The 55,042-nt window shown below is 63.4% G+C and carries 54 protein-coding genes and 2 pseudogenes (2 of these 56 cut by a window edge); 20 read left to right on the top strand and 36 right to left on the bottom strand.

Going from position 1 to position 55,042, the window contains the following annotated elements; translation table 11 throughout:
• A protein-coding gene (locus ACX12D_RS20795; RefSeq protein ID WP_459375413.1) for a LysR family transcriptional regulator crosses the window boundary here: on the bottom strand, positions 1-415 show its 5' portion. 560 nt of this gene lie to the left of the window's left edge; only the first 415 of its 975 coding nucleotides appear in the window; it begins with the start codon at positions 413-415; its stop codon lies off the left edge, out of view.
• Positions 416-625: 210 nt separating this feature from the next.
• Between ACX12D_RS20795 and ACX12D_RS20790 the strand changes: the two genes are divergently transcribed.
• Both ACX12D_RS20790 and ACX12D_RS20785 read left to right on the top strand, forming a co-directional pair.
• Positions 626-1,441, top strand: a complete 816-nt coding sequence (locus tag ACX12D_RS20790; RefSeq protein ID WP_459375412.1) for a (R)-mandelonitrile lyase — start codon at positions 626-628, stop codon at positions 1,439-1,441.
• Positions 1,442-1,498: 57 nt separating this feature from the next.
• The gene (locus ACX12D_RS20785; protein ID WP_459375411.1) at positions 1,499-2,350 is read left to right on the top strand and encodes an aldo/keto reductase; all 852 of its coding nucleotides are present in this window, start codon (positions 1,499-1,501) and stop codon (positions 2,348-2,350) included.
• A gap of 108 nt (positions 2,351-2,458) precedes the next feature.
• Here the strand turns inward: ACX12D_RS20785 and ACX12D_RS20780 are convergent, their stop codons facing one another.
• Positions 2,459-2,782 carry a hypothetical protein gene (locus ACX12D_RS20780; RefSeq protein ID WP_459375410.1) on the bottom strand — a complete coding sequence of 108 codons (324 nt, stop codon included), beginning with the start codon at positions 2,780-2,782 and terminating at the stop codon, positions 2,459-2,461.
• A 151-nt stretch (positions 2,783-2,933) separates the two neighbouring features.
• The gene (locus tag ACX12D_RS20775) at positions 2,934-3,806 is read right to left on the bottom strand and encodes a LysR family transcriptional regulator (protein ID WP_459375409.1); all 873 of its coding nucleotides are present in this window, start codon (positions 3,804-3,806) and stop codon (positions 2,934-2,936) included.
• 148 nt (positions 3,807-3,954) lie between these two features.
• On the opposite strand from ACX12D_RS20775, the gene ACX12D_RS20770 reads away from it, so the two are divergent.
• Positions 3,955-5,028 carry an alkene reductase gene (locus ACX12D_RS20770; RefSeq protein ID WP_459375408.1) on the top strand — a complete coding sequence of 358 codons (1,074 nt, stop codon included), beginning with the start codon at positions 3,955-3,957 and terminating at the stop codon, positions 5,026-5,028.
• 209 nt (positions 5,029-5,237) lie between these two features.
• Here ACX12D_RS20770 and ACX12D_RS20765 read toward each other — a convergent pair whose 3' ends face one another.
• Complete coding sequence (locus tag ACX12D_RS20765) at positions 5,238-5,756, bottom strand: GNAT family N-acetyltransferase (RefSeq protein ID WP_459375407.1); 519 nt, start codon at positions 5,754-5,756, stop codon at positions 5,238-5,240.
• Positions 5,757-6,428: 672 nt separating this feature from the next.
• Here ACX12D_RS20765 and ACX12D_RS20760 point away from each other — a divergent pair.
• Positions 6,429-7,148: a tetratricopeptide repeat protein gene (locus tag ACX12D_RS20760; RefSeq protein ID WP_459375406.1), complete on the top strand. Its 720-nt coding sequence runs from the start codon at positions 6,429-6,431 to the stop codon at positions 7,146-7,148.
• Positions 7,149-7,323: 175 nt separating this feature from the next.
• Here ACX12D_RS20760 and ACX12D_RS20755 read toward each other — a convergent pair whose 3' ends face one another.
• The 3 genes from ACX12D_RS20755 to ACX12D_RS20745 all read right to left on the bottom strand — a co-directional run bounded on the left by ACX12D_RS20755 (position 7,324) and on the right by ACX12D_RS20745 (position 10,199).
• Positions 7,324-8,184 carry a class I SAM-dependent methyltransferase gene (locus ACX12D_RS20755; RefSeq protein WP_459375405.1) on the bottom strand — a complete coding sequence of 287 codons (861 nt, stop codon included), beginning with the start codon at positions 8,182-8,184 and terminating at the stop codon, positions 7,324-7,326.
• 272 nt (positions 8,185-8,456) lie between these two features.
• Positions 8,457-9,014, bottom strand: a complete 558-nt coding sequence (locus tag ACX12D_RS20750; RefSeq protein WP_459375404.1) for a sugar O-acetyltransferase — start codon at positions 9,012-9,014, stop codon at positions 8,457-8,459.
• A gap of 210 nt (positions 9,015-9,224) precedes the next feature.
• Positions 9,225-10,199 carry an alpha/beta fold hydrolase gene (locus tag ACX12D_RS20745; protein WP_459375403.1) on the bottom strand — a complete coding sequence of 325 codons (975 nt, stop codon included), beginning with the start codon at positions 10,197-10,199 and terminating at the stop codon, positions 9,225-9,227.
• Between the two features lie 82 nt (positions 10,200-10,281).
• On the opposite strand from ACX12D_RS20745, the gene ACX12D_RS20740 reads away from it, so the two are divergent.
• Entirely contained in the window at positions 10,282-10,707 is a 426-nt protein-coding gene (locus ACX12D_RS20740) for an Rrf2 family transcriptional regulator (RefSeq protein WP_459375402.1), read from the top strand.
• Positions 10,708-10,817: 110 nt separating this feature from the next.
• On the opposite strand, the gene ACX12D_RS20735 is transcribed toward ACX12D_RS20740, so the two are convergent.
• On the bottom strand, positions 10,818-11,228 hold the full coding sequence (locus tag ACX12D_RS20735; RefSeq protein WP_459375401.1) for a DUF2834 domain-containing protein: 411 nt from the start codon (positions 11,226-11,228) through the stop codon (positions 10,818-10,820).
• Between the two features lie 601 nt (positions 11,229-11,829).
• On the opposite strand from ACX12D_RS20735, the gene ACX12D_RS20730 reads away from it, so the two are divergent.
• Together ACX12D_RS20730 and ACX12D_RS20725 are read left to right on the top strand one after the other, a co-directional pair.
• Complete coding sequence (locus ACX12D_RS20730; protein ID WP_459375400.1) at positions 11,830-12,474, top strand: pyridoxamine 5'-phosphate oxidase family protein; 645 nt, start codon at positions 11,830-11,832, stop codon at positions 12,472-12,474.
• 139 nt (positions 12,475-12,613) lie between these two features.
• Positions 12,614-13,180 carry an antibiotic biosynthesis monooxygenase gene (locus ACX12D_RS20725; RefSeq protein WP_459375399.1) on the top strand — a complete coding sequence of 189 codons (567 nt, stop codon included), beginning with the start codon at positions 12,614-12,616 and terminating at the stop codon, positions 13,178-13,180.
• Between the two features lie 190 nt (positions 13,181-13,370).
• Here the strand turns inward: ACX12D_RS20725 and ACX12D_RS20720 are convergent, their stop codons facing one another.
• Positions 13,371-14,246 (bottom strand): LysR family transcriptional regulator, encoded by an 876-nt coding sequence (locus tag ACX12D_RS20720; protein WP_459375398.1) that lies wholly within the window; start codon positions 14,244-14,246, stop codon positions 13,371-13,373.
• A 97-nt stretch (positions 14,247-14,343) separates the two neighbouring features.
• On the opposite strand from ACX12D_RS20720, the gene ACX12D_RS20715 reads away from it, so the two are divergent.
• Positions 14,344-15,792, top strand: coding sequence for an MFS transporter (locus ACX12D_RS20715; RefSeq protein ID WP_459375397.1), 1,449 nt, complete (start codon positions 14,344-14,346; stop codon positions 15,790-15,792).
• Between the two features lie 34 nt (positions 15,793-15,826).
• On the opposite strand, the gene ACX12D_RS20710 is transcribed toward ACX12D_RS20715, so the two are convergent.
• The 3 genes from ACX12D_RS20710 to ACX12D_RS20700 form a co-directional block, all read right to left on the bottom strand.
• Entirely contained in the window at positions 15,827-17,233 is a 1,407-nt protein-coding gene (locus ACX12D_RS20710) for a cation:dicarboxylate symporter family transporter (RefSeq protein ID WP_459375396.1), read from the bottom strand.
• A gap of 23 nt (positions 17,234-17,256) precedes the next feature.
• The gene (locus ACX12D_RS20705) at positions 17,257-18,627 is read right to left on the bottom strand and encodes a class-II fumarase/aspartase family protein (RefSeq protein WP_459375395.1); all 1,371 of its coding nucleotides are present in this window, start codon (positions 18,625-18,627) and stop codon (positions 17,257-17,259) included.
• A gap of 241 nt (positions 18,628-18,868) precedes the next feature.
• Entirely contained in the window at positions 18,869-19,753 is an 885-nt protein-coding gene (locus ACX12D_RS20700) for a LysR family transcriptional regulator (protein ID WP_459375394.1), read from the bottom strand.
• A gap of 158 nt (positions 19,754-19,911) precedes the next feature.
• Between ACX12D_RS20700 and ACX12D_RS20695 the strand changes: the two genes are divergently transcribed.
• A complete protein-coding gene (locus ACX12D_RS20695) occupies positions 19,912-20,943 on the top strand; it encodes an NAD(P)H-quinone oxidoreductase (RefSeq protein ID WP_459375393.1) in 1,032 nt (343 codons plus the stop codon).
• 261 nt (positions 20,944-21,204) lie between these two features.
• Positions 21,205-21,981, top strand: coding sequence for an enoyl-CoA hydratase (locus tag ACX12D_RS20690; protein WP_459375392.1), 777 nt, complete (start codon positions 21,205-21,207; stop codon positions 21,979-21,981).
• Positions 21,982-22,014: 33 nt separating this feature from the next.
• Here ACX12D_RS20690 and ACX12D_RS20685 read toward each other — a convergent pair whose 3' ends face one another.
• From ACX12D_RS20685 to ACX12D_RS20655, 7 genes are all read right to left on the bottom strand, one after another.
• Positions 22,015-22,449, bottom strand: coding sequence for a MarR family winged helix-turn-helix transcriptional regulator (locus ACX12D_RS20685; protein WP_459375391.1), 435 nt, complete (start codon positions 22,447-22,449; stop codon positions 22,015-22,017).
• A gap of 448 nt (positions 22,450-22,897) precedes the next feature.
• Complete coding sequence (locus ACX12D_RS20680) at positions 22,898-23,674, bottom strand: enoyl-CoA hydratase/isomerase family protein (RefSeq protein ID WP_459375390.1); 777 nt, start codon at positions 23,672-23,674, stop codon at positions 22,898-22,900.
• A gap of 1 nt (position 23,675) precedes the next feature.
• Positions 23,676-24,857: a CaiB/BaiF CoA transferase family protein gene (locus ACX12D_RS20675; protein WP_459375389.1), complete on the bottom strand. Its 1,182-nt coding sequence runs from the start codon at positions 24,855-24,857 to the stop codon at positions 23,676-23,678.
• A 16-nt stretch (positions 24,858-24,873) separates the two neighbouring features.
• The gene (locus ACX12D_RS20670) at positions 24,874-25,848 is read right to left on the bottom strand and encodes a Bug family tripartite tricarboxylate transporter substrate binding protein (RefSeq protein ID WP_459375388.1); all 975 of its coding nucleotides are present in this window, start codon (positions 25,846-25,848) and stop codon (positions 24,874-24,876) included.
• Between the two features lie 25 nt (positions 25,849-25,873).
• Complete coding sequence (locus ACX12D_RS20665) at positions 25,874-26,662, bottom strand: SDR family NAD(P)-dependent oxidoreductase (protein WP_459375387.1); 789 nt, start codon at positions 26,660-26,662, stop codon at positions 25,874-25,876.
• A 10-nt stretch (positions 26,663-26,672) separates the two neighbouring features.
• Entirely contained in the window at positions 26,673-27,812 is a 1,140-nt protein-coding gene (locus ACX12D_RS20660) for a thiolase family protein (protein ID WP_459375386.1), read from the bottom strand.
• Positions 27,809-28,186 carry a Zn-ribbon domain-containing OB-fold protein gene (locus ACX12D_RS20655; RefSeq protein WP_459375385.1) on the bottom strand — a complete coding sequence of 126 codons (378 nt, stop codon included), beginning with the start codon at positions 28,184-28,186 and terminating at the stop codon, positions 27,809-27,811. Before ACX12D_RS20655 ends, ACX12D_RS20660 begins: the two co-directional genes overlap by 4 nt.
• Positions 28,187-28,356: 170 nt before the next feature.
• Between ACX12D_RS20655 and ACX12D_RS20650 the strand changes: the two genes are divergently transcribed.
• Complete coding sequence (locus ACX12D_RS20650; RefSeq protein WP_459375384.1) at positions 28,357-29,193, top strand: LysR substrate-binding domain-containing protein; 837 nt, start codon at positions 28,357-28,359, stop codon at positions 29,191-29,193.
• Between the two features lie 3 nt (positions 29,194-29,196).
• Here the strand turns inward: ACX12D_RS20650 and ACX12D_RS20645 are convergent, their stop codons facing one another.
• From ACX12D_RS20645 to ACX12D_RS20635, 3 genes are all read right to left on the bottom strand, one after another.
• A complete protein-coding gene (locus ACX12D_RS20645) occupies positions 29,197-30,429 on the bottom strand; it encodes an iron-containing alcohol dehydrogenase (RefSeq protein ID WP_459375383.1) in 1,233 nt (410 codons plus the stop codon).
• 431 nt (positions 30,430-30,860) lie between these two features.
• Positions 30,861-31,190: a GlcG/HbpS family heme-binding protein gene (locus tag ACX12D_RS20640; RefSeq protein ID WP_459375382.1), complete on the bottom strand. Its 330-nt coding sequence runs from the start codon at positions 31,188-31,190 to the stop codon at positions 30,861-30,863.
• 64 nt (positions 31,191-31,254) lie between these two features.
• Complete coding sequence (locus ACX12D_RS20635; RefSeq protein ID WP_459375381.1) at positions 31,255-32,031, bottom strand: SDR family oxidoreductase; 777 nt, start codon at positions 32,029-32,031, stop codon at positions 31,255-31,257.
• Positions 32,032-32,278: 247 nt separating this feature from the next.
• Between ACX12D_RS20635 and ACX12D_RS20630 the strand changes: the two genes are divergently transcribed.
• A complete protein-coding gene (locus ACX12D_RS20630; RefSeq protein ID WP_459375380.1) occupies positions 32,279-32,533 on the top strand; it encodes a hypothetical protein in 255 nt (84 codons plus the stop codon).
• Here the strand turns inward: ACX12D_RS20630 and ACX12D_RS20625 are convergent.
• From ACX12D_RS20625 to ACX12D_RS20615, 3 genes and pseudogenes are all read right to left on the bottom strand, one after another.
• Positions 32,506-32,646: an enoyl-CoA hydratase-related protein gene (locus tag ACX12D_RS20625; RefSeq protein WP_459375379.1), complete on the bottom strand. Its 141-nt coding sequence runs from the start codon at positions 32,644-32,646 to the stop codon at positions 32,506-32,508. The genes ACX12D_RS20630 and ACX12D_RS20625 overlap by 28 nt on opposite strands.
• Before the next feature lie 127 nt (positions 32,647-32,773).
• Positions 32,774-33,130 carry a SpoIIAA family protein gene (locus tag ACX12D_RS20620; protein WP_441631068.1) on the bottom strand — a complete coding sequence of 119 codons (357 nt, stop codon included), beginning with the start codon at positions 33,128-33,130 and terminating at the stop codon, positions 32,774-32,776.
• A 257-nt stretch (positions 33,131-33,387) separates the two neighbouring features.
• A pseudogene (locus tag ACX12D_RS20615) lies at positions 33,388-33,474 on the bottom strand (hypothetical protein); the annotation flags it as partial.
• A 273-nt stretch (positions 33,475-33,747) separates the two neighbouring features.
• Between ACX12D_RS20615 and ACX12D_RS20610 the strand changes: the two are divergent.
• The 3 genes from ACX12D_RS20610 to ACX12D_RS20600 all read left to right on the top strand — a co-directional run bounded on the left by ACX12D_RS20610 (position 33,748) and on the right by ACX12D_RS20600 (position 37,468).
• Positions 33,748-34,653 (top strand): LysR substrate-binding domain-containing protein, encoded by a 906-nt coding sequence (locus ACX12D_RS20610; protein ID WP_459375378.1) that lies wholly within the window; start codon positions 33,748-33,750, stop codon positions 34,651-34,653.
• 368 nt (positions 34,654-35,021) lie between these two features.
• Positions 35,022-36,446, top strand: a complete 1,425-nt coding sequence (argH, locus tag ACX12D_RS20605) for an argininosuccinate lyase (RefSeq protein WP_459375377.1) — start codon at positions 35,022-35,024, stop codon at positions 36,444-36,446.
• Between the two features lie 35 nt (positions 36,447-36,481).
• On the top strand, positions 36,482-37,468 hold the full coding sequence (locus ACX12D_RS20600; protein WP_459375376.1) for a Bug family tripartite tricarboxylate transporter substrate binding protein: 987 nt from the start codon (positions 36,482-36,484) through the stop codon (positions 37,466-37,468).
• A gap of 51 nt (positions 37,469-37,519) precedes the next feature.
• Here ACX12D_RS20600 and ACX12D_RS20595 read toward each other — a convergent pair whose 3' ends face one another.
• The 3 genes from ACX12D_RS20595 to ACX12D_RS20585 all read right to left on the bottom strand — a co-directional run bounded on the left by ACX12D_RS20595 (position 37,520) and on the right by ACX12D_RS20585 (position 41,055).
• The gene (locus ACX12D_RS20595; RefSeq protein ID WP_459375375.1) at positions 37,520-38,230 is read right to left on the bottom strand and encodes a TetR/AcrR family transcriptional regulator; all 711 of its coding nucleotides are present in this window, start codon (positions 38,228-38,230) and stop codon (positions 37,520-37,522) included.
• A gap of 145 nt (positions 38,231-38,375) precedes the next feature.
• Positions 38,376-39,695, bottom strand: coding sequence for an MFS transporter (locus tag ACX12D_RS20590; protein ID WP_459375374.1), 1,320 nt, complete (start codon positions 39,693-39,695; stop codon positions 38,376-38,378).
• Between the two features lie 202 nt (positions 39,696-39,897).
• The gene (locus ACX12D_RS20585; protein WP_459375373.1) at positions 39,898-41,055 is read right to left on the bottom strand and encodes a porin; all 1,158 of its coding nucleotides are present in this window, start codon (positions 41,053-41,055) and stop codon (positions 39,898-39,900) included.
• Positions 41,056-41,421: 366 nt separating this feature from the next.
• On the opposite strand from ACX12D_RS20585, the gene ACX12D_RS20580 reads away from it, so the two are divergent.
• The 3 genes from ACX12D_RS20580 to ACX12D_RS20570 are packed head-to-tail and all read left to right on the top strand — an operon-like array spanning position 41,422 to position 46,128.
• The gene (locus ACX12D_RS20580; protein ID WP_459375372.1) at positions 41,422-43,767 is read left to right on the top strand and encodes an arylsulfatase; all 2,346 of its coding nucleotides are present in this window, start codon (positions 41,422-41,424) and stop codon (positions 43,765-43,767) included.
• A gap of 11 nt (positions 43,768-43,778) precedes the next feature.
• Positions 43,779-45,032: an alkyl sulfatase dimerization domain-containing protein gene (locus ACX12D_RS20575; protein WP_459375371.1), complete on the top strand. Its 1,254-nt coding sequence runs from the start codon at positions 43,779-43,781 to the stop codon at positions 45,030-45,032.
• A gap of 40 nt (positions 45,033-45,072) precedes the next feature.
• A complete protein-coding gene (locus ACX12D_RS20570; protein WP_459375370.1) occupies positions 45,073-46,128 on the top strand; it encodes a Bug family tripartite tricarboxylate transporter substrate binding protein in 1,056 nt (351 codons plus the stop codon).
• An 82-nt stretch (positions 46,129-46,210) separates the two neighbouring features.
• Here ACX12D_RS20570 and ACX12D_RS20565 read toward each other — a convergent pair whose 3' ends face one another.
• From ACX12D_RS20565 to ACX12D_RS20540, 6 genes are all read right to left on the bottom strand, one after another.
• Positions 46,211-46,951, bottom strand: coding sequence for an SDR family NAD(P)-dependent oxidoreductase (locus ACX12D_RS20565; RefSeq protein WP_459375369.1), 741 nt, complete (start codon positions 46,949-46,951; stop codon positions 46,211-46,213).
• Between the two features lie 105 nt (positions 46,952-47,056).
• The gene (locus tag ACX12D_RS20560) at positions 47,057-48,013 is read right to left on the bottom strand and encodes a Bug family tripartite tricarboxylate transporter substrate binding protein (protein ID WP_459376616.1); all 957 of its coding nucleotides are present in this window, start codon (positions 48,011-48,013) and stop codon (positions 47,057-47,059) included.
• A gap of 149 nt (positions 48,014-48,162) precedes the next feature.
• The gene (locus ACX12D_RS20555; RefSeq protein WP_459375368.1) at positions 48,163-49,332 is read right to left on the bottom strand and encodes an acyl-CoA dehydrogenase family protein; all 1,170 of its coding nucleotides are present in this window, start codon (positions 49,330-49,332) and stop codon (positions 48,163-48,165) included.
• 24 nt (positions 49,333-49,356) lie between these two features.
• On the bottom strand, positions 49,357-50,595 hold the full coding sequence (locus ACX12D_RS20550; protein WP_459375367.1) for an acyl-CoA dehydrogenase family protein: 1,239 nt from the start codon (positions 50,593-50,595) through the stop codon (positions 49,357-49,359).
• 14 nt (positions 50,596-50,609) lie between these two features.
• Complete coding sequence (locus ACX12D_RS20545) at positions 50,610-51,344, bottom strand: enoyl-CoA hydratase/isomerase family protein (protein WP_459375366.1); 735 nt, start codon at positions 51,342-51,344, stop codon at positions 50,610-50,612.
• Positions 51,341-52,591, bottom strand: coding sequence for a CaiB/BaiF CoA transferase family protein (locus ACX12D_RS20540; protein ID WP_459375365.1), 1,251 nt, complete (start codon positions 52,589-52,591; stop codon positions 51,341-51,343). Before ACX12D_RS20540 ends, ACX12D_RS20545 begins: the two co-directional genes overlap by 4 nt.
• Positions 52,592-52,789: 198 nt before the next feature.
• On the opposite strand from ACX12D_RS20540, the gene ACX12D_RS20535 reads away from it, so the two are divergent.
• On the top strand, positions 52,790-53,740 hold the full coding sequence (locus tag ACX12D_RS20535) for a LysR substrate-binding domain-containing protein (RefSeq protein ID WP_459375364.1): 951 nt from the start codon (positions 52,790-52,792) through the stop codon (positions 53,738-53,740).
• Here the strand turns inward: ACX12D_RS20535 and ACX12D_RS20530 are convergent.
• Positions 53,737-53,897 (bottom strand): annotated as a pseudogene (locus ACX12D_RS20530) (SphA family protein); the annotation flags it as partial. The gene ACX12D_RS20535 and the pseudogene ACX12D_RS20530 overlap by 4 nt on opposite strands.
• Positions 53,898-53,972: 75 nt before the next feature.
• Here ACX12D_RS20530 and ACX12D_RS20525 point away from each other — a divergent pair.
• Entirely contained in the window at positions 53,973-54,338 is a 366-nt protein-coding gene (locus tag ACX12D_RS20525) for an ArsR/SmtB family transcription factor (RefSeq protein WP_459376615.1), read from the top strand.
• Positions 54,339-54,407: 69 nt separating this feature from the next.
• Here ACX12D_RS20525 and ACX12D_RS20520 read toward each other — a convergent pair whose 3' ends face one another.
• On the bottom strand, positions 54,408-55,042 hold the 3' portion of the coding sequence (locus tag ACX12D_RS20520) for an MIP/aquaporin family protein (RefSeq protein ID WP_459375363.1). It continues 91 nt past the right edge of the window; the window shows 635 of its 726 coding nt (coding positions 92-726); its start codon lies off the right edge, out of view; it ends in the stop codon at positions 54,408-54,410.

Here is a 55,042-nt window from a genome sequence, read left to right as displayed (position 1 = left end):
CCAGCACCCAGTTGCCAATGCCATCGTCAAGCTGGACGTCGGGCTGAATGCCGGGGTAAGTCCGGCAGAACGCATCGAGCAGCGGCATGAGAACTGGCGCGAATGATGACTTCGGGCCCACGATGCGCAGCGGTCCGGCGATGTCATCCTTGGCTTCGCGGGCCATGGCGAGTGCCCTGTCCAGCGCCGCGATTGCCGGCTGGGTGTTTTCGAGCAAGCGCTGCCCTTCTTCGGTGAGCGCCAGGTTGCGTGTCGTGCGGTGCAGGAGCCGAACGCCAAGGTGCTGCTCCAACTGTGCGATTGCCTGGCTGGCCGCCTGCGGCGTGACCCCCTGTGCTTGCGCCGCCCGCCGGATGCTTCCCAATTCGATCGCCTTGGCGAACATGGAGATGGCTCTGAATTCATTGATCGGCATGATGATCCCCCGGGAAATCGCCCTCCATTATCAAGTTTTCCTTGTCACTGATGCAAGCCGGAACGGCCTAGCGGCTTGAGACAGCACGCTTTAAAGTTGCCGACATCGGCCTTATCGGCGGGAGAACACCATGAACAAGGGCCATGGCAATCGCTATCTCGCAGCGTTGCAAGCACGCGCAGGACGACCAGCGCAGGAGGTCACGAGAACATGATGAAGTCCATGGTCATTGCCACCCTCGCGCTGTCGATGCTGCATGCCGCCAATGCGGCAGAACCGGATCTGCAGATTTCACGCGCGGGTTCGCGCCAGGCCCAGACAGTGCAGACGCAGAACTTCACGGGTCAGGTCCAGGTCGAGATGTTGTTCGCGCCCATCGGGCCGGGCCGCACATCGGCAGGCGCGGTGACCTTCTCTCCCGGCGCCCGCACCGCATGGCACACGCATCCGCTTGGCCAGACGCTCATCGTCACCTCCGGCGTTGGCCGCGTCCAGCGCTGGGGTGGGCCAGTCGAAGAGATACGGTCCGGCGACGTCGTGCGCATCCCGCCCAACACGAAACACTGGCACGGCGCGGCGCCGAACAGCGCGCTGACGCACATCGCGATCCAGGAAGCCCAGGACGGGAAGACCGTGAACTGGCTGGAACAGGTCAGCGACGAGCAATATGGCGCGGCCGCCGCCAAGCCGGCGGCACAAGATGCTTCGCAGCCCTCGGTAGCGCAGCGGCGCTTCGGCGACGTGGCGCCCAAGCTGGCGCAACTGACTGACGATGTGCTGTTTGGAGACGTCTGGGCTCGGCCCGGCCTGTCGCCACGCGACCGCAGCCTGGTCACCGTGAGTGCGCTGATCGCGATGAACCGCCCGGACCAGCTGCGCTCGCATATGGCGCTGGCCCGGCGGAACGGCGTCACCGAGGCCGAACTTGTCGAGACGCTGACCCACCTGGCCTTCTATGCCGGCTGGCCCAGCGCCGTGACGGCAGCCGGTATCGCGCGGGAAGTCTTCAACACGAAGCCGCAGTGAAGGGCCATTTGCAGGTGTCCTGCCATACCTGCCCCATTCCCCAGGAAGGAGCCAACCATGCAAGAAGTCACCCTGAACAACGGCATCAAGATGCCGATCCTCGGCTACGGCGTTTTCCAGATCGCCGATGCGGCCGAATGCGAACGCTGTGTCGTCGATGCCGTGCAAGCCGGCTATCGCCTGATCGACACCGCAGCGTCCTATCGCAACGAAGAAGCAGTCGGTCGCGGGCTGAAGCGCTGCGGGGTGCCGCGTGACCAACTATTTGTGACCAGCAAGCTGTGGGTCGAGGATGCGGGCTACCTGCACACGCGCGCCGCCATCGACAAGTCGCTGGCCCGGCTAGGTTTGGATTATCTGGACCTGTACCTGATCCACCAGCCGTACTCGGACGTGCACGGCTCGTGGCGGGCGATGGAAGAGGCGTATCGAGCCGGCAAGCTGCGTGCGATCGGGCTGAGCAACTTCCAGCCGGACCGGCTGATGGACATCCAGGCATTCAATGAGGTAGCGCCCGCTGTCAACCAGATCGAAGTCAATCCCTTCCACCAGCAAACGGAAAGTGTGGATTTCATGCGCGGGCTTGGCGTGCGGCCAGAGGCCTGGGCGCCGTTCGCCGAAGGCCGAAACAATCTCTTCCAGAACGACCATCTGCTTACCGTCGCGGCGCGCCACGGCAAGACCGTGGGGCAGGTGGTGCTGCGCTGGCTGGTCCAGCGGGACATCGTGGCCCTGGCGAAGTCTGTGCGCAGGGAGCGCATGGTGGAAAATCTCGCCGTTTTTGATTTCGCGTTGTCGGAAGACGACATGCAGGCCATCTCACAGCTCGAAACCGGCACGAGCAGCTTCTTCTCGCATCGCGATCCGGCGATCGTCAAGTGGATGAGCGAGCGCCGGCTCGGCCTCTGAGCGCGCTGGCATGCTTCGAAGCGCTGCGCGCGACGGACGAAACCGCATATCCTGGGTTGGGCACCGTCCCTCGGCGCCAAGGCAGTGAATACGGATCAACCAGCAACGCTATGGCACGGCGTGAAACCGCTTCCACGCCTCCGCCTCAAGCTCGCCACAGGACGAGACAGCGATTCCCCGCTCATCCAGAATCTGGAAGACTTGCTGATCGCGCCCTATGCTAGACGCGCCATCGAGTCCAAGAAGCAGGCTGTACATGGCATCTCGCAAAACGCCATCGAGCACGTTACGAAGCTGCTCGGTCTGGTCCGCCGTCAGCGCCATATTCCGAATCTGCGTAGCGATGACGCTCTCGCCTTGTTCGCCCATAAAAACGGAAAGGAGATCGCTTTTGAGGTCTACCCAATTTCCCACGAATGTAGCTGCATCCATTTTCTTTGCTCGTTTGCAGTAGCCGGGACACAGTGCGCGGCAGTTTAGTTCGGCGCAAGCTCAATTCGGCAATGGCCGGGCCGGCGCGTCACGATTGTAGCCTCCCTTGAACGGCCTGATTTGGTTGTGGCCGTCCGATCCAGCGGCCGAGCTACTGCCCTAAACGCTCCCGAAGGAACTCGATGAAGCGCTGCGTTTTAGCCGGCAACAGACGGGTTTCGGTCATGGCATAAACGGGCATCGGCGTGCCGTGCCATTCCGGCATGATGCGACGCAGCTTTCCGCTGGCCAGTTCATCAGCGACGACTTCCTCCGGCATCAGCACGATGCCCATATCGAGCGTTGCCAGGCGGCGGCTCATGCCAACGCTGTTGAGCATGAACCGCCCGCCCACCGACACCGTGACGCTTCGCCTCCCGTCGCGCAACGTCCACGAACCCGCCTTCAGGATGCTCAAGCACTCGTGCCGATCCAGGTCAGCGGGCTTGTTTGGCTCGCCCGACCGCTCAAGGTAGCCAGGCGAGGCGTAGAGGCAAGGCGTAAGCGAGGCCAACGCCCGTGCGATCAGTTGCGAGTTTTCGGACTCCCCCATGCGGATAGCCACATCGAAAGGCTCGCTGACCAGATCGACCCGTCGCGGAGTCAGGTCGAAATCGAAAGTGATGCCGGGATAGAGGCCGGCAAACTCGGCGATCAAAGGCGCCAGGTAGGTGACTGCGAAATCCACCGGCAACGATGCCCGCAGCACACCGCTGGGCTGGGCAAGCATGTCGCCGAGCTGCTCATGTGCCAGCCGGGCTTCATCGACGATGCGCTTGCATCGCTCGAAGTAAATCTGGCCGGCTTCGGTCAATTCGATCTTGCGTGTCGTGCGATGCAGCAGGCGCAGCCCGATCGCTTTCTCCAATGCGCCGATTCGCCGCGACAGTGTCGAGTTCGGCACGCCCATCACCTCCGCGGCACTACGGAATCCCTTGGCTTTGACGACCTCCACGAACAAGGCCATGTCGTTCAACAGCTCCATGCTCGTTGCTCCATCAATGGATCAATGTTCTCCAAATTACCATATTTATCCCGCGCGAGAAGCAGGCGATGATGCCTCCATCCGAAGCGCGGCTTCGCCGGAAGCGAGCCAGCCCTTCCCTTCATCACCACTTTCCGAGGATTCCATCATGAGCAAACTGTTCGCCCCCGTCCGCGTCGGCCGCCACATCCTGCAAAACCGCCTGGTCATGGCACCGATGACCCGCAGCCGTGCCCAATTCGACGGCACGCCGGGAGAGCTGGCTGCCGAGTATTACGCCCAGCGCGCCAGCGCCGGCCTGATCGTCGCCGAAGGCACCCAACCCTCGGACGATGGACAGGGCTACCTGACCACACCGGGCATCTACACCGATGCGCACGTCGCCGGGTGGAAGAAGACCACTGACGCCGTGCATGCCAAGGGTGGCCACCTCTTCATCCAGCTCATGCACGCCGGGCGCATGTCGCACCCGGACAACACGCCGCATCATCGCCAGGGCGTCGCACCGTCGGCCATTGCCCCAGGCACGCAGATGTTCACGGCCAAGGGCATGCAGGACATTCCCGTGCCGCGTGCGCTGACCACCCAGGAAGTGCACCAGACCGTTCAGGATTTCCGCCATGCGGCGCGCCGGGCTATCGAGGCGGGCGCCGACGGCGTCGAGATCCACGCTGCAAACGCCTACCTGATCCAGCAGTTCCTCGCACCGAGCGCGAACACACGCACCGACGAGTACGGCGGTTCGATCAAGAACCGCGCCCGCTTCGCCCTCGAAGTCGCCGCCGCGATTGCCGAGGAAATCGGTGCGGACAGGACCGCGATTCGCCTGTCGCCCGGCACGACGCTGTGGGGTATCGACGAAGGCGCCGAAGGGCCGGATCTGTACCGCTACCTGGTCGCCGAACTCGACAAGCTGGGCCTGGCCTACGTGCACATCCTGCACCAGGGCAACGAGCCGCTGCTGGCCGACATCCGCAAGCTCTGGAAGGGCACGCTGATCCTGAACCGGCCGAGCCGCCCGCGTGACCAGATCGGGGCCGACGTGGCATCGGGGCTGGCCGACCTGGAAGCCTACGGCCAGATGGTTCTTGCGAACCCGGATTTCGTCGCCCGGCTGAAGACCAATGCGCCGATGAACGAAGCTCGGCACAGTGCCTTCTTCGGCGGCACGGCGCAGGGCTACACCGATTACCCGACCTTGAGCGAAGCCCAAGGAGCCTGAGGCCACCACAACGCGTGCCGGCCGACACCGGCCGCCCGCCGACCCGCCTGGGCGCGTATGCCGCCCTCGGCGTCATCCTTCGCCGGCCCAGCCGCGCATTGAATGCCGGCTAACTGATCAGGCCTGCGATGGCAATGGCGATGGCATTCCAACGTCCCGATGAATGGGCTTAGCCGAAGACGGGAATATCGAAGGCCGCTTCGTTGCGATCATCGAAGCTTCAGAACCATGTGCTGTTCGTCGTAGAACCGCCCATCCACCTTCATTGCGCGGGGTTCGATGCCGAAAGCTGCGAATCCCAATGATTCGTACAATTGCTTGGCCGCCGTGTTTTCCGTATTGACGCACAGATTGCACTGCGCGCTATCCCAGTTCTTGGACGCATGGGCCATCGCCGTATTCAACAGATCCCGCGCGACTCCCTTGCCGCGTTGGTTCGGGGCAACAAATACTCCCCAGATGGTCGCCTTGTGGCTCACTTGCGAGAGCGATTCGCGACGTACGCCAGCGATGCCAACCAGGGTGTCACAAGCGAACGCACCAAAAACAGCCTGCGTAGGCGTTGATTGAATTCGCCCTGCGACTTCACTGACAGAGCGCGCCTCTTCCTCGACGCGGGTTGGCCAGATTGCCGTGGGAGCGTTCTCGATAGCGAGTAGACGGATTGCCTTGAAGATTGCTGCGTCAGCGGCGGTAAGTAGTCGGATTTCAACCGAGGAGGTGGTCATAAAGCCTCAGAGATATGCGTTTGCGTCATTTGAATAATGACGCATTTTTAGAATGCCGCGGTTGCCACGCAACGTCTGGCGTCAATCGCTAGCTACGCGTGCGTAGCAATTGAAATCCCTTGGTGTGCCGCGAACCATGCGGTAGGAGCGAGCCATCCCGCATCTTAGCCCGTCGCGCTACCTGTCTGGGGCCTCTGACGCGCAGTACGAACTGGCGTTAGCGCCATCGATCGAGAATTCTGTCGCACGGCATACATGAGCGGCCGCTCATGGCTGCGGGTTCAACCGGTCGATGCAGGATCCTAGCGAAAGCGCTCTAGCGCCTCACTAGCGCGGCCTACAGACACGCATGCTGTGCGTCCGTTGGATCTCCGCAACACACCCCACTTCGGAAGCCCTCCCCCACCGTTCTGGTGATGGTAATTTGCAGTCCGCAGAAGAATGACAACGCGAACTATGATCTGGGAGTGCATCCGTGCGAAACGAGGCTCCAGCGGTCCCGATCTGGCGGTTCGGTCGTTGAAGGTAACGAGGCTATCGAGAAGCGGCTGCGCACCTTCGCAGCCGCCATCGACCGCGACCCAGCGATTCTCTGATTCCGCATGCGATGCGCCGATCAAGGCGCAGATAGTTGATTGAAGGATAGATAGCTCTGGTAAGGGGAGATACTCCATGAAGCTGGTACGGGCACTACTGACGACCGTAGCGCTGCTGCTTTCGATCTCGTGTTTGGCGCAGGAGGCAAGCACTCCTTCGGCGCTCGATGCCGAAGCTGCACGACTGCTACTGGAGGGTTCGCGGCTGACAAAAACGGGCAAGCTAGCAGAAGCGATTGAGGACTTCGACAAGGTAAGCGCCATGTATGAGAGCGCGTTCCGAGGCAGCAAGGCCAGGCTATTTAGCGCTAGATTCCAGCCCGAGGCATTGCTTTACCTCTTGGAAGCAGCCAATGCCAAGACCCCGGCCAGGGTTGTGTCCGGCAATTGGGCCTACGCGTATTACATGAAAGGCTACGTGCTGGTCGAGCTTGGCCGGCTGGCGGACGCCAAGGTTTCGCTGCAACAGGCCATTGATCTAGCCCCGCACAATTCCCAGTTTATTTCGGAACTGGCGGGTGTGTATCAACGAGAAAAGGACTGGTCTCTGGCGATGAAGACCTTCCAAGCTGCCGAAATGCAAGCGCGTGAATTTTCTCCACCGGAGCTAAAAAACGCAGAGCTTTCGCGAGCATGGCGCGGCCAGGGATACGTCTACGTAGAACAGCACCAATTCGATGAGGCTGAGGCCCTGTATCACAAATGCCTCGAATTGGATGCTTCCGATACCAAGGCCGCAAATGAACTCCGTTTCATTCAAGCCCAGCGGGTGAAAAAGGACAACCAAGCTCGGTGAGTGCCGGTGCGGCGCGACGGCGACCACGTTCGCCTTGCGAATGCGATTGGTGACCAGATTCTCAAGCGTCCGCATCAGCCGACGAACCGACAAGTGTCGTCGATGCGCGAATGTCCGTTGTTTAAGTTGAAACGGTCATTTGTGCGGTCAAGTCGCTCGGAAAGTGCGCGGACAGCTAGGTATTGGCTACCAGCAGTTCCTCAGCATTGCTCGGCGGCCGCAGACCATCTGTCCTGCCCATGAAGTAGCGCCCGGCAAGATCGGCCGCCGAGACGTGCCGCGCTTCTTTAAAGCCTGCTTCATGGGCCAACGCCAGGATATCCGGTGGGATGAAGAAGCTGAGGAACGGTGTCCCGCTTGCTCGCGCTCCTTTCTCCGCCATCTCAAGCCCGGGACGTACTTCGGGGTCTGCCAGCTCCAATGGAAGCAGGAACGTCATGGCGAGCGTCGACCCGGGGGCAAGGGCTGCGACGTCGCGCAGCGTGGCTGCGTTCGCATCCCTGGTGAGATACATGCTGACCCCCGTTGAGACCACGATTGCCGGCTTTCTGCCATCGAAGCCGGCTGTCACGAGCCCGTCCCGCCAGGATCCGCCTGCCTCGAAATCGACCGGCACGAAGCGCAGCCAGTCCGGGACACCGAAGCCGAGCTCGATCAGGCGCTGACGCTTCCACGCCTGAGGACCTGGCTGGTCCACCTCGAATACCCTGAGGCGGGACGCGATCTCGGGTCTGCACTGTGCGAAGGTGTCAAGGCCCGCACCGAGGATGACATACTGACTGACCCCGCGGGCGGCCTGCTCCGCGACCAGGTCCTCAATGAAGCGAGCACGAGCCACGATGGAAGCGCGAAAAGGACGCGTGAACTCTGGGTCCATATCCCCGCGGCTGCGCCAGCCCTCGTCCGGGGCCAGCAGCCTAAGGCCGATTTTGTCTTCCAGCACATGTGGCAGGGGGTCGACCTCGACATGCAGTGCGCGCCACAAGGCGACGCGCGCTGCTGTGCTGTCCGCCGCTACATCTTGCTTGTCGTTCATGCCGTTCAATCCTCCTGTTGGCTGGCCTTCGCCTGAAGCTGACCGACCAATACGGTGCCACGTTATGTCAGAAGGCGTAGTTGCTTCGTCCCTTTAATGATTGACTGAGAACGCTCCACACAGCATCCACGCATGGAAATGCTGCGAGCAGCAAGAATATCACCTGCCCGACTCAGCGCCGGAACGCGACCCACAAAGGACAGTCGCCTTTCTCCAGAGCGGACTTTCATAGCCCGGCTTCGGCCAGTAGCCGCTCCCTTACAGCTGTTCCCTTAGTCAGCAATCGAACGAATAACCCTCGCCGGATTTCCACCGACAAGAGTATTCGGGGGGACGTCCTTGGTGACTACCGATCCTGCTGCGACAACCGAGTTCTCGCCTACGGTTACGCCGCCAATAATGGTCGCGCCGGCTGCGATCCAGACGTTTCTCTCAATCACGATGGGCTTTGCGATTACGCCGTTATGCCGCATGGAAGGTTCAATGGGATGACCAGATGTGATGATGCTCACGTTCGGCCCAATCATCACATCATCGGCAATGTCGAGTCCGCCAAGGTCATAGAAAGTGCAATTCTGATTGACGAAGACATTGCGCCCGATACTGATATCAACCCCGCCGGTCGTGTAGAACGGTGGTATCAATAAAAAGCTGTCGTCCACCTTCTTACCGATGAGCTCGCTGAACAAGGCACGGACTGCATCCGCATCGTTGAATGTCAGCCGGTTGAGAGTGGCGGTGATCGCCATCGCTCGTTTGATGTCTGCTGACATGGCAGCTGATTCCGGCGTTCTCCTAGGAATTACTTTGGTGCGGTCATCATTCGCCATTCGTTTATTCCTTCGATAGCCAAGCGGGTCGGTCCGATTGTCAACGATCTAGCCCTCTCTGTCGATTGACCGGACCTGGCCGGCAAGCGCCCTCCGTCGGTCGTCGCGCCTCGGTCGTCTCCTCCCGCCCCTTCTCCGACATACCCTCCTGAGCGCGGAATGTCCGCTAACCCTAACCGTAGTTGAACCGTCAGACCACGCCGGAGTGAATCAAAGCTCGCGAAGAAACTCGACCAATGCGGAGTTAACGAAATCCGGCGCCTCTTGCTGTAGCCAGTGCCCTGCTCGCGGAACCACTCGAGAGGCGCGCAGGTTTGGCACGATCTGGGGCATGGCGCCGATGATTTCGTGCATGCCTGGAATTGCCAGACCCGGGTCTCGCTCGCCAACAAGGTATAGGGCGGGAACCTCGATCAACAGGCCCTCGAAAGCGGCTTGCACTTCCCAGTTGCGGTCTAGGTTGCGATAGTAGTTCAATCCGCCGCGAAAGCCAGAAACGCAGAATGCCTGAACAAATCTGTCCAGGTCGGCGGGGGCGAGCCACGCGGGCAACGCGGACGGATCATTCAGAGAGTCAAGGAGCCCGCCACTCCGTAGCAGAAGTCCAAAAGGATTAGGTGTATTCGCGTCGCGGACACCTACATCGCCCGATGCAGAAAAATAGATCTTGCGCAATGTGGTCGCAACGTCACGTTCAAGTTCTGTTTCGGCCAACCCTGGTTGAGAAAAGTAATGTGTGTAGAACCACGTTTGATCAGTCTGCGGGAAAAGCCGACTCGGCGCCATCGGCGCGCGGCCCATCATTGGCACACCGAGCGCAGCGACCGCGCGGAAGCGGTCTGGCCGAAGCATCGCAGCCTGCCAGGCAATGGTTGCGCCCCAATCATTTCCCACGACGACTGCGTCGCGTTCTCCGAGCACATCAACAAGCGCAACCAGGTCAGCGACAACGTCCAAGGTTGTGTACTGTCCGATCGCCGCTGGACATTCGCTTGATCCGTAGCCACGCAAATCTGGGGCAACTGCGCGGAAGCCGGCGCGCGCAAGTGCCCCCAGTTGGTGCCGCCAGGCATGCGAGGTCTCGGGAAAGCCGTGACAAAGCAACACTAACGGACCATCGCCCTGTTCAGCGACGTGCAGGCGGATGCCGTTGGCTTCAATATAGGTTTGACGGTATGCACTCATGCTTGCTCGAAGAGACAGTTGTACACAAGAATCTCTACATATCGTAACATCTAGAGTTACTCATTTCCACATTTTCAAAGTTATGCAACGTGATACCCGGCTGGCTCGACTTCTGCACGTGCTCATCCACATGCATCTTCGCGGCGGCGCGACCACTTCGGAGACGATCGCGCAGATGCTGCATACGAACCCCGTCGTCGTTCGCCGCACAATGGCTGCGCTACGCGAAGCTGGATATGCAAGGTCTACAGGCGGTCCAGGCGGAGGTTGGGCACTCGCATGTGACCTCAATGCTCTTACGGTGCGAGACGTTTACGTGGCCATCGCGCACACCGCATTGTTCGCGGTCGGCCCGGCTGACGACAATCGCAATTGTCCGGTGGAGGCGGCGGTAAATCGGCTCATCAATGAGGCCTTGTGTTCAGCAGAAAATACGTTGCTTCAACTGTTTGGCGAAAAGCGACTTTCACAGATCGCGCGCGACGTAACCTCGTCAAAGTCGGACTAGATGGCCACCTTGTTCGGAGACCATGGAATGGGTATTAATGGAGGCAAGTCGCGCGGGCTTGCTTGACGATGACTTTTCGGATGAACGGGTGTCAGCTTCCAGCCGTGGATTCAACGGGTCGATGCAACACTAGATGCCGCTTCGGCAGTCGGCTGGGGCGCTGCGGACCTCCGGCTTGCGACATGCCGATGGCGAACGAAGAGGAACAATGGGAGTGCCACCGACACGCCGACGAGCAGCCCCAGCAGGCACAGCGGACCACTTCTGATTGCCAGGCGACGCGACTCTGACAGCGTAAAGACGATTGTGACGATCCCGGATACCAGTACATCCATCGCGAAGAACCTGCCAATGGCATTGGCGAAGAGCTCCCCGAGGAACAGGCGAACATCCAGGCCGTTCTCAAGCAGGAATGGCATCAAGAAATAAAGGGGTAGCACGGCCCCAAGTACGATCAGAATGAGATAGGCAGTTCGTGTTCCCATTTCCCTTTCCTGGCCGGTTTGGAAGGATTTCGGCATGCGGCAACATTCATAGAGACGTGCAAATTCAGGCCTCCACGGAATCGTGAGGCTCGATTCTAGCTAGTACAATCGCTGTTGAAACCTGCCAATATTTGGAGTTTTCGATGCAAGGCCACCGCACGATGAAACGCGGGCTATGCCGACCCGAGGATAGGCATTCCAGCCTTCGCCACAGAGGGTGCTTTGATGAGCAGATAGCATCTCAAGCTTCTTTCGCTCTCGGCGTGATCGCTTGAACTCCGGTGTCACCGCGAGCTTCCGTGCTACCTCACGCGCGTTCTCGTGGACGCTGCGTGCGATCTTACGGAATGGCATGTTCTGACAGAGTCCTCTCTTGGGAACGTGCCGCCAACGCGATGGGTACAACAGAATCTGCCAAAAAGGGACCTTCAGTTTTGTCCATAACGGCCATTCGCTAGCCCTAGCCCTCTAAATTCGTCCAATCATGGCGATTTGCGCGGACCGTTCTACGACAGAAATGGTCGAACTGGCACGCCTTTGCTGGCTCTAAATAATGGGGGGCGCCTGGATCTAGACAGCGGGACGACGCAAACCTACACTGCGGCACCATTTATACACGAAGAATGACTGTTAAAAAATGCCGTCTCCTACGTCCCGCACCCGCATACGCCGGCTCCCGGAGCTTGCGCTCTACGAAAAGGCGGCGCTGTATTCGATAATCGATGCAGCTTATGTCTGCCATATTTCTTTTTACGATGGCGAATCCAGTCATGTCATTCCCACAGCGTGCTGGCGCGATGGCGATCGGCTATACGTCCATGGTTCCAATGGCGGCCGGCTTATTCGCCAATTAACCAGTGGCAAAGAGGCAGCGGTGGCCATTACCCACTTGGACGGACTCGTGCTGGCAAAGTCTGCATTTAATCACGCCATGAATTATCGTTCCGCGATTATTTATGGCTGCTTTAGCGCTGTAAATGATGAGGTGGAAAAGTGCCGACTGATGGATGTTTTCATGAGACTGATTGCGCCAGGCCGCGAGGGGGATGCCCGGCCGGGGAGCGCGAAGGAGTTTGCCGCGACGACAATTCTAGGCATCGCGCTCGATGAAGCCGCCGCGAAAATTCGAACGGGCGGGCCGATTGATGATGAATCAGACCTGGATTTGCCGATCTGGGCCGGTGTCCTGCCGATGGTGACGCTGCCACAAACACCGATTGCTGCATCGACCAGCATCGGAGCAGATCCAGTCTACGTGAGGCAATGGACGAAATCTGAATGACCGGAAAAGGTGACGTTCTACGCCGTACATCCGCATTCCGCGTAAGATATAGAGGTCCATCCACAGTGCCATCGCCAAGCATGTCAAAGCGAATCGCATACGCATTGCTCGGCGGTCACCGCCATCCACCGGGAGCGCGATGAACCCGACCACCGCCAATCCGCAGGAAATCGTGACGAGCATCATTGTTCACGAAGTCGAGCCCGACGCCGCCGCGCAGTACGAAACGTGGCTCGCGGATATCCGAGCCGCGTGCTCCAAGTTTTCCGGCTACCTGAGCACCGATGTGGTCCGTCCGGTCGGCATGAGCCGCGAGTATGCGACCATCGTCCGCTTCGCCGACTTCAGAAGCCTCAACGCCTGGATGGAATCCGATGTGCGCCGCCAACATATCGAGAGAATGCGGCCATCGCTGCGGCAAGGCGACCGATACGAAATCAGGACTGGCCTCGATTTCTGGTTCACGCCGAAGAACGCACCGGTCAAGATCCCAACCGCGTGGAAGCAGTGGCTCATCACTTGGAGCGCCATCCTGCCGCTCAGTATCGTCGTGCCATGGGGTGTCGTGCCGGTGCTCACGCGCCTCGGCTTCGCCCATGACTCGCTCATCGACAAGGCAGCCGTGGCGGCGGCGATCGTGTTCCTGATGGTTTACGTGGTGATGCCGCGCTATACACGGCTCGTTGCACACTGGCTGTTCAAATGACCAGTGCGTACTTGGTGCGCTGCAGCGGCGCTCAGGCCGCTCATCGTGTGTTTGCGCGTGTCGTCATGCGTGCGCCGAGCATGGTACCGAATTGCATCCTCATCGCCGGCTAGTCGCTCCTGCGCGAAGATCGGCGGGAATGCGCCATCCGGTCGAAACGGGTATGCATCGTGGGTAGCCGGCGCAGGGCCTATTCCGGAGCGGATCCAAATGCGCCGTGCCCGGCCACTACCTCGCCAAGAAAGTCCATCACCGCGCGCACAGGGGCCGAGCGCCGCAAGTCACTGTGCACCACCAGCCAGATGTCGCGCGAGAATCCAGCGCCCTCGTTCTCCAGCCGTACCAGGCCTGCGTCGGCATCCCCCAGGAAACAAGGCAGACCTGCCACGCCCGCCCCTGCGCGGGCTGCGACGAGATGGCTGCTGATGTCGCTGAGTTCGCAGCCCACGGGCCGCGGACCCGCCAGTTCCAGCAACCAGCGCTGCTGCGGCATGTCGGCGAACTGCGCATCGTAGGCAATAAAGGTCCAGTCGCGAGGATTGCGCAATGCCGGATAGTCGAGGCTTGCGTACAGGGCGAATGGCATGTGGCCCAGCTTGCGCACCACACTGCTCGACTCGCTGGGCCGAACCAGGCGTAGCGCTACGTCCGCCTCACGGCGCGTCAGCGACACCGCGCGGGCCTGCGCCGACACGGAGAGCTGGATCCCCGGATAAGCCGCGCGGAAATCCGCCAGCCGGCCGGCCAGCAGATGTGTGGCCAGCACCGGTGGCGCGCTGAGCGACACCTTGCCGCTCACGGGCTCATGGCTGGCACGCGTCTGCCGCTCGATAGCGAATGCGGCGGCTTCCATCGTCTTGGCTTGCTCGAAGACCGATACCCCAAGCGGCGTCAGGCGGCACGAGCGCGGCAAGCGTTCTACCAGAAGCGCTTGCAGCCCGGCTTCCAGCGCGGCCAGCCGGCGGCTTACCGTAGCGTGATCCACCTGCAAATCGCGCGCTGCGCCGGACAACGTGCCGGTGCGGGCGACGGCCAGGAAGTGGCGAAGATTTTCCCAATCGAGCATCTGTGCGTTTTCTCCAGGTTCGGTGGAGATTTTATGGAATTTACGCAGATATGTCTGCAGCCTAGCATCCGGAGATCCTATCGTTGGAATCCATGCCATGCCTACCGCCCCTACCACATCGACAACCCCTGCCACCCCTGCCACCACCAATGCGCAACGGGCCACCCTGCTGGCTGCTGCGCTCGGCTTCGTCGTCGTCCTGCTGGACGTCAGCGTCGTCAACGTCGCCCTGGATACCTTGCGGCAAGGATTCGCCACCGATGTGGCCGGGCTGCAATGGGTGATCAACGCCTACACGCTGGTCTTCGCGGCGTTGCTACTGACCAGCGGAGCGATCGGAGATCGCCTGGGCGCCAGGCGGGTGTTCCTGATGGGGCTCGCGCTGTTCACGCTGACGTCGGTGGCGTGCGGCGCGGCGGGCAGCCTGGCGATGCTGGTGGTAGCCCGGCTGGGCCAGGGCATTGGTGCGGCGCTGCTGGTGCCGAACTCCCTGTCGATGCTCCAGAGGGCGTTTCCCGAGCGCGAACAACGCAGCCGCGCAGTCGGCTGGTGGGGTGCGATCGGCGGCATCTCGCTGGCGGCCGGGCCGGTGCTGGGCGGCCTGCTGGTGACCCACTTCGGCTGGCGCAGCATCTTCCTGATCAACCTGCCGCTGGGCCTGATTGGCCTGTATCTGACGTTGCGCCATGTTGCCGTCGATGGCGGCGGACATCACCGCGGCCTGGATTGGCCCGGGCAAGGCGCAGCCATACTGGCACTGGCCGCACTCGCTGCATCGGTCACCGAAGCCGGCCGTCTCGGCTGGGGACACGCCTGGGTGCAGGCGGGGCTGTGGCTGGCCTTGGCGTCGGCGGCCGCTTTCATCCGCATCGAATCACGCAGTGCTGCGCCGATGCTGCCGCTGGCGCTATTGCGCATCCCGGCGTTCAGGGTGGCGTCGCTCGCCGGTGTGATCGTGAATTTTGCCTACTATGGCCAGATCTTTGTGTTCAGCCTGTTCTTCCAGCTTCAGCAGGGACTATCGCCACAGCAGACCGGGCTGGCGTTCCTCCCGATGACGGTGGTGCTGATGGCAGTCAACGTGCTCGCCGGCCGCCTGATCACGCGGATGGGCGCGCGGTACTTGATGGTGCTGGGATTGGTCCTGGCCGCCGTGGGCTACCTGATGCTGTTGCCGGTGCGCATCGACGGCCCCTACTGGCTGCTCGCCCCGCCGATGCTGCTGGCCGCCAGCGGCATCGCGCTGATGGTGCCGACCATGACCAATGTCACGCTGTCGGCCGTGGATGGCTCCCGCGCGGGCATCGCCTCCGGCGTCCTCAACTCGGCGCGGCAGGTAGGCGGCATGCTCGGCGTGGCAGGGTTCGGTTATCTGGTGCACGACACGGCCCCGCAAGCCTTCATGCACGGCATGCATCTATCGCTAGGCCTCGCGGCCGCATTGCTGCTGGTGGGAGCCGTGATGTGCTGGTTTGGCATGCGTGCGGAACGTCCCGCCGCTGGCAAGGACGGGCAGCAAGGCGCCACTAGAACCAATGCTCTTTGATTGACTCCTTCGCCGCCAAGGCGGGATGGTCCGATTACACTCCGGATTTCGAGAACGGGATACCGGCGGTGTGTGGATTGCCCTCCTTGGAGTCCTCGGGCAAAAGGTTGCCATCGTCGAGCGCAGCATCGGCGTTAGCCGTTTCAGGAAAGCGCTCGGGATACAGATGCCGCTGCGCGGCCTCGCGGTCAAAGGTGCCGGACCACTTGGCAATGACCACGGTTGCGACGCTGTTGCCGATCGTATTGCAGGTGGCGATCGCCATCGACAGGAAGCGGTAGACGCCGAAGATAACGGCCAGTCCTTCGACCGGCAGCATCCCGGTCGAAGTCACCGTTGCGGCGAAGACCACGAAGGAACCGCCGGAGACGGTCGCCGCGCCCTTGGAAGTCAGGAGCATCAGCAACAGGATGCCAATCTGCTGATCCAGCGACAGCGGCACGCCGTAGGCATGCGCGATAAACATCACGCCCATGGCCATGAAGAGCGAAGTGCCATCCAGGTTGAATGCGTAGCCGGTTGGCAGCACCAGGCCCACGGTCTGCTTCGCGCAACCCAACCGCTCCAGCTTGATCAGCAGGCGAGGCAGCGCACTCTCCGACGAGGCGGTGCCGAGCACGATCAGGATCTCGTCTTTGATGTAGCGCAGGAAACGCCAGAGACTGAAGCCTGCCAGCCGTGCCACCAGCCCCAGCACCACCACGATAAACACTGCCACCACCGCGTAGAAGCTGAACACCAGTTGGGCCAGCGCGATCAGCACCGCGGTGCCGTTGCTGCCTACCGAGTAGGCGACTGCGCCGAACGTGCCGATCGGCGCCAGTTTCATCACCAGGTTGATGAAGGAGAACAGTACCTCGGAGATCTGGCCGAGCCCCTCGTTGATCTTCTCGCGCCGGCCTTCCGGAATGGCGAGGATGCCGATGCCGACCATCACCGCAAGCACCACCACCTGCAGCAGTTCGCCCTTGGCAAACGCCCCGACAAAGTTGTCTGGCACGATGTGGGCCATGAAATCCAGGAAGCCGTGCGGCCCGGCCTTGGCCACCACCGGCGGGGCGGCGCCGGTGGCGACCGTGGTCATGCCCTTGCCGATCTGCAAGAGGTTACCCGCCAGCATGCCCACGACCAGGGCAATGGTCGAAAGCACTTCGAAGTAGAAGATAGAGCGCCAGCCAACGCGGCCGGCACTCTTCACATCGCCGGCGGATGCAATGCCGTGGACAATGGTGAGGAACACAAGCGGCGCCACGCCCGCCTTGATCAGCGAGAGGAACATGTCGCCGAGCAGCTTGAGCTGCGAGGCGAACTTCGGGAAGATGAAGCCCACCGCGATGCCCAGCACCAGGGACACCAGCACTTGCATACCCAGCTTGCGATACCAGGGTAATTTTCTCGGGGGCGAGATCAGCGCATCTGCGCTGGACGAAGGGTTTTCCATATCTGTCTCCTCGATGCCGCTTCTTACACGCCGCTCGACAAAGCAACGGCGCGGTCCACCATCTGCGGAGCCAGGCCGAGATAGTTGGCCGGATCGGTCAAACGGTCGATCGCGGCACGATCGAAGTGTTGCGTGACCTCGGGCAGTGCCATCAGCGCCTCGGCCAGCGTGCCGCCCTTCTCGTTCACGGTGCGGCAAGCGTCATAGACGATATCGTGCGCCTGCTGGCGGCCGGTGAAGGGAGCCATGCCCATCATCACCGCTTCGGCCACGATCAGGCCACGGGTGATGCCGAGGTTGTGCTTCATGCGCTCGGCATCGACAATCAGACCGCCCAGTGCGAACCTGGCCTGATGCAGGGCGCCGGAGGAGAAGATGAAGCTCTCCGGAATGGCGATCCATTCCGCATGCCAGGGGCCGGTGGCGCGCTCGAAGTCTTGCACCATGGCATCGACCATCAGGCCGGCATGCTGGCGCACGGCCTTCGAGGCGGCCAGCATCAGTTCGCTGGAGATCGGGTTGCGCTTTTGCGGCATCGTGCTGGAAGCGCCACGGCCTTTGACAAAAGGCTCGTAGACCTCGGCGAACTCGGTCGACGCCATGATCATGATGTCGAGTGCGATCTTGCCAAGGGAGCCAGTGATCAGTGCGAGCAGGTTCACCGCCTCGGCAAAGCCGTCACGTGCCACATGCCAGGTGGTTGCCGGCACGCCCAGCCCAAGTTCCTCGGCCATCGCCTGCTGTACCTCGAAACCCTTGTCGCCCAGCGAGGCCAGCGTGCCCGCCGCGCCGGCAAACTCCACCACCGCCACCCGTGGGCGCAATTCCGCCAGACGCTGCTGGTGGCGGTCGAACATGGCGAGCCAGATCGCTACCTTGTAGCCAAAAGTGACCGGCAGTGCCTGCTGCAGGTGGGTACGACCGGCCATGGGCGTGTCGCGGTGCTTGACCGCCAGGTCGGCCAGGATGCCGCGCAGTTCGCGGACATCGGCGTCGATGCTGTCGAGCGCGTCGCGCACCTGCAGTGCCACCGCGGTATCCATGATGTCCTGCGTGGTCGCCCCCCAGTGCACGTAGCGGCCGGCATCGCCGCACATGCCCACAAGCTGATGCACCAGCGGCAGGATCGGGTACCCGACGATGTCCGTCTCTTCACGCATATGGTCAAAGTCGATACGCTCGATGCGCGACTCGCGTGCAATCACTTCCGCCGCCTCGGCCGGGATCACGCCGACGCGCGCTTCGGCCTTCGCCAGCGCGATCTCGGCGTCGATGTAACGCTGGATCAGCGCCCGGTCGGAGAAAATCTCGCGCATCTTGGCGGTGCCAAAGGCATCGCGGAACAGAATCGAATCGACAACGGTGCTAGCCATGGGGACGGAAAAAGTGGACATATCGGCCTCTGAGGTAATTGCTGGTTTCGCGAACACACGCCAATATGTTCGAACATATCCAACTATAATATGTTCAAACATATTCGCAACCATGGGTTTACCCTAGGACCTTGAAACCGCCCGCTCCCCTCAGGGACGGCGATGCCAACACGCCGCCAATCGGCTGGACCGATGTGTATATCGACCCAAGATCGGCGAGATCATCAGCGACGCGCAGGGGCCGCAGCTACGTCGCGCGTGACTATTTTGCGTGGGTCGTGTGCTCTTCGAACGCGGAGACGATGCCGTCAATCATTGCAGCGATGCGCGCGGTATGCCGAAGATCCTGATGCGTGACGAGCCAGATTTCGTAGATCGCCCCACGTGCGGGTTCCGGCCATATCTGCACGAGGCCGTCGTGTTCAGCCAGATGTATCGGAAGCTCACCGACGCCGAGGCCGGCTTTTACCGCGGTACGCAGCATGAGGCTGGAATTGAAGGTCGATACGATGCGCCCCGCGTGTATCGGTTCGCCAGCAAGCGTCGGTGATCGATTCCCGGTCCAGTTTCCCTGATAGACAACAAGATCGTGACCCGCGAAGGCGGAACCAGCGGCGGGCTTGCCGTGCCGCTCGAGATAAGCACTCGAGGCAAAGAGCGCAATGGGCCAGCGAGCCAGGCGCCGCGCGACAAGATCGGGATTGTCCGGCCTGACTGAGCGGACCGCGATATCCGCTTCACGCTTTGCCAGATTTAGCATGCGCGTCGACGTGTCCAGCAGGACGCGCACTTCGGGATGCGCAGCATGCAGGCGTTCGATGGCCGGAAGCAGGAATTCGAGTGCAATCGAGTCGGTGCTGGTGACTCTTACGTCCCCCGCAAGCCGTGTATCCGTGCCTTGCGTTCGTCTGACGAGCTCGTGTGCGGCGTGTTCCATTTTCTCCGCCGATCTCAACGCGGCCTCGCCCGCGGCGGTCAACGCGTAACCCTCGGAGGTGCGCAGGAAGAGCGTTGCACGCAGGGCGTGCTCTAGCGCCGCAATCCGTCTGCCGACCGTCGCCTGATCGAGATTGAGCGTCCTGGCCGCTCCGCGGAGCGTCTTTTCGCGCTCCACCGCTAGAAACACTCGCGCGTCATCCCAGTTCATCCTGCCGCCCTCCTGATGCAAATTTGCATCTGACAACATGAATAATGCTGCATATATACATCGACGTCGAGGCCTAGACTGAACGCCAGAGTTGCTCGTTCAATGATCCGCCCGGATCCATCGAGCCTTATCCCTTATCGATACAAGGAGTGGTATCCATGCCTGCATCAACTTATCGTGTGCCGTCGTCCATGACAGCCATTGAGATCAAGCAGCCCGGCGGTCCTGAGGTTCTGGTGCCGACTACGCGCGCGGTGCCGATGCCGGCCGCCGATCAGGTTCTGATTCGCATCCACGCGGCTGCCGTGAACGGTCCGGACGTTTTCCAGCGCAAAGGGCTGTATGATCCGCCCCCCGGCGCTTCGGACATTCCAGGGCTGGAAGTGGCAGGTCAAGTGGTTGCCGTTGGTTCCGACGTGTCCCAGTTCCAAATCGGCGAACTGGTGTGTGCATTGATTCCCGGTGGTGGCTACGCAGAATATGCGGTCGCGCACGCCTGCAACACGATGCATATCCCCAAAGGCCTGACGTTGGTCGAAGCGGGGGCCATGCCCGAGACGTTTATGACGGTATGGCTGAACCTGTTCCAGCGCGGCAAGCTGGTTGCCGGCGAATCGGTGTTGATCCATGGCGGCGCGTCGGGTATCGGTACCACGGCGACCATGCTGGCGAAGGCATTCGGCGCTGCGAAAATCATCACGACAGTTGGCTCGCAGGCACATCGGGATGCCAGCCTGGCGCTAGGCGCGGACCTCGCGATAGATTACCGCGAGAAAGATTTCGTCGTCGAAACAAAGCGGGCTACCGATGGAAGCGGCGTCGACGTGATCCTCGACATCATTGCCGGCGACTACGTGGCCAGAAACTATGACGCCGCAGCCATGGACGGACGGATCCTCCAGGTGGGCGTGATCAAGGGGCCGGCGAAGGATCTCAACGTCGTGCCGATGATGACGAAACGGCTAACGCATATGGGCTCAACACTGCGATCGCGCACATCCGCGGACAAGGCGGCCATCATCAATGAACTCGAGCGGCAGGTCTGGCCGCACATCGAGAGCGGCAAGATCAAGCCGGTTGTCTACAAGACCTTTGCGCTTGTCGACGCTCGCGGCGCTCACGAGCTGATCGATTCCGGCACACACTTTGGAAAGATTGTCCTTACCACAGGCGCCGAACTCATTGACTGAAGCCTGGCTTGCCGGTTTCGTGATGGACGTGAAGAAAGCGCGTTACTTTTTTGCGCGTCGCTGCGCAACGGGATGTCAGGAGTCCGACCCAAACCTGTCCCTTGCCTTCGCCAGACTTCCCGGCACGCGGGACGCTCTCGATGCACCGACTTGGTCCGGTGGCCCAGTGGTTTACTTCGCATGCGAATTTTCTATATACTTCGCACGCGAACTACAACGTGATGCCTGCACGGCATCACGCAACCCACCTGGAGACCGACCATGACCTCGGAAATTCGTGTTGACCTGACCGGCGGCGTTTTGACCATTACGATTGCCCGGACGGACAAGAAGAATGCCTTGACCAACGAGATGTACGGCGCACTCGCCGACACTATCGAGCAGGCACAGCAGGACGGCGATATCCGTGTATTGCTGCTGCAGGCGGACGGGGACATTTTTACGGCGGGCAATGATGTGGGCGAATTCGCAGCAATAGCGGCGGGAAATGGCCCCGGCGAACGCCACGTGCAACGCTTTCTGCGCGCCCTTGCCAACTCGACCGTGCCGATTGTCGCCGCGGTCAACGGCAAGGCCGTCGGCGTCGGCACCACCATGCTGCTGCATTGCGATTACGTCGTGCTCGCGCAGGACGCTCAACTGATCACGCCCTTCGTGAACCTTGCCCTTGTTCCCGAGGCGGCTTCAAGTTACCTGCTTCCCCTACGCATCGGGCACGTCAGGGCCTTCGAGATGTTCGCGCTGGGCGAGCCGCTTGACGCGCAAACCGCCGTGGCATGGGGCATCGCGAACAAAGTCTGTGCCAATGGCCAACTGCGGGCGGACGCGCGCCTGATGGCCGAAAAGATTGCCGCCAGGCCCGCCGGCTCGCTTAGCGCCATGAAAAAGCTCATGCGAGACGCGGAGAAACTGGTTTCGCAGATGAACAGCGAAAGCGCGAGGTTCGAGGAGCGGCTGGCCAGTGCCGAAGCCAAGGAAGCATTCTCGGCCTTCGCCGAGAAGCGCAAACCGGACTTCACCAAGGTCGCCCCGCGGTAAGCCGAGTGCCTCGCTGTCCGGCCGCTGCCCGGGTTACACCTCGCCCTCGTCGGCGGCCGGAAACTTCGTCTGCAGGCTGGTCAGCCACCGCGCTACTACGTCAATCTCGGCCGCGGTAAAACCTTCGGTCAGTCTGGCATTCGTTTCCTTCATGCCCGCCTTGGAACGCTGGCGAGCCGAGCGCCCTGCCTCTGTCAGCCATAGGCGCCATGCACGGCGATCGGTCTCGTCCGGCCGGCGCTCGATCAGGCCCGCCCTTTCGGTCCGGTCAGCCAGACCGCTCATCCCGGGCGCGCCCAGATCCAGCGCTGCGGCAGCCTCGCTCATCAGCGCGCCGTCGTTCCTGCCCAGAAAGAAAAGCAGCCCAGCCTGGGCCGCTGTCGCGCCACCCGTGGCCGTGCGCACTTGTGCCCAGCGCTGCAGTCGACGCTGGCCAACATTCAATAGATAAACGAGGCGATGCGCCATGTCTGTGACGGATATAGGAAGCCATTTAGTTCACATGCGAATTTTATCACGTAGCCGATGTCAGCCGTCGAGGTAGTGCCTCGACGGCGTCGACTGAGGTTCGTTGCCGTGACCGGCCGAGCGTCGACTGGAGCACGATAAGTCCTGACTGACGGTGGCCACGCGGCGTGCAACAGGTGAGGCGCAAATCGCAAGACTGCAGTTTCCCAGGAAACGTGCCTATATCGCTAATAGTGATTGGCGATATAGCTCCTGCTTTCCGCTACCGTGCTGCTTGCGCACAGCGGCTGCGTGCTCGTCGAGTTGGTCGGCCAGGGCTACGGGCCATGTCCTGTAGTTCACGGTCGCACTGAGCAATTCCTGCGCAAGCTTGTTCCGGGCCTGCTTGGCGGGCTGCGAGTCGCGCAGTAAGCCAACCGCGCACGGCTACGCGCATGGCTGACTTTCGTCATCGTCCTTGGAAGGCCGGCTTGCGCTTCTCCGCGAAGGCGTTACGGCCTTCGATGCGATCGTCGGTATTGCGCAGAATACCGAAGGTCTGCTGCTCCAGTTCCAGGCCGGCTGCGAGCGCGAGCTCACGTCCAGTACTGGCCAGTTTCTTTACGGCCACTACGGCCAGCGGCGCGTTGGCCGCGATGCGCGTCGCGATCGCGCGGGCGGTTGGCATCAGCTGCTCCGACGCCACTACCCGGCTGACCAAGCCGATTCGCAGCGCCTCGGCCGCGTCCAGGCGTTCTCCGGTCAGCAACATTAGCATCGCGTCCGACTGCCCCACAGCACGCACGATCCTCTGCGTCCCGCCGCCAGCCGGGATGCTACCTATGCACACCTCGGGCAATCCGAACGCAGCGCCGCTCGCGGCGATACGGATGTCACAGAGCATGGCCAATTCCAGCCCGCCGCCAAGCGCGAATCCGTTGATCGCGGCGATCATCGGCTTGTCAGTATGCATCGTCGACACCACGGGCGCTCCAGTCTTGGATCCGAAGTGCAACTCGGCGAAACTCTCCGCTGGGGGCATCGTCTTCTTCAGGTCCGCGCCGGTGCAGAAGGCGCGTTCGCCAGCGCCGGTAAGTATCCCCACGCGTATGTCCTTGCGGCGCGAGATGTCGTCCCACGCGGCCTGGAGTTCCTGCAATGATTCAGGATCAAGAGCGTTCATCGCTTGGGGCCGGTCGAGGGTCACGGTGGCGATGAAGTCGCTCACCTCCATGGTCACTGGCATATCAGTCTTTCCTTGCATTAACGGTTAGCGGAAGCCGGTCATTCAGCCCCGATTCCAACAGCACCTCACTGGTATGTTCACCCACCCGCGGGGCGGGCCGGCGAGGCGGCGGCACCTCGCCCACTGCCTTCAACGGCGTACGCGGGAACACCAGCTCGCCGGCCACCGGGTGTCGCACAAGCTCCGTGAAGTCGGCGCCAGCGAATGCCGGCGAAGCGACAACCTCCGCATAGTCGTTGATGGGGGCACAGATAATGTCCGCCGCCTCAAAGCGCTCCAACCAATCTGCCCTTGGCCGCAGCGTCATGCGCTCCTCGAGCAGACGAACCAGCTCGCCGCGATGCGCGATGCGGCCGGAGAGGTCCTGGAAACGTGAGTCGGTGGCAAGCCCCGGCCGATCCACGACACGGCACAGCGCCTCCCAGCGTTCAGCGTGGTAAGCGGCAACCATGATCCACCCGTCGGCACAGCGGAGTGCCTCATTTGGCGCCGCATAGGGCGCGGCACTGCCGATGCGCGTGGGCACTACACCGTCGGCGAAGTAAGCAGCGAAGGCCATCTGCTGTAGGCCCACGGCGCTCGCGAACATGCTGACGTCGATCCACTCGCCGGTTCCGTCGCGCCCCCGCTTTGCGAGTGCTCCCAGAATCGCGATACTGGCGATGTAGCCCGTCACCATGTCGACCAGCGGCACCTGCACCTTGCACGGCGGTGCGTCGGGTAGACCCGTAACGCTCATGAGTCCGGAGACCGCCTGCAGCACGCCATCCACTCCCGGCTTGTCTTTCCAGGGGCCCTGCTGACCGTACGCCGAAACGGAGCAGTAGATGATGTCCGGCTTCAGGCGCTTCACCTCCTCGTAGCCGAGGCCCAGCCGGTTCATCACGCCGGGGCGGAAGCTTTCCACGACCACGTCAGCACCAGCCGTAAGCTGGAGCGCGACATCACGCTGCCGCGGGTCCTTCAAGTCAAGCGCCACGCTGCGCTTGTTCCCATTGAGGGCAAGGAAACCTACGCTCTCGCCTTCCACGAAAGGCGCCAGGGCGCGACACAGCTCACCACGGGGGCTCTCGACCTTAACGACGTCTGCACCCAGGTCGGCCAGCGCCTGCGTGCACAGCGGGCCGGCGGCAACCTGTGTGAAGTCCACCACCCGTAAGCCAATTAAGGATTTGCTCAGCATGTCTTTCCTTCGCAGCTTAGCCGCCGCGGATATTGCTGTCGCGGATCACCTTGGCCCATTTGGCGGTGTCCGCCTTCAGCGCGAGTTCAGCTTCTGCGGGGGACAGAAGCAAAGGCTCGAAGCCGCTCTTGAGCAGTGATTCGACTAGCGCAGGCGTGCGCAGCGCCTTGTTGATCGCGTCACGCAATTGCGCGATGACGGGTTGCGGTGTGCCGATCGGCACCGTCACATGCCACCAGTAGCCCGCATCGAAGCCCTTGACTCCCCCCTCCTCGATGGTCGGGATCTCCGGTGCAAGCGCGGAACGCTTGGCCGTCGCCACGCCGAGGATCGTCAGTTTGCCTTCCCTGGCATAGGGCAGCGCAGACGGCAGGCCCAACATAGCAAGCGGCACGTGGCCGCCGGCCAAGTCGGTCAGTGCCGGGCCCGTGCCTTTGTATGCCACATGCTCCAGCGGGATGCCGGTCATCGTAGAAAAGTAGATACCAGCCAAGTGCTGGGGCGAGGCAACGCCAGGAGACGCGTAGGCCAGCGGCGCGGCGCCCTTGGCCTTGCCGAGAGCCAGCAGTTCGCCCAAGGTCTTCGCCTGCACCCCGGGGCCGGCCACCAGCACGATGGGCACCGTTGCCAGTGTCGCCACGAAGGTGAGATCAGTGTTCGGGTTGAACGACATCTTCGGGTACAGCAGCGGCAGCAGCGGGTCGCTGGTGCCTCCCACGCCTACCGTGTACCCATCTGGCCGGGAACGCGCCAGATCCGCCAGTCCAATGGTAGTGCCCGCGCCGCTCCTATTGTCGATGACGAAGGGCTGTCCGAGGATGCCAGCGACGCGTGCGAACACCGCGCGCGCCACGGTGTCGGTGCCGCCCCCTGCGGGATAGGGGACGACTACCCGCACGGGCCTAGATGGATACGTGTTGGCCAGTGCGCTGCCAGTCGACGCGAGAACGGCCGCGGCCCCCGCCAGGTGCATGAATTCTCTTCTTTGCATGCTTGTCTCCTTGCTGTTGACCGTGCTAGACGGAGGGACTGCTCAGGCTTCGGCCACCGCAGACGTACAGCACCTGCCCGGTGACGTAGCCGGACGCCGGCGACGCGAAGAAGCGCACCGCATTGGCCACGTCGCTGGCTTGCCCGATGACCTGCATGGGGACCGTGCGCTTGAGGTCCTCCTGCATCTGCGGTGCCAGCGTTCCGAACAGGGGCGTCTCCACGATGCCCGGCGCAATCGCGTTTGCCGTAATGCCGCTGCGAGCGAACTCCAGTGCGAGGCTTCGCGTCAGGCTGACTACGCCGCCCTTGGAAGCTGAATAGCTGGCCTGCCCACGATTGCCGAGCCACGCGCGCGAGGAGATGTTGACGATCCGTCCGAACTTCTGATCCATCATTGTCGGCAGCACCGCCTTGCAGCAGATGAACTGCGAGGTCAGGTTGGTTTCGATGACGCGCTGCCAGAAATCGAGCTCCATCTTCACGACGAGCTTGTCGCCGCCGATGCCGGCATTGTTGACAAGCACGTCAATCCGGCCGTTACGTTGCAGCAGTTCCGCTGCCGCCTGCTTCACGTCCGGCTCGGAGGTGATGCTCACGCAGCGCGTAGTTACATCGGCACCAGCGTCGCGCAATTCTGCCGCGGCCGCTTCGAGTGCTGCGCTGTCAATGTCCCACAGCGCCAGCCGGCAGCCGCCGGCAGCCAAACCGTGCGCGATCCCAAGGCCAATGCCTTTGGCGCCGCCGGTGACAACCGCCGTCATGCCCTTCAGAGAGACGGGCTCCACCGAGGAAATAGTTGCATTGTCTGTCATGGTGTGTCCTTCAGGCGGCTGCCAGGATGTGGATAGAACAGGCGGCGTGGTCGACACCCCAAATGCCACCGCCGGTGACCTGGCTCAAGCCGAGGCTCGCATGCTGGACCTGACGTTTCCCGGCGCGTCCCTGCAGCTGTTCACACAGCTCCACGATTTGCGCCACCCCAGTTGCACCCGGCGGATGCCCCTTGGCGATCAGACCACCGCTCGGGTTTACCGGGATGCGGCCGCCCAGCGCAGTGGCACCGCTGGCCAGCAGCTGTGCAGCCTCGCCGCGGCCACATAGACCCAGTGCCTCGTAATACAGCAGTTCGGAGATGGTAAAAGCGTCGTGCAGCTCAATCACGCTCAGGTCCTCAGGGCCGACGCCGGCCTGCTCGTACGCAAGCCGCGCCGCGCGGCCAGTGATCTCGGCTTCGGTCATGTCGACCTGGTGAACCTCGAACAGCCCAGACTGCACCACCGAGGCGAGCACACGTACTGGCTTTGCCGCCCCGCGTGAAGACCGAGTGCTGAGTACCAGTGCCGCCGCCCCGTCTACGACCCCCGGACAGCACTGCAGCAGCGTGAGCGGGTCGGCCACCATGCGGGAGGCGAGCACCTCCTCGCGCGAGACTTCTCGGCAAAATTTCGCGATCGGGTTGAGGATGCCGTGCCGCCGGTTCTTCACCGAGACGTCTGCCAAGGCCTCAAGGGGGATGCCGTGCTCGTGCATGTAGCGCTTCGCACGCATGGCATACAGCGCCGGCATGATCATGCCCCGCCGGTTGTTCCAATCGTGCTGGTTCATCGGCAGCGCGCCGCCGCCCAGGCCGCTCAGATGGTCCATGCCGAACACCACCACCGTCTCGTACTGACCAGCGCGCAACGCCTGCAGCGCGAGATTCAGGGCCGTAGCGCCGCTCGAGCAGGCATTGTCAACGTTGTAGACCGCCTCGCCGCCCGCGCCAAGCTCGCGCAGCGCGCGCTGCCCGGGCAGATGGCCGCCCAATGCGTTGCCGCAATAGAAGGCCTGCACGTCGCGCATCGATACGTCGGCATCTTTCAATGCATCCAGGATCGCAGCCTGGGCCAGCGCCTCCTCCGTGAGGTCCGGGAATCGGCCAAAATCGGAGATGCCGACGCCGGTAATCAGGGATTCCTTCATGCCGCATCTCCTATTAGAGGTTCGAAGGCGTAGTCGGATGCCAGGTCAGGCAGTGTGAACGGCACGACGCGCACCACGTCGCCGATGGCTGGAGCAACCTCGCCCTGCCACACCAGCCGGCCAAAGGCGCGCAGGCCGAAGTCGAAATCGACCATCGCAAGCGAGTAGGCCGGCGCCTTGCCGGGGTGCACAGTGGTAAAGGTGTAGACGCGCCCGGTGGCGCCTAGCGATATGGGGTCGACAACATCGTCGCCGTGCACGAACTCAGGCGGTGGAAAGCGAACCTCGCCGCTGGCGCAAAAGCGCGCCCCCCGGAGCACCATGCCTTCGGCGGAGTCGCCAAAATGGCCACCTTCGTATTTAGTAATATTCATGTGTCTCGCTCGACTTCATGGTTTGGATTCGTGTAGATTCTGGGCGGAACCACATACACCGACAATGCCTTTTTTCTGCGACTCGTTTTTAGTTCTGCTAAAGTCTAACCATGCAACGCGCCCGCCTACCCCTACTCGGACTGCGTGCCTTCGAGGCCACTGCACGCCACTTGAGCGTATCGAAGGCCGCCTTGGAACTGTGCGTCACGCCCGGCGCCGTGAGCCAGCAGGTCAAGCTTCTGGAGGACACGGTCGGCGTTCCGCTACTTCGCCGCAAAGGTCGCTCGGTGGAACTCACGGATGCGGGCCAGGTGCTACGGCCCGCGCTCACGCAGGCTTTCCAGACGATCGAGCTGACACTCAATGCGATCGCGCGTCGCCCTCGGCATGACACCCTTAAGCTGTGCCTGCTTCCGACGCTGGCCGAGAAGTGGCTGATGCCGCGGCTCGCACGCTTTCACGGCGCGAATCCAGAGGTAGACATCCAGATCATGACCAGCTTCCGCCCCATCCACTTCGAGGCCGAGGACGTGGATATGGCGTCCTTCACCGGGAAGGACTTGCCCACCGGGCTGGAAGGCGTACGCCTGTTCGACGACGAGTTTCTGCCCGTTTGCAGCCCTGCTCTCCTGCAGCGTTACAAGCGGCTTGCGGCGCCGCGCGATCTGGCCCGTGCAACCCTGTTGTACTCGGTGCGGCGCATGGACGACTGGCAGCGCTGGCTCGCTCTGGCCGGTGCGCCGGACCTTCGTCCACAGCGCAGCCTCTCATTCGAGAACTCCTCGCTCGCGATCCAGGCGGCGGTAGATGGGCTCGGTGTCGCCGTGGTGCAGCGCGCGTACGTGACGGACCTGCTCAAGTCCGGCATCCTGGTCGCGCCCTTTGACCTGGTGGCGCACAGCGAAAGCGGCTACTACCTCGTGTGGTCGGCCGCGCGTGCGGCGAGCCCAACCTTCCGTTCGTTCCTGCAATGGGTGCTGAAGGAGGCCGGGCGTAACGCGACCTGAGATTCAGCGGGGCGCGATCGTGCGCGTTATGCAGGCGAGCAAGGTGTCGGTGTGCCTATCCAGCTGTCGGTCGTGGTTGGCGTTGTAGTTGCGTAGCGCAAAGCCGAGGAGCTTAGGTGCGTCCGATGACGGGATGCCGCAATCGCCGAGATCGATGGGCCAGCCAAGTTGCGAGAAGGCAAGCGCCACCCGATCGGCAACCTGGCCGGCCGGATCCGGATCCGTGACCTCGAGCTCCAGGCCGAGCGCCGCGCCAAGGCTACGGGTAACCTCCGGCACCACCGCACCAAGACCGCGGATCATCGCCGGCGCGAAGGCCGCGTAGCCCCGAGACTGCGTCACGCCGGGATAGTGATTGAATACGCCCACCGCCGTTGCATAGGCGGCGCGGGCCAAGAGTTGGCACGACCAAGGTTGGCCGCCATCTTCTTCGTCGCGGTTCTGCAGCAGCGCCGCGGCGCAAAGGTCGATCAGCGCGCCTCTGTCCGATGTCTCGCCCAGCCGCGGGTAAGCGTCGCGGGCCAGCTTCCATGCCTGGAGGCGGCTCGCCTGCACGAGCGGGTTGGCCGTCGCCATCGCGCCCATGCACATGAGCGCCCACCAGTAAATCTCGAAGCTGGTCGAGCGTGCGAGCGACAGGGGCGCTGTGGCAAGGGCCTCGGAATCCCAAAAGACCGCCCGCGGCCGCGTCTTGGGATCGAAGAACTCCAGGTGGTGCACCGCGCCGTGGCAGCGCACGGCCGAGCCACTGCGGTTTTGCGCGGACGTGGGCGACGTAAGGACGTTGAAGATCGGCACTTTTGGCGCTGGCAAGCGCCGGCTTACGGGAGGTGCCCCCTCAATGTGCACAGTCGCCATATCCTCGAGCGGGCGGTTTTCGCCCAGTAGCATCGCGACTACGCGCGCGCCTTTGATCACGCTGCCGGCGCCGACCGCGATCAGCGCATCCGCCTCGACCTCTCGTGCTATGGCAGCGGCCTCTTCCACGCATTCGGCAGGCGCGCCCTCAGAGATCGCAGCGAATACGCCGGCGATACGTTCGCCGGCGAGAGCCTGGAGTCTTTGAATCAGCGTTGTGTGCTCACGTACGCTGCGGCCGCAGAGCACAAGAGCCCGCGAGATGCCGAGCCGTTGCAATTCCTTGGGCAGCGCCGCCAGCGCATCGGCACCGGCGTAGACCTTCAACGGGTAGTTGCGAGCTTGGAAGTTGTGGCTGGAGAGTTCGCTTTGGTACATGTCGCTGTCGTGAAAGGTTGATCGAGAGTCCGCCCACAGTGGGCGGCACGCGCGGAATCCACAATGCAGAATCCAGCGCGGCTCTGTTGAGGGGCGCTAAAAGGAGAAAGCGGCGCGCGCAGCCGACTGTCATTGACGATTGCGTTCAGTGGTCCCACTAGCACGCGGATACAGCTCATCCCGATTCGCCGCGCATTGACCAACGCCGGGGATCTCATCCCAGCCCGGGGCGTTGTCGCAAAAACTGGATCTTCCGGCCGGGGGCAAACTTGATGGCGAGTTCGGCAACGATGCGCACCGTCTCGCCCACCTGGCTCAGGCACGCCCAAAGTTTGCGGCGATACCCTGTCCCGGCACCATTACTCACTCACGCGCTGTTCCGCCGACCCTCTTTTGCGCCAACCCGTGAAATAGCCGGCCTAGCGATGGCCCTATTCCGCAGTGGCCAAGCAGGCGAGAGCAGCGTCCTGTTCGGGAGTGCCGCCCGATACCCCCAGGCCGCCGATCAACGCCCCGTCGGCGTCGAACAGTGGCACGCCGCCGCCCACAAGGAGTAGGCCACCGTTGTGGATGTGGTCGAAATGCAGAAACGGTTTGCCGATCTGCAACGGCGCGTTCAGGGCTTCGGTTGGGGCCTGGAACATGACCGACGTTCGTGCCTTAGCGATGGCCAGCTCGTTTGATGCCAGCCAGGCACCGTCCATCCGTGAGAAAGTCACCAGGTTCGCACCCTTGTCAACGACTGCGAAGACTGCGTTCATGCCGGTCTCCTGCGCGGCAGCACGGCCCCGAGCCACGAGACGGTGGGCGTATTCGAGCATGAGGTCAGGCATTCTGGGTCCACTCCGTTTCCTGCCACTGCTTCGCGGCGTCGATTGTGTCGGAGGGGCGCATCGTGCGGTAGAGATGCTCCTCGGCCGAAAGGATTTCGACCATCGCGTCGATCATCTCCTGGGGGGCAGCCTGATTCGCGAGGGCGCCTGCGAAGTCCGGCATCGGAACGACCGCGCGGTCGGCGTCGTACCACTGCGTGTGGCTCTCCGCGCCGGTGTCGTTGAAGCCGGTCCCGAACACACCGGGGTTCACGGTCGCGACCTTGACGCCGTACGGCGCCAGCTCGGCCTTCATGGAGCCGGCGATGGCCTCGATGGCGTGCTTCGTGGCGCAGTACACGCCAACGAACGGAATGACGAGGATCCCACCCATCGACGAGGTCCACACCACCTTACCGGACTTGCGCGCCACCATCTTCGGGACGATGCCCTGCGCCAGCTTCATGTGGCCGAACACGTTGATCTCGAACGATTCGCGCACCCGCTGCATCGGGATGTCGACGACCGATCCGCTCTCCATCACACCGGCGTTGAGCACGAGAACGTCGGGGTTGTAGCCCGCGGCGTGCGCGATGTCGATGTCGTCGAGAAGGTTGAGCTTGATGACTTCGAGCTTGACACGGGCGTCCGCTGCGTCTGCGCGCAAGCTTCGCACCTGGGGCCAGGTTTCGGCGGTCGCGACGACCTCGTGCCCGCGGCGGGCGAGCTCGATGGCGGCACCGCGGCCGAAGCCGGAGCTGGCGCCCGTGATCAGAATCTTCTTTGGCATGGTTGGTTCATTCCTTGTGTTTGATGTCTATGCAGGCCCCATGACAGGGGTCGCTTGCAGAACCAGCCCTCGAGTGCTGCGTTGTTCAGTGTAGGTATCCCGTCTTCTGCAAACAACGCAGTTTTTTTGTCGAAACTCTTTAGCCCGTCTAAATCGTGTGGGCCGCTGGCAGCGCGCCTCCGCGAGACCTGCCCGGGAACTGCTGCGGCGCCGGGGTCCTTGCGATGGCCATCAGCATCCCATCGCGATGCGCGTCGAGCAGGCGGTCATGGTTGGCATTGAAGTTCCGCAGCGCCAGCGCGGGCGCATCTCTCGTTGTCGGCGGCAACGCTTGCTGCGCAAGCCTAGCTTTGCGCTCACCGCGCCCGTTCCCGCGCAACTGCTGATTTGCTATCAAAACCAGTTTGTTAGCGGAGATGTGGCGGATTTTTCACGAATTGCGGCCAACCCTCAAAGTCAGGCTAATGACCTGCACTACGGGCCGGTTCCGATGTTGCAATAGGCCATTGTGAAATAAGCGTCGATGGCCGCGATGACCAAATCGCAACTGTTCATCAACGAGAACCCGAAGCCGGCGATCGCACCGCGCAGGCTGGCAATCACCGGCTTCTCCATGCGTCGGATCCGGATGAGCGATTCATGAGCGTCCGCGATAAGACGCGGCACAGCCGATACGGCCCACCGCACGCGCGAGCAGCTCAGCATTAAGCGAATCTCGACAACGAGATTCGCCGGGCGGCGCTCAGGCGTTGATCCAGGCGCGCGCCTGATCCAGCTCGTTGACGTGGAACGCCTTGACTTCGGCCTTCGTAAAGAACCGCGCCAGATGCATCGAGGCGTGGATCCACCCCGCGTCGGCCACCACGGCGGCGCGCGTGATCTTGCGGGCCACGGAAACGCCGAGCGTCAGGTCGGTCCACAGTGCCTTTGGCTCGATGCCGGTGAAATGCTCGATGCGTTCGAGCACGCGGGTCTTGCCGTTCAGTTCGAGATCCCCTCGCAGGCGCTCGATGGCTTCGCGCAGATCGCGGTCAGTGATTTTGCCTTCGACGGAAATCTCGACGACAGGGGAATCGGGGTCGGTGTGATACAGGATCATGGCAGCACCACTTGGCTGGGGAGGCGTTACACGCTCAGGCGCGGACAAACCTAGCGTTCGATCACTTTCTGATGGTACGCCTTTTCGCACGGCTCGGATCGCAGGGGTTCCTGGTTCGCCAGAGCTGGGCCCGGGAACTGTGAAGGAAAAGCCACTAACCGTGAGACGTGCCTGTTCCGCCTCAAATTCATTGGGCAACGGGTGTACAAAGAATCATGGCCTTTGGCGCCCGTTGCAACGGTTTCCGTCGATGCGACGGCATGGTTCACGTATTCGATAGCTGCATCAACAACGCCATACAGGGTAACGCTCGATTGCGCATGCACACGGCTTGCAGTCCGCATTGCCTCGGCAATGGCAAGGTACCGACACGTCGTTCAGTGGTCTCCTCGTGGGTAGGGACGGCTCTGTCCCATAGAATGGCGGCCATGCTTGCGCCGTTAAATTGCTTTGTTGTTTTGGCTCGATGGGGCGTTGGAAGCCCATGACAAAATTCTGACGCTGGTCTCTCTTGTCGAACAACCCCAGCCAGGGTTGGACGCGCATAAGAGAAATTTGTGGGTGCGGCAACGTGCCTCGTTGTACGCTCGTCCCCGAAATTCTTCGCCTAGCTACCTATGCAACTGAATCCCCGCCAACTCGAAGCCTTCCGTAGTGTGATGGTGTCCGGCAGCATGACGGTGGCCGCCGAACGGCTGAAGATCAGTCAGCCTGCGGTGAGCGCGCTCATCAGGGATCTCGAGAAGAGACTGGAAATTCGTCTGTTCAGGCGTGAAGGCAATCGCCTTATTCCAGGGGCGGAGGCCCAGCGGTTGTTCCGCGAGGTGGACCGGTTTTACCAGGGTATGGAGCAGATCGAGCGCGTGGCACTGGACCTCAAGTCAGCGCGCATCGGTACCCTGCGTGTTGCTTCCATGCATACGTTGGGATTGAGCTTGCTCAGCGAAGGCGTCAGGCAGTTCTCACTCTCCCGCCCCGAATTGGCCATCTCGCTGGACGTTCGCAATTCTCTAGGCGTGCTGGAGCTCGCCGCTGCGCACCAAATCGATATCGGATTCGTTCAGATGTCCGGCGACGAATACCCAGGGGTCGATGTCCTCCCGCTACCCAGCGTCGCGGCGGTCTGCGTGCTCCCTCGTGGCCATGCCTTGGCCCGTAAGAAGTCATTGAAGATTAGCGACCTGCAAGATGAGCCGCTTATCTCTCTGAACCGCAATAGCCCGGTGCGTATGCGACTGGAGATGGAGCTCGACGCCGCCGGAGTGACATGCAAACGCTCGGTGGTCACATCGCTCGGTCACGTGGCATGCAGCCTGGTGGCGGGCGGACTTGGCCTGACTGTCGTCGATCCCTTCACCGCTCGCAGAGTGCAAGATCCGGGCGTGGTCTGGCGTCCGTTGTCACCGGCCGTGCAGTTTCATTTCTCCATGGTTTTGCCCTCCCACCAACCGCGATCGAAGGTTGTTGAAGACTTCATCAGGGTGGTCAAGGCGCTCTTCAAAGCGAGCGTCGACTTGCCCTAGTCCACGGTAAGCGGCACCGGAGCTGCGCGTCGCGCAGAAGATTTTCTTATGTGCGTCCAACCCTGTCTGTAGTTGTGCCTCCCGGACCAAAGATTCATCATCCAGTCATGGAATCGGACTAGCCGAACTCACCGCGGCGCGGTCTTTCAGCGAAGGTTCATTCCTATCTTTCGCCCGGCGCGATCTGCATAAAGCGCGCCGGGCGAGGCCCCCGTCTGAACCGTTTTTTGCTAGGTAGAGAAGCGCCGCCGCATGGCCAGGCGCCGATTGCCTCGCTCGCTACCATGACATCGACTTCCCACGAAACACTACTTGCCGAGGCTCGGCTAAGTTCGCCCCCCGCCTCCCGGCTTACGAAGCACTACGTCTTGCCTGGACTCGAGCGCGAACGCAGGCAGTTTCACGAGTTCGTCGCCGTTGATCTTGCCCATACCACCATGCTCGTGGAAGAAGGCATTCTTTCCGCGGAGACCGGCCGCGCCATCCTGGGGCAGTTGCTGACCATTCGGAAAATGCAGCCTTCCGAGTTTCCAGTGGATGCGCGCAAAGGCAGCTTTCTGCTGCAGATCGAGTCGTATCTCTTCAGCGCTCTCGGCGAGGACGTGGGTGGCCAGATGCACACTGGCCGCAGCCGGATCGATCAAGGCGCCACGGTACGTCGCCTGTACAAGCGCAACCGCATTCTGGATGTGATGGACCGGCTGAACGCGTTCCAGGATGCGATTGCCGAGCAAGCGCGCCGTCATGCTCACACGATCATGCCCGGCTACACGCATATGCAGCAGGCCCAGCCTTGGGTGTTCGGACACTATCTGCTGAGCTTCAGCGCCCGCCTGCATGACAGCTTTGAGCGTCTGGCTCAAGCCTATGGGCGCGTCAATCGTAATCCATTGGGAACCGTTGGTCTTGCCGGCACCTCGTGGCCGCTCAACCGCGCGCGAACCACGGAACTACTCGGATTCGATGGCCAAGTCGAAAACTCAAAACTTGGCCGCGAAGCTTTTGATGCGGCAGATGCCATCTGCGCACTGTCGTTCATCATGGCCGATCTGAACGATCTGGCTACCGATCTGCATATCTGGTCCAGCACCGAATTCGGATTGGTTGAATCCGACGATAGCTACTGCGGTACAAGCAGCATCTTCCCGCAAAAGAAGAACCCGGTCGCTCTGGAGACCATCAGGAAGGCCGCCGGTCCCGCCGTGACATGGCTGGGCGCTGCCCTGGCGACGTTCCGCGCAGAAGGAACGGGCGATCAGGCCATGCGCACCGTCTCTCATATCGATGAAGCCTTGGCAACGACCGAGAGCATGCTTGATCTGTTCACTGGCGTAATGGAAACGTTGATCGTGCACCAAGATCGGATGGCCGAGTCGCTCAAAGGAAGCTGGTGCACCGCAAGCAATCTTGCGGATGTGATCGTGCGTGAACGACGCCTGTCTTTCCGCCAGGTGCACCACATCGTCGCCCGCGCAGTGCGCAACTGCGTGGCGCAAGGACTGCTCCCCGATCAACTGACCAGTGATCGTCTCGACGAAGCTGCACGCGAAACGGTTGGTATCGCATTGAATCTGGGCGACGCCGCGGTGAGGGACGCGCTCGATCCGGTTCGCTTTGTCGAGACCCGGATTACGGACGGCAGCATCGGGCCGCACCAGGTAGCAAGACTGCTCGAGCGTGCAGCGCAGGAGCGAGCCGCGGATCAACAATGGGTAGGTGAGGCACGCAGCCGATTGAGCCGTTCGCAACAGGCACTCAACGAAGCCGTGGGCGAGCTGGTGGCTCAAAAGTAAATGCTTAAGAAGAGATACTGAAGGAGACGCAGGTTATGTTGAAGTTGAAGTCGAAATCGAAATCAAAATCGAAATCTATTGCCTTGTTCATGTCCGTCGCGGCACTCTCACTGGGCGTTCGCGCAGAGACCTATCCCTCGAAACCAATCATGCTGGTGGTGCCTTTCGCCGCAGGCGGTACGGTGAACATGATGGGTCGCCTGGTTGCCGAGCATATGGGGGAAAAGCTCGGTCAGCCAGTTGTCGTCGACAACAAGGCCGGCGCGGGTGGTGCGATCGGCGCCGGATTCGTCGCCAAGGCCGCCCCGGATGGATACACGCTGCTGCTGGGCTCGATGGGACAAGCCGTTCAGCCTCTGCTTACCAAGCGGCTACCGTACGATCCCAAGAAGTTGGTCCCGGTTGCGCTGTTCTCGACCGTGTCGAATGTGCTGGCCGTATCCAGCACTGCTCCCGCGAAAAGCGTCTCGGATCTGATTGGCTATTCGAAGGCGCATCCCGGCAAGCTGAACATGGCATCGGCTGGCATCGGCTCGATCAATCATCTGATTGGTGAACTGTTCATGTCCAGAACCGGAGCCAATTTCGTGCACGTGCCGTACAAGGGCGCTGGCCCCGCCGGTGTCGATCTGCTCTCGGGGCAGGTACAACTGATCTTCGCGAATCTGCCGAACGTGCTGCCTTTCGCGAGGGCAGGAAAGGTCCGCCTGCTGGCAGTCGCCAGCGAAAAGCGTGACCCCGCCATTCCAGACGTACCCACTTTTGCCGAGGCAGGTGTAAAGGATGCGATTGTCGAATCATGGTACGGTTTGATGGCACCTGCCGGTACCAAACCGGAAGTCATCAAGAAGCTGCAGGATACCTTGCTGGTTGTGACCAAAGACAAACGCTTCATTTCCCAACTGGCGGAGCAGGGAGCACGACCGTACCCTGGTTCCAGTGCGGACATGGCCCAACTCATGGAAAAGGAAGGAAAACGTTGGGGTGAGGTGATCGACCACGCCAGGATCTCGGTGGACTGATTCACCCAACTCTGAACTTTGGTCGTTTGACTCTGAGCTGCCGGCCTCGCGTCAAGCCGGCCGGCTCCTGCTGCGCGACACCGTCCGCAGCTTGCCGATGGGCGCCATCAGCGCGGCGGTGCAGTAATCCACCAGGTCCGCGACGGGAGGCTGGCCGCGCTTTGCAGGGCCTTGGGTCTGGCGGCACCACTGCGCCAGCGAATAGACCACGCTGTTGTTGAACCACATCTGGCGGTTATGCAAGACCTTGCGCGGGATGCCGGGCAAGGCAGCGGCAATCATCTTCCTGGCCCGCAGCACGCCAGACATCGCGTCGAAATCGATCATTTCCGCGTTGAGCAGGCTCGGGCTGAAGGTGGCCTGCGCCAGCACCTGCACATAGAGCGCGCCCCAGGGCGTGTCGCAGATGGTATCGGCAAGCGCGCTGATCGATGCTTCCACGATGGCCCGCACATCGCCACCCAGGCCGGCCGCCTCGACTTCGTCCAGGTAGTGGTTGCGCACCTTGTTGATATGGGTCAGGCGGAAATTCAGCAACTGGCTGACCAGCGCCTCGCGCGAGCCAAAGTGATAGTGCAGCGCCGAGCGGTTGCGCTGGCCCGCCTCGACCACGATCTGGCGCAGCGGCACCAGTTCGACGCCATGCTCGGCAAACAGGCGCTCGGCGATCTCGAGCATGCGCCGGGCAGTCTCGCTTTCCAGCGGATTGCCGGTGGTCTGCCCGGCCTCGGCTGACGCCTTTCGCGCCGGCGGCTTTTCCATTAGCGCGCTATCGGCAAGGACCGTTGCAAGAGAACGCTGGCGTCCATGGCTCATAAACTGTTGTTCCCATATTTTAATATTTGGAATTATGGGTGCAATGCCATCAAGCGGGCAAGCATGCCGCCCGCGTCTGAGGCAAGTATGACTAGCCGCGCAAGCGCCGCAACGAGCGCTCGGGATTCTGGCCCAGCACGCCGATGATGGCGCCAACCAGCATGACCGCGCCGCACACCGTGAAGCCAAGCTCGAAGCCGTGCGCGCCGACATGGCCCTGCACCTGCACGAGGCGCCCCATCACCACCGGCGCGATCGCGCCGGCGCTGGTCGCCACCGCCGTGCTCAGCGCGATGATGGCGCTGCGCTGCGCATCGGGAACGATCTCGGCAAGAATGGCCGGCCCGACCGCGAACGCGACCGGCGGCAGCGTAGCGGCCAGCGCCAGCAACGCCACCTTCCCCCCCGGCGCAAGCGAAAGCAGCGGCAGCGCCAGGAACAGCAAGCCGCCGGCGCCCACGCAAGCGCTGCCGAACACCGCCCGCGCCACGCGCGAGGAAGCGCCCCGCCGCAGCAACTGCTGCGAGCACCAGCTCAGCGTCAGGCTGACCGGCACGCCAACGGCCACGATGACCGCGAACATCCTGCCGGCGGTCACATCGTCATATCCCAGCCCCTGCTCCAGGTAGGACGGCATCCAGGTCAGCACCAGGGCGAGCCCCCAATACGCCGCGAAGCCGGCCACGAAGCCCGACAACACGGTCGCATCCGTGAGCAGCCGGCGGTAAGGCACACGCCGGCCCGCTTCGCCGCGCCGCACCGGCTCGGCCTGCAGCGTGCCTTCGCGGCCGAAGCACAGCCAGCCCAGCGCCCACAGTGCCGACGCGGCGGACAGCAGGAGGAAATTGGCGCGCCAGCCCCAGTGCTGCGTGATGAAGGGCACCGCCAGCCCTGCCAGCAACAAGCCGAATACCGCACCCTGGTTGATCAGGGCCACCGGCAGGTTGCGCTTCTCGTGTGGGAACCACTTGTACAGCGCGTGCACCGATACCGGAAATCCCGGTCCCTCGCCCGCGCCGAGAATCACGCGCGATGCCAGCAGCGCCGCGGCGCCGGAGGCGAACGCCACCGGAAACTGCACCAGCGACCACAGGATCGCCATGGCCAGCAGCAGCCAGCGCGCCGCCACCCGGTTGCCGATAAAGCCCACGATGGCCGCCGACACCGAGAACAGCCAGAAGAAGCTGCCCGCGATCAGGCCGAACTGCGTCGGGCTGAGGTGAAGCTCGCGCATGACCGGCACGGCCACCATGCCCAGCACGACTTTGTCCAGGAAGTTGATGGAGGAGAACACCGTGAGCCAGGTGGCCATTGCCCATGCCTTGCGGGGCTGGTACGCGTCGGCGCGCACGGCGGCACCCTGGTCGCGCATGGCGCCCTGCGGCGGGGAAGTCGTCAACGAATCCGGCATGGTTCAGTACTCCATGGCGCATGCGGCGGGCACGCCGAGAACCGCCTCGGGTGCCGCACCGATCACCTTGAATTAATCCCCAGGATTATCCCGGGCATCGAGCTTAGTTATAATCGAACGCAGCGCACACTGGGGTTTTCCCCGTATGCGCCGGATCGGCCTGGCGTGCGGCGCATGCAGCGCCGCACGCGGGACAGCGTCCTCAGAAGATCGTGCGGATACCCAGCGAAATGCCGAGTTGCCCGCTGGCGCCGGGCGTCTTGTAATACGTCTGGGCGGTGGACGGCAGGTAGCCGACCGACTGCCCGTTGGGCAGGTAAGCGATGTTGTCCCAGTTCAGCGAAGCATTGCGCGCATACATCGCCGCGGCGAAGAAATCGGTCCGCTTGGAAATGCTGTAATCCGCCAGCGCCAGATATTGCTGCGGATTCTGCGGCTTGACCTTGGTGCCGGCGATGGTGGCCTGCTTGATGTCGTCGTAGTAATAGGCCAATGCCAAGCGCAGCGCCGAGGTCGCTTCCCAGTTCAGGCCCAGCCAGTACATATCGTCGCGATGCGGCAACAGCGTAGGCGTACCGGTGGCGGGCGCCACCGAATTGCCCCAGCGGTAGCCACCCATCAGTTTGACCTTGCCCAGCATATAGCTCGCGCCGATGGCGGCGCGCATGTCGCGGCCATAGTCGTTCGAGCCGGAGGCGCCGGTGGCCTGGGCAGTGTTAAGCGTCTTCACCTCGTCATAGGCCACGCCAAGGCCAAAGCCATCGGAAAAGTACGAGGCGCCGATGCCATAAGCCGACCCCGCGGCCAGGCTGCCGCTGCGCTCGCCAAGGGACCAATGCGTGTTCAGCGAGACCCCGCCGAACTGGCCCTGGTACTGGACCATGTTGCTCTCGCGGAAGTTCGGACCGGCAAAGCCCACTACCGGTTCGAACTCGGGCGCGTAGGCCGCGGGCATGAAGTTGCCCATGGTCAGGAAGGAAGACGTGTACTGGCGCCCGAAGGTCACCCGCCCGTAGCCGCCCTTCAGGCCCACAAAGGCTTGCCGGCCGAACAACAGGCCACCGCCAAGCTGGCCGTTGTCGGTGTTGAACTGACTTTCCAGCACGAACAGGCTCTGCAGCCCGCCGCCGAGATCCTCCACGCCGCGCAGGCCGAAGCGCGACTGGGCGATGCCCGACGAGTTCATCAGGTATTGGGAGCCGCTGCCCGGCGCCAGCACGCCGTTGGTCACGTTTTGCGCATGGTTCACGTACTGCATGCTTGCGGTCACGACGCCGTACAGCGTCACCGACGATTGCGCATAAGCCCCCTGCCCCAAGACGCTGGCAGCGGCCACGGCGAACAGCACTTTCTTCTTCATCAGTCTTCCTCCGTTGTGTTCGTTGAAGGGATCGCACATGGACATGCGTGCCGCGCTCGAGCGCGCCATGCCTCCGTTTAATCCGATGTCTTAATCTGTAATTCAAGAGATTAAGTGCGCGAATCCGTTCAGGCATCTGGGGATTTCCCGATCGCGCTGCGTCGTGTCCCCGGCTCATCACCGGTGGCGTGCATCCTGCAGCACAATTGCGGCAAAACTGCGCCATAGTTGCGGCCAGAACGCCACATGACTGGCGGTCCGCGCATCAGCGCGCTAGGGATAATTCTAAGTATTAATGCAGGAGATTATTGCTATCCTGACCTGCCCAGTACACGTATGCAGCGCCCAAACATGGAGAGAGACAGCATGGAAAAGCCCGAAAAGACCGAGGCCGGGTCCGGTATCGGCACCTACAACACCACCCCCGGTGCGGGCAGCCACCTGCCCTTTCCCGCGCCGCCCAGTGCCAGCGTGGCCGGACGCAAGCTGTCCGAGTCCACCCACCAGCGCCGCAAAGCGGAGCCGCTGCTGCGGGACGCGCCCAACGTGATGATCGTGATGCTGGACGACGCGGGTTTTGCGCACCCGGATACCTTCGGCGGTGAAATCCATACGCCCACGCTCACGCGGCTAGCCGATAGCGGCATCCGCTACAACGCCTTTCATAACTGCGGCGTGTGCTCGCCCACGCGCGCCTCGCTGCTCACCGGGCGTAACGCGCACCGCGTCGGCTACGGGCATATTTCCGAATACGCCACGGACTGGGACGGCTACGTTGGGGTGATTCCCAAAAGTGCCGGCACCCTGGCCGAAGTGCTTCGGGCCTGGGGCTACAACACCGCCGCCTTTGGAAAATGGCACAACACACCGGCCAACCTGACCACGCCGATGGGCCCGTTCGACCGCTGGCCCACAGGTCACGGCTTTGACCACTTCTACGGCTTCCTGGGCGGCGAAAGCTCCCAGTACGAGCCGCGCCTGGTCGAGAACACCACGCTGATCGAGCCACCGCATGACGAGAACTACCACCTGACCGAGGACATGGCCGCGAAGGCCGCGCGCTGGCTGCGCCGCCATAGCGCCATCACGCCGGACAAGCCATTCATGATGTACTGGGCGCCTGGCGCGGTGCATGGGCCACATCAGGTCTTCCAGGAATGGACCGACAAGTACAAGGGCAAGTTCGACGACGGATGGGATGCCTACCGGGAACGCGCTTTCGCACGCCAGAAAGAAATGGGCTGGATCCCGGAATCCGCAGAGCTCACGCCGCGCCCCGACACCCTGCCAGGCTGGGACAGCATCCCCGAAGCCGAACGCCCTTTCCAGAGGCGGCTGATGGAAGTCTATGCGGGCTTCCTGGAACATACCGACGCGCAGCTTGGCAAGATCATCGACGAACTGGAACGCCTGGGCTTGCGCGAGAACACGCTGGTGTTCTTTGTGTTCAGCGACAACGGCGGCAGTGCGGAAGGACAGAACGGCACCGTTGTCGAATTGCTTGCGCAGAACCGCATCCCCAGCACGATCGAGCAGCATCTTGACGTTCTGGACGGCCTGGGCGGGCTCGACGCGCTGGGCGGCCGCAAGACCAGCAATATGTACCACGCCGGCTGGGCCTGGGCCGGATCCACGCCATTTCAGAGCACCAAGCTGATTGCCGCCCACTTCGGTGGCACGCGCACGCCCCTGGTGGTCTCGTGGCCGCGCGGCATCAAGCCGGATAGCGTGCCGCGCACGCAGCTCCATCACGTGAACGACATCGCGCCCACCATCTACGACATCCTGGGCATCACTGCGCCGCTCGAACTCAACGGCGTGGCGCAGGATTCGCTGGACGGCATATCGATGGCCTACACCTTTGCCGAGCCGGCCGCGGCCGGCCGCAAGGGGGTGCAGTACTTCGAGGTCGCCGGCAGCCGCATGGTGCATCACGATGGCTGGACGGCAGGTGTGTTCGGGCCGCGCATTCCCTGGGTTACCGTGACACCAGGGCTGGATACCTGGGATCCGGACAACGATGTCTGGGAGCTGTACCACATCCGCGCGGACTACTCGCAGGCACGGGACCTGGCCCAGGAACAGCCCGGGAAGCTGGCGCAGATGAAGGATATGTTCGCCGCGCAGGCGGGGATCAACAAGGTCTATCCGCTGGGCGCGGTCTATCGGGTAGTGATCCATCCGATAGACCGCGTTGCCCCCAAGCAGACCGCCTGGCGCTTTAGTGGGGACATCACGCGCATTCCCGAGAACGCCGCGCCGAACATCCGCTCCCGCGACCACATCGCCACCGTGGATGCCGAGTTCGGCGAGCGCGCCAGCGGCGTGCTCTACGCCATGGGCGGATTCAACGGCGGCGTCAGCCTCTTCATGGACGACGGTTACCTCGCCTACGAATACAACATGCTGGGGATGTACCGCTACAAAGTGCGCTCGCCCGATCGCCTCCCTGCAGGCAGGCACGCCCTGGAGATCGAGTTCACGATGTCCGAAGGCCACGCGCCCAGGCGCGCCGCCAGCTATGTGCTGCGCGTGAACGGCGCGCGGATTGCCGCGACGGAGGTAGGCATCACGGTGCCTGGCGCCTTCAGTGCGTGTGAAACCTTCGACGTCGGGTGCGACCTCGGCTCGCCCGTCGCGCACGAGTATTTCGACCGCGCACCGTTCCGGTTCAGCGGCACCATTCATGAAGTCTGGCTGCGCTACAAATAAGGAGACAGAACATGCAAGACATCGAAGACCGCCCTTCGGCACTCGTGACAGGCACTGGCTGCGAGGCCGTGGCAGAAGGCGTATGGCTGCTGCACGGCCAAGGCCAGTCGTTCGTGGCCGACGTTGGCGGCGGCTTGCTGGTAGTGGATGCTGGCCCCGGCGGCAAGGTCACGCGCGGCATGATTGCCGCCCTGCGCGCCAGTACGGACCTGCCGGTCATCGCCATCTGCTTCAGCCACGGCCACATCGGCTACAACGCCGGCCTGCCCGAATGGCTGGCACATGCGAGCGGGCGCGGGGAGCCGGCGCCGCGCGTGATCGCCCACGCCAATGTGATCGGCCGCCGGGCCCGTTACCAGGCCACCATGGGCCTGCAGGAGCGCATGGCCGAAATCCAGTTCCGGCACCGCGCCGGCGCGCTCGCCGGACGCCTGGTTTGCCCCGCTCCGACCGAGACCTTCACCGATGGGCTGACCGTCGGACAGGGCGCGCGGCGCGCCGAGATCATCTGGGCCCCGTCGGAAACCGACGACGCCATCGCCATCTGGCTGCCGGGCCCCCGGCTGCTGTACGGCGGCCCGGCCGTCATCGATTCGATCCCGAATATCGGCACACCTTTGCGCACCCTGCGCGACACCGTGCGCTGGGCCGAGACGCTGGAGCGGCTTGCCGCGCTCCAGCCAAGCACGGTGGTACGCGAGTTTGGCGCAACCCTTGAAGGCAGCGAATCGTGCCAACACGTCCTGACGCAAACGGCGCGCGCGCTGCGCTGGCTGCGCGACGAGGTTGTCAGGCTGATGAATGCGGGCTGCGGCGAGCGCGAGGTACTGGCGTCGCTGGAACTGCCGCCCGAGCTGTTCGACCAGCCCTGGATGCGGCCGACCTATGGCGATCCGAGTTACATCGCACGCGACATCTACCGCTCGGAGAATGGGTGGTGGGACCGCAACCCGACCTCCCTGCATCCGGCACCACCCGAGCGCGCGGCCGCGGAGATCGTCGCGGCCATCGCCGACCATGACGCCGTGATCCGCCATGCAGAGGCGCTGGCAGAACGCGGTGAGACCCAGCTCGCCCTGCATGTGATCGACGTGCTGGCCACCGCGCGCGACGATACGCCCACGCTCGCCAAGGCAAGGTCGCTCAAGGCATGCTGGCTGCGCGAGCGCGCTGGCCAGGTCCGAAGCTATGTGTCGCGCAGCCTCTATACGGCAACCGCGGACATGATCGAGCAAGGCAACGGGCACGCCTTCGGCATTCGCTGACGCTGGCACAGGCCCCTCACGGGCTCCAAGGGAGAGAAACATGTCCAACATCGCAAAGCATTGCCCATCGCCCAACCCTGTGCGGGGCGGCGTCGTCACACGACGGCATGCCATGCGCTGCCTCGGCGGGATCGCCATGGCGGCATTGGCAAGCGCCGGCAGCCTGGCGGCGGCTGGCGCGGCCCATGCCGAACCCGCCTGGCCAGCGCGGCCTATCCGCCTGGTTGTGCCGTCTTCGGCCGGTAGCGGCACCGACCTCTTTGCCCGCCTGCTGGCCGAGCGCCTGGGCAAGGCGCTCAAGCAAAGCATCGTGATCGACAACAAGACCGGTGCTACCGGCATGATCGGCAATGATGCCGTCGCCAAGGCCAAGCCGGACGGTTACACGCTGTTGTTCACCTATGCGGCGTCCGTGGTAATCAACCAGACCCTGCAGCCGAAGCTGCCCTACGATGCCTTGCGCGACCTGATCCCGGTGGCCCAGGTTGGCTCAGGGGGCAATTTCCTTGTGGTGTCGCCGGATTTCCCCGCGCGCAACCTGAAAGAGTTCGTCGCCTACGTCAAGGCCAATCCCGATGCCTACGACTACGCCTCCTGGGGCGTAGGCTCCGGCGGCCACCTGACTATGGAGTCGCTCAAGATGCAGGCCGGCATCAAGCTGCGGCACGTGCCATACAAGACGGTGCCGCAAATCCTGAACGACCTGCAGGGCGGCATCGTCAAGGTGGCCTTCGTCGACTCTTCCTCGCCCTTGCAGTTGATCCGCGCCGGCAAGATACGGGTCCTGGCGCTGAGCGGCACACGCCGCGGGCCGGCCCTGCCCGACCTTGCCACCATGACCGAGCAGGGCTTTCCTTTTAACACCGATAGCTGGTATGGCATGTTCGCGCCGGCCGGCACACCGGCGCCGATCGTGCAACGCCTTAACGCGGAGGTGAACCGCGTGCTGGCCGACCCGGAGATGCGCGAGCGCTTCATCCAGTTGAACATGTCCGAGATGCCGCCCAAAAGCAGCGAGCAGTTCGCGCAGACCGTGCGCAGCGATATCCGGACGTGGAGCGAAGTCATCCGAGCAAACCACATCAGCGCCGAGTAGACGCTCTGCATCGCCGGATTGCCAGTCACCAACCTTGGCAGACGCCGCATGCGCTCCGGCTGGCGCTGCGGGGCCAGCCCCGCTAGCCGGCGCGCCGCATCAGGCTGAAGCTCTGGGCAGTCGGCCCGGCATCGCCCTGTCCTGCCAGGAACAACGCCAGCGGCACCACGTCCTCCGGATCCTTCATCCATTCACCGGCTGGCGCGAATGTCTCGCCGAAGCCGGTCATCTCGGTGCGCACGGGCCCGGGGATCAGTTCATTGACGCTGATGTTGGCGTCCTGCAATTCCACGGCCAGTGTCTGCGTGAGCATCCACATGCCTAGCTTGGCGCTGGCGTAGGATGACATCCCCGGATTTGGCCGGTAGCGCGAGCCGGAACCGGTAAAGATCATCTTGCCGCCGCCACGCCGGCGCAGATGCGCGATGGCGGCGCGCGCCGTATGGAAGGCGCCAATCAGATTGACCTCGATGGTCTGCCGCCACTGGGCGGGATCGCAATGCTCGACCTTGCGGCTCTGCAGCGAGACCCCGGCGTTGGCCACCACGATGTCTACGCCGCCGAACCTTTCCGCGCTTGCCGCGAACAAGGCTTCCATGGCAGCGTAGTCGCACACGTCCGCCGTTACCGCGGCGGCCGTACCGCCGGCCGCTTCGATCAGGCGCACCGTGTCCTGGATCTCCGCCGTCTTGCGCGCGCTGCACACAACGGCGGCACCAGCCTGGGCGTAGGCCAGCGCAATGGCACGGCCGATGCCGCGCCCCGCACCGGTGATGACGGCGACCTTGCCGCGCAGGTCTGGCTGCGCCGGATTGGTGTTCATAGGGGCTCCTGTTGAGAATGAAGTGTGAGCGGCTCGGGAAACCTCACCTGGCTCACCGGATTGATCTGGTTGTCTTTTTTTCTCTTTTGCTCTGGCGTCGCGCCGCTATTCCGCCTTCAGCCCGGCAATCTTGACGGCTTCGCCCCAGGCGGCAAGGTCGTCGCGCACCAGCCGGCCAAGGTCTTCGGGCTTGGACGGCGCGCCGGGCCGCAGGTACATGGCCTCGAAGCGCGCGCGCTCGGTCGGTGACGCGATGATCTTGTTGATCTCCGCGTTGAGCCGCGAGACGATCGACGCCGGCAGGCTCCGGGGCCCGAACACGGCCAGCCAGCTGGCGTAGTCGAACTTCACCCCCTGCTCCGACATGGTTGGCACGTCGGGCAGCGGTAGCAGCCGATCCGGCCCGGAGACCGCCACGGCGCGAATGCGGCCGGACTTCAGGTGCGGCAACGCGGACACCGAATCCGCGAAGCCTATCTGCACGTGCCCGGCGGCCAGGTCGTTGCTGCATTGGGTCGCCGTCTTGTAGGGCACATGCCGCAGCTTGATGCCCGTCCTGGCCTTCAGCACCTCCATGGCGAGATGGCCGCCGGAGCCCACGCCCCAGGAGCAATAGGCCAGCTCGGTCGGGCTGGCCTTGACGTAGCCGATCAATGCCTGCAGCGACTTGACCGGCACGGTGCTGGTGACCACCAGCACATTGCCGCCCGGCGCGCTGGGGCGCCCGATGGGCGTGAAGTCCTTGACCGGGTCGTACGGCAGGTTCGCCATCAGCCACGGGTTGACGGTCATGGTCGCGGAGTAGGTAAAGAGCAAGGTGTAGCCATCGGGCTCGGCGCGCGCCACGGTCTCGTTGGCGATCATCCCGTTGGCACCTGGCCGGTTGTCGACGACGACCGGCTGCTTGAGCGCTACCGTGAGCCGGTCGGCCAGGAGCCGCGCGGTCTGGTCGGTCACGGTGCCGGCGCCGGAGGGCACCACCATCCGGATGGGGCGGGCCGGATAGGCGCCTTCGGCATGCGCTGTGGCGCTGGCCGCGCCAAAGGAAAAGGCGATGGCCATGCGCCGTGCGAACGTCAGTGCGCGCGGGGTAGTGCTGAACATAAGTTGTCTCCTGACTGGCATCGCTGCCGCAGGCCGGTACATTGCCGGCCTGTTTTGAAACCGGGGCGCGCTGGCGCCCCTCCCCGTTTACCGCGTACTTGACAGGCTTACGCGGGCGCTGCACAGGCGTCGTCGAGCGCGGCCAGCCGCTCCAGATGCCAGTCGACGTCACCAAACAAGTTGGCCGTGGCGGCGAGCCGCTTGTAGCAATGTCCGATTTCCATCTCGTCGGTCATGCCCACGGCGCCATGCAATTGCACCGCCTCCTCGCCCAGCTTGCGTCCCGCCGCGGACACAAAGGCCTTGGCGTGCGACACCACGCGCATGCGCTCGCGCGGCGCGTCCTGCAACCGCGCCGCCGCGGACTCGGTGATGGCACGCGCTTGCTCGATGGAGACGAACAGATCCACCAGCCGATGCCGAATAACCTGGTTGGCGGTGATGGCGCGCCCGAACTGCTCACGCGTGGCGAGGTAGTCGCGCGTCAGCTCGAACGCCCGCGCCATGGTGCCGATGCTTTCCGCGCAGGCCATGGTCGTGGCGTGGTCGATGGCGGCTTCCACGCGGGGCCAAGCTGTATCTCGTGCGCCGATGAGCGCGGGCGCGGGGACCACCACGCCGCGCAGCGTCAGCGCTGCGGTCTGGCGGCCGTCATAGGTCGGCAAGGTGTCGACCGACAAGCCGGCTGTGTTCGCGGGCACGGCAAACAGACTCAGGCCATGGCGGTCGCGCCGCTTGCCCGCCGTGCGTGCCAGTACCAGGAACAGGTCGGCCGCGCCGCCCGCCAGCACCAGCGTCTTGCGGCCGTCGAGTAGCCATCCGTGCGCGTCGGGCTGTGCCATGGCGGCAATGTCGAATGCATCGTAGCGGCCCTGGATTTCCCACGCGGCCAGCGCGAGCTTGAGGCGGCCCTCCGCCATGGCGGCGACATGGCCGCACTGGACCTCGTCCGCATCCTGCGCCAGTAACGGGCCGCATAGTGCCGCATTGGCTAGCCAGGGCTCCGCCACTAGCGCGCGCCCCAGTTCCTCCGCCAACGCGGCCTGGTCCAGCGCGCTACCGAACCCGCCACAGGCCTCGGGCAGGCCCAGCGCCAGCCAGCCGAAGCCGGCAAAATCCGACCAGTGCTGCGCCGCGAACCCGGCTGGCTCGGCCAGTGCGGCGCTGCGCTGCGCAAAGCCGTAACTGCGTTCGACATAGCGACGCACGCTTTCCTGCATCATGCGCCGCTCTTCCGTGAGGTCCGTGACTGCAGTGAGTTCCGTGAATTCCGTCATCGTGTTTCCTTGCGTCCCGGCGCCTCAGAGCCCGAGCACTTGCTTGGCCAGCAACTCGTGCTGGATTTCGCTGGAGCCGCCTGCGATGGTGTAGCCGCGGGTAACGAAGCGCCTTGCCGACGCCGCCGGCGCATAGGCGGAGCGCCCGACCTCGGGCGCCGCCGGCTCGAAATGCGCTGCGCGGTCATAAGCCAGCGTGTCTGGTCCCAGCGCATCGACGGCCAGGTTCTCGATGTCCTGGATCAGCACGCTGCCGAGCAGCTTCAGCATGCCGGTCTCGGCACCCAACGGCTTGCCCGCCTGCGCTTGCCGCCGAAAGCGCAGCACGGTGGCGGCCAGCACTTCAACGCGCACCTCTAGCTCGCGGTACCGCCGCATAAACCAGGGCCGGCGCATCAGCGGCACGCCCGCCTCTTCCAGTTCCAGCCCGAGCGTGCGCACCTTGGACAGGCGGCGCCGGTTCTCCGCCACGCGGGCCAGGTTCAGGCGCTCGTACTCCAGCAAGGATTTGGCGATGGACCAACCGGCGTTCTCCTCGCCGACACGGTTTTCCACCGGCACCTCGACATCATCGAGGAACACCTGGTTGAACAGGCGCCAGCCGTGGATGCCCACCAGCGGCCGTACGCTGACGCCGGGGCTGCGCATGTCGATCAGCAGGAAACTGATGCCCTTCTGCGCGCGCGCCTCCGTGTCGGTGCGCACCAGGCAGAAGATCCAATCCGCGTACTGCGCATACGATGTCCAGATCTTGCTGCCATTGACCACATAGACTTCACTCCCGTCCGGCCGCGTCTTGCGCACTGCTCGGGTCTTCAGCGAGGCCAGGTCGGAGCCCGCGTTCGGCTCAGAGTAGCCCTGGCACCACCAATGCTCCAGGTTCAGGATGCGCGGCAGGAAATACTGCTGCTGCGCCGGGCTGCCGTAGCGAATCAGGATGGGGCCGATCATCTCCACGGTGATGCCGCCGGACTCCGGTGCGTGCGCCAGCACCAGTTCCTCCTGGAACACCGCGCGCTGCGCCGGGCTCCAGCCCGTGCCCTGCCACGCCACGGGCCAGTGCGGCACGAACCAGCCACGCGCCTGCAGCTGGCGCTGCCAGTGCATCATCTCGTCCTTGGTGAGTTCCAGCCCCAGGCGCACCTTGTCGCGCACGGACAACGGCAGCGTGCTCGCAACGAACGCGCGCACCTCCTGCCGGAAGGCCTGCATCGGGTCTGGCGCGCTGTGTGTAGCGCTGTGTGCGGTTTCAGTGTCTGACATGATGATTCCTCGGGTTATCGGGGCGCGGCAGGCAACGCCCGCGTGCAAGCGGCCAGCCATTCCCGCGCAGGCATCTGCGCCGTGGCCGCGCGCATGCCGGCCTTGATGGCGGCTACCGCATCGGCCGGGTATGCGGCAATCGTGCTGGCGATGGCCCTGGCACGTGGCAGGGTCTGGTCGTCGGCGACAACCTCCGTGGCCACGCCAAGCCGATGCAGGTCCGCCGCGGCCACGCGGTCGCCCAGCAAGCACAGCCGCGCCGCCACCGCCTCCGAATGCCGCAGCGCAAGCCACGCGGCATTGCGCGGGGCTGCCATCCCGATCTGTACTTCGCCGATCTGCAGGAACGCCGACTCGCCGCAGACCAGGAAGTCGCCCGCCAGCGCCAAGGCTGCGCCGCCGTTGATGGCGTAGCGCTCCAGCGCCACCACCCACGCCTTGCAGCTATCGAGCAGCGCCGCGTGAACCTGGTCCCACAACGCGCCAAAACCAGCCTTCCATGCGGGCGGCGGCTCCGTGGTCATGGCCTTCAGGTCCAGGCCGGAGCAAAAGGCGCCCTGCGCGCCGCGCAGCACCACGGCGCGGATCGTGTCGTCTTGCCGCAGGCGCGCCAGGGCCTCGGCCAGCGCAGCGGCCAGCGGGCCGTCAATGGCATTGCGCCGTTCGGGACGGTTCAGGATCAGCTCGGCCCAGCCGTCATGGCACGCAAGCAGCACGGGGGTTGCGGGGATTGCCGTATTCGCGTTCATGCGCCGCCCCCCGCCACCGCGCGACCGTGCTCGATGACAACCGCGCCCGCATGCGCCAGCGCCGCGATGGCCACTTCGTCGTAGCCAAGCTCGCCCAAGACCTCGGCCGTGTGCTGGCCCAACCGCGGCACCGCAGGTGCCGCGCCGGATGCGGTATCGCGTAGCGTAAAAGGCAACGCCGGCAGCTCCACCTTCCCGCCAAGGCCATCCTGCACCGTGACCAGCATGCCGCCAGCGCGCACGTCCTCGCTTTCGGCCACCTGGTTGTAGTCGCGGACTATCCCCACCACCACGCCGTGCTGCTCCAACAGGCCACGCGCCCGCTCGCCGGACAGGTCCCGGAACACATCGCGGAGAATCGCCAGCAACGCCGGCCGGTTTTGCACGCGCAACGCGTTGGTGGCAAAGCGGGCATCGTGCGCCAGCGCGGGCTGGCGGATGGCGCCGCACAGCCGCGCCCAGTGATCGTCGAGATACGCAGACACCACAATATGCCCGTCAGCAACCGCGATCACATCGGCTGCCGGCGCGGCGCGCGGCTGGCTGTTGCCGCTGCGCACTGGCAGAGTCCCGGAGCATTGGTACTCCGCCCAGACCTGCGCCTGCATGTGGATCGCGACGGCAAGCAGCGAGGTCTCGATGGTCTCGCCGACGCCCGTGCGCGTGCGCCGAAACAGCGCGGCCAGGATGGCGTTGCCGAGCGCCAGCGCGGTGCCGGCATCGACCAGCGCGAAGCCCGCCTTGAGCGGCATGCCGCCTAGCTCGCCGGTCACCGACATCATGCCGCTCTCGGCTTGCGCGGCAATGTCCAGGCCGGGGCGCGTGCGCGACGGGCCTTGCGTGCCGAATCCCGTGACCGACGCATGCACCAGCGCAGGCTTCTCCGCGCGCAGCGTGGCGGCGTCCAGCCCGATCGCCTCCATGACGCCGGCGCGCATGTTCTGCAGCACCACGTCCGCGCCCAGCGCCAGGCGGCGTGCCACCTCGCGCCCCCCGGGCTGGCGCAAGTCCAGCACCACGTCGCGCTTGCGGCGGTTATAGGCCAAGAACATGGGGCTTTGCGCGCTAGTCCCGTCGAAATGCCGGGCGCTGTCGCCGCGCGGGCTTTCGACCTTGACGACGTCGGCGCCTAGATCCGCCAGCATCATCGCGGCGCCGGGCGCGGCGATGAACTGCCCGAACTCAACCACGCGGATGCCGGCCAGCGGCATGTCCATCTTGTCGGTCTGGTCCATCGATAAGGACATGGTGCGTCACTCCAGATGAGATTCTCCTGAGGCCGATACTGCACGGCGTTCGCGTTCGGCACTAGCCGGCAAAATGCACGGTGCGCTAACCCACGGTTACCTTGGGGAAAACACCAATAAGCGCTGCATCGGCGTGCCCACAAGGCCTGGACTAACGGTATCCTTGCTGCTTAATTCCACGTATTAGCGGATGCAAGCATGCGGCTGAGCCAGTTACAGGACTTCATCGCGGTGGCGGAATGCGGCAGCATCCGCGCCGGTGCCAAGGAACGACGGGTGTCGGCGCCGGGCCTGACCAAGAGTATTCGGCAGCTTGAGGAGGAGCTGCACGTGCCGCTGCTCACGCGCACTACCCGGGGCGTGATGCTGTCGGCCTACGGCGAGGCATTCCTGCGGCGTGCCCGGCTGATCGCCGCCGAGGCGCGCAATGCCAGCGATGAAATGGCGCAGATGCTCGGCTCGCGCAGCGGCATCGTGCGAGTGGGCGCCACATCGGCGCCCGCGCAGCTCCTGCTGCCCTCGGTGCTAAAGCGCTTTCGCGCCATGCACCCGGACGTGCTGGTCAGCATCGAGAGCGGCGTCTATCCCGCGCATGTGGCGGACCTGCGCGCGGGCGTCATGGACATGGCGATCAGCCCGATCCCCGCCGAGGGGCTGGAGCGCGAGTTTTCCAGCGAAGATCTATACAACAACGATTCGGTCGTGGTGGCCCATCACGAGCATCCGCTGCGCCACGCCCGCACGTTGCGGGAACTGGCGGGGACCGAGTGGGTGCTGACGGGCCGGCGCATGGAAGGCCCCGGCGCCGCCATCATGGATGCATTCCGGGATCACGGCCTGCCGCTGCCCCGGGTGGCCGTGCGCTGCGACACCATAGGCGTGATCCAGGCACTGCTGGCGGACCGCACCTTGCTATGCCTGCTGCCGCGCCAGCTGGTAGCCACTGGGCCGCACGCCAAGGGCATGGCCATCCTGCCGATCGAGGACAAGTTGCCAAGCCATACGGTGAGCCTGATCTATCGCGCCGAGGCGCCGATGACACCTGTCGCGACGCAGTTCGCCACGCTGTTGCGGCGCGAGGTCCACTACCTGAACAGCATCGCGGACAGCCCACTGCAGCGCGTTGGATGCGCTCCAGTGCAGGCCTAGAACACGACCGTGGCCGTGCCCATGGATGTCTTGGTGCTGTCCAGCCGGTTCTTGCTCGCCACCGTCGGCACCCAGCGCAGGCCCCGCGAAAGTGTGCTCTTGGTGGCGCCGATCCTCGTGTTGTCCAGCCGTGCCAGCGGAAACCATTGAGCCGGTCCCATGCCAGGAAGCAACCGACCATTTGAAAACTGACGGAGAATACGTGGAATCGCCTCTCCAAATGCCACAACCAATGCAAAGTGCCGCCGCCGTCAAAGCCCTAGCCGCGCTCGCGCAGCAATCTCGCCTGGCGATCTTCCGTCTGCTGGTCCAGGCCGGCCCTCCTGGCATCAATGCCGGCCGGATTGGTGAGGCACTCGGCCTGCCGCCGGCAACACTGTCGTTTCATCTCAAGGAATTGACCAATGCCGGGCTGATCGCGAGCCGGCAGGAAGGCAGAAACGTCATCTACCAAGCCCAGTACCAACAGATGAATGAACTGCTTGGATTCTTGACAGAGCACTGCTGCGAGGGCAACCCTAAGGGCTGCAACGTAACGCCGTTCGAATGCGAGCCCGAGTCGGCGAAACGAACCAGGCCGGCTGCCAAGACAACTTGAGCGACGGTGCTCTCAGTGCCATAGTCCAATCCCGAACCAGTCGTGGCCGCCGCCTTCCTGGCGAACACTTCAGAGGTTTTCGCGCGCCCCTGGAGCGCGGTCCGGTTGGCCTGAGGACTCGATCACGTTGGGATGACCGGCGCTCTTCGTGCGAGGCTCGAACGCGCTGTGCAGCGCGAGTCCGACGGCAGCGCCAACCAGTTCGGCGACCATGAATCCAGGCGCGCTCGCAGGCGCAATGCCGGCAAACGTATCACTGAACATCCGACCGAAAGCGGCCGCCGGATTGGCGAAGGAAGTAGACGCGGTGAACCAGTAAGCGGCGCCGATGTAGCTCGCCACCATGGCGGGTGCGCGCCCATTCGGCGCCCGCAGGATGACCAGGAGCAGGCCGGCCGTCGCCACTGCTTCCGCGATCCACTGGCCGGGACCGCTTCGCACCTTGGTGGAAAACTGCAGAATGCTCATGTCGAACATCGCGTGGGCCAGCCACGCGCCGAGCATGGCGCCAAGCAGTTGGGCCACAATGTAAGGCACCAGCACCGACATGGGCAGTTCGCCCCGAACCGCCATGACCGCGCTGACGGCCGGGTTGAAATGCGCTCCGCTGATCGGACCGAAGACTTCGATCAACACATAGAGGCCGCCCACCGTGGCGAGCGTGTTGGCCAGCAAGGCAATGGCGACATTGCCGCCCGCCAGGC

This window comes from Cupriavidus sp. PET2-C1, from assembly GCF_054515855.1.
This window is presented reverse-complemented; position numbering and strand designations above follow the sequence as displayed.

Bases quoted from the DNA above. Each gene is read 5' to 3' on its own strand.
- ACX12D_RS20715 (WP_459375397.1), top strand. From the start codon at position 14,344: ATGCCTACCGCCCCTACCACATCGACAACCCCTGCCACCCCTGCCACC.
- ACX12D_RS20655 (WP_459375385.1), bottom strand. From the start codon at position 28,186: ATGAATATTACTAAATACGAAGGTGGCCATTTTGGCGACTCCGCCGAA.
- ACX12D_RS20550 (WP_459375367.1), bottom strand. From the start codon at position 50,595: ATGTCAGACACTGAAACCGCACACAGCGCTACACACAGCGCGCCAGAC.
- ACX12D_RS20635 (WP_459375381.1), bottom strand. From the start codon at position 32,031: ATGCCAAAGAAGATTCTGATCACGGGCGCCAGCTCCGGCTTCGGCCGC.
- ACX12D_RS20585 (WP_459375373.1), bottom strand. From the start codon at position 41,055: ATGAAGAAGAAAGTGCTGTTCGCCGTGGCCGCTGCCAGCGTCTTGGGG.
- ACX12D_RS20565 (WP_459375369.1), bottom strand. From the start codon at position 46,951: ATGAACACCAATCCGGCGCAGCCAGACCTGCGCGGCAAGGTCGCCGTC.
- ACX12D_RS20785 (WP_459375411.1), top strand. From the start codon at position 1,499: ATGCAAGAAGTCACCCTGAACAACGGCATCAAGATGCCGATCCTCGGC.
- ACX12D_RS20790 (WP_459375412.1), top strand. From the start codon at position 626: ATGATGAAGTCCATGGTCATTGCCACCCTCGCGCTGTCGATGCTGCAT.
- ACX12D_RS20770 (WP_459375408.1), top strand. From the start codon at position 3,955: ATGAGCAAACTGTTCGCCCCCGTCCGCGTCGGCCGCCACATCCTGCAA.
- ACX12D_RS20560 (WP_459376616.1), bottom strand. From the start codon at position 48,013: ATGGCCATCGCCTTTTCCTTTGGCGCGGCCAGCGCCACAGCGCATGCC.
- ACX12D_RS20630 (WP_459375380.1), top strand. From the start codon at position 32,279: ATGCGCGTCGAGCAGGCGGTCATGGTTGGCATTGAAGTTCCGCAGCGC.
- ACX12D_RS20620 (WP_441631068.1), bottom strand. From the start codon at position 33,130: ATGATCCTGTATCACACCGACCCCGATTCCCCTGTCGTCGAGATTTCC.
- ACX12D_RS20680 (WP_459375390.1), bottom strand. From the start codon at position 23,674: ATGCCAGTGACCATGGAGGTGAGCGACTTCATCGCCACCGTGACCCTC.
- ACX12D_RS20765 (WP_459375407.1), bottom strand. From the start codon at position 5,756: ATGACCACCTCCTCGGTTGAAATCCGACTACTTACCGCCGCTGACGCA.
- ACX12D_RS20675 (WP_459375389.1), bottom strand. From the start codon at position 24,857: ATGCTGAGCAAATCCTTAATTGGCTTACGGGTGGTGGACTTCACACAG.
- ACX12D_RS20575 (WP_459375371.1), top strand. From the start codon at position 43,779: ATGCAAGACATCGAAGACCGCCCTTCGGCACTCGTGACAGGCACTGGC.
- ACX12D_RS20540 (WP_459375365.1), bottom strand. From the start codon at position 52,591: ATGTCCTTATCGATGGACCAGACCGACAAGATGGACATGCCGCTGGCC.
- ACX12D_RS20695 (WP_459375393.1), top strand. From the start codon at position 19,912: ATGCCTGCATCAACTTATCGTGTGCCGTCGTCCATGACAGCCATTGAG.
- ACX12D_RS20590 (WP_459375374.1), bottom strand. From the start codon at position 39,695: ATGCCGGATTCGTTGACGACTTCCCCGCCGCAGGGCGCCATGCGCGAC.
- ACX12D_RS20665 (WP_459375387.1), bottom strand. From the start codon at position 26,662: ATGACAGACAATGCAACTATTTCCTCGGTGGAGCCCGTCTCTCTGAAG.
- ACX12D_RS20745 (WP_459375403.1), bottom strand. From the start codon at position 10,199: ATGAGTGCATACCGTCAAACCTATATTGAAGCCAACGGCATCCGCCTG.
- ACX12D_RS20750 (WP_459375404.1), bottom strand. From the start codon at position 9,014: ATGGCGAATGATGACCGCACCAAAGTAATTCCTAGGAGAACGCCGGAA.
- ACX12D_RS20725 (WP_459375399.1), top strand. From the start codon at position 12,614: ATGAACCCGACCACCGCCAATCCGCAGGAAATCGTGACGAGCATCATT.
- ACX12D_RS20710 (WP_459375396.1), bottom strand. From the start codon at position 17,233: ATGGAAAACCCTTCGTCCAGCGCAGATGCGCTGATCTCGCCCCCGAGA.
- ACX12D_RS20545 (WP_459375366.1), bottom strand. From the start codon at position 51,344: ATGAACGCGAATACGGCAATCCCCGCAACCCCCGTGCTGCTTGCGTGC.
- ACX12D_RS20660 (WP_459375386.1), bottom strand. From the start codon at position 27,812: ATGAAGGAATCCCTGATTACCGGCGTCGGCATCTCCGATTTTGGCCGA.
- ACX12D_RS20570 (WP_459375370.1), top strand. From the start codon at position 45,073: ATGTCCAACATCGCAAAGCATTGCCCATCGCCCAACCCTGTGCGGGGC.
- ACX12D_RS20730 (WP_459375400.1), top strand. From the start codon at position 11,830: ATGCCGTCTCCTACGTCCCGCACCCGCATACGCCGGCTCCCGGAGCTT.
- ACX12D_RS20610 (WP_459375378.1), top strand. From the start codon at position 33,748: ATGCAACTGAATCCCCGCCAACTCGAAGCCTTCCGTAGTGTGATGGTG.
- ACX12D_RS20720 (WP_459375398.1), bottom strand. From the start codon at position 14,246: ATGCTCGATTGGGAAAATCTTCGCCACTTCCTGGCCGTCGCCCGCACC.
- ACX12D_RS20555 (WP_459375368.1), bottom strand. From the start codon at position 49,332: ATGACGGAATTCACGGAACTCACTGCAGTCACGGACCTCACGGAAGAG.
- ACX12D_RS20645 (WP_459375383.1), bottom strand. From the start codon at position 30,429: ATGTACCAAAGCGAACTCTCCAGCCACAACTTCCAAGCTCGCAACTAC.
- ACX12D_RS20700 (WP_459375394.1), bottom strand. From the start codon at position 19,753: ATGAACTGGGATGACGCGCGAGTGTTTCTAGCGGTGGAGCGCGAAAAG.
- ACX12D_RS20670 (WP_459375388.1), bottom strand. From the start codon at position 25,848: ATGCAAAGAAGAGAATTCATGCACCTGGCGGGGGCCGCGGCCGTTCTC.
- ACX12D_RS20780 (WP_459375410.1), bottom strand. From the start codon at position 2,782: ATGGATGCAGCTACATTCGTGGGAAATTGGGTAGACCTCAAAAGCGAT.
- ACX12D_RS20690 (WP_459375392.1), top strand. From the start codon at position 21,205: ATGACCTCGGAAATTCGTGTTGACCTGACCGGCGGCGTTTTGACCATT.
- ACX12D_RS20580 (WP_459375372.1), top strand. From the start codon at position 41,422: ATGGAAAAGCCCGAAAAGACCGAGGCCGGGTCCGGTATCGGCACCTAC.
- ACX12D_RS20600 (WP_459375376.1), top strand. From the start codon at position 36,482: ATGTTGAAGTTGAAGTCGAAATCGAAATCAAAATCGAAATCTATTGCC.
- ACX12D_RS20755 (WP_459375405.1), bottom strand. From the start codon at position 8,184: ATGAACGACAAGCAAGATGTAGCGGCGGACAGCACAGCAGCGCGCGTC.
- ACX12D_RS20775 (WP_459375409.1), bottom strand. From the start codon at position 3,806: ATGGAGCTGTTGAACGACATGGCCTTGTTCGTGGAGGTCGTCAAAGCC.
- ACX12D_RS20640 (WP_459375382.1), bottom strand. From the start codon at position 31,190: ATGAACGCAGTCTTCGCAGTCGTTGACAAGGGTGCGAACCTGGTGACT.
- ACX12D_RS20525 (WP_459376615.1), top strand. From the start codon at position 53,973: ATGCAAAGTGCCGCCGCCGTCAAAGCCCTAGCCGCGCTCGCGCAGCAA.
- ACX12D_RS20595 (WP_459375375.1), bottom strand. From the start codon at position 38,230: ATGGAAAAGCCGCCGGCGCGAAAGGCGTCAGCCGAGGCCGGGCAGACC.
- ACX12D_RS20740 (WP_459375402.1), top strand. From the start codon at position 10,282: ATGCAACGTGATACCCGGCTGGCTCGACTTCTGCACGTGCTCATCCAC.
- ACX12D_RS20735 (WP_459375401.1), bottom strand. From the start codon at position 11,228: ATGCCGAAATCCTTCCAAACCGGCCAGGAAAGGGAAATGGGAACACGA.
- ACX12D_RS20760 (WP_459375406.1), top strand. From the start codon at position 6,429: ATGAAGCTGGTACGGGCACTACTGACGACCGTAGCGCTGCTGCTTTCG.
- ACX12D_RS20705 (WP_459375395.1), bottom strand. From the start codon at position 18,627: ATGTCCACTTTTTCCGTCCCCATGGCTAGCACCGTTGTCGATTCGATT.
- ACX12D_RS20535 (WP_459375364.1), top strand. From the start codon at position 52,790: ATGCGGCTGAGCCAGTTACAGGACTTCATCGCGGTGGCGGAATGCGGC.
- ACX12D_RS20625 (WP_459375379.1), bottom strand. From the start codon at position 32,646: ATGGAGAAGCCGGTGATTGCCAGCCTGCGCGGTGCGATCGCCGGCTTC.
- ACX12D_RS20685 (WP_459375391.1), bottom strand. From the start codon at position 22,449: ATGGCGCATCGCCTCGTTTATCTATTGAATGTTGGCCAGCGTCGACTG.